Source organism: Actinoplanes sp. NPDC026623, from assembly GCF_040638275.1.
Taxonomy (GTDB): Bacteria; Actinomycetota; Actinomycetes; order Mycobacteriales; family Micromonosporaceae; genus Actinoplanes.
Map to the genome: position 1 here is coordinate 1 of NZ_JBEZXZ010000045.1, position 50,345 is coordinate 50,345.

Annotated in this window: 48 protein-coding genes and 2 pseudogenes; 24 read left to right on the top strand and 26 right to left on the bottom strand. The window is 71.1% G+C overall.

The features are described from left to right. Nucleotides 1–125 (bottom strand): annotated as a pseudogene (locus tag AB0F10_RS16170) (HAD-IA family hydrolase); the annotation flags it as partial. Nucleotides 126–212: 87 nt separating this feature from the next. Here AB0F10_RS16170 and AB0F10_RS16175 point away from each other — a divergent pair. The 3 genes from AB0F10_RS16175 to AB0F10_RS16185 are packed head-to-tail and all read left to right on the top strand — an operon-like array spanning nucleotide 213 to nucleotide 2,353. Continuing rightward, a complete protein-coding gene (locus AB0F10_RS16175) occupies nucleotides 213–1,196 on the top strand; it encodes a GlxA family transcriptional regulator (protein ID WP_360624578.1) in 984 nt (327 codons plus the stop codon). Between the two features lie 2 nt (nucleotides 1,197–1,198). After that, nucleotides 1,199–1,822, top strand: a complete 624-nt coding sequence (locus AB0F10_RS16180; protein WP_360624581.1) for a DJ-1/PfpI family protein — start codon at nucleotides 1,199–1,201, stop codon at nucleotides 1,820–1,822. Between the two features lie 12 nt (nucleotides 1,823–1,834). Further along, nucleotides 1,835–2,353, top strand: a complete 519-nt coding sequence (locus AB0F10_RS16185; protein ID WP_360624584.1) for a nucleotidyltransferase domain-containing protein — start codon at nucleotides 1,835–1,837, stop codon at nucleotides 2,351–2,353. Between the two features lie 136 nt (nucleotides 2,354–2,489). Here the strand turns inward: AB0F10_RS16185 and AB0F10_RS16190 are convergent, their stop codons facing one another. Then, nucleotides 2,490–3,083, bottom strand: coding sequence for a hypothetical protein (locus AB0F10_RS16190; RefSeq protein ID WP_360624586.1), 594 nt, complete (start codon nucleotides 3,081–3,083; stop codon nucleotides 2,490–2,492). On the opposite strand from AB0F10_RS16190, the gene AB0F10_RS16195 reads away from it, so the two are divergent. From AB0F10_RS16195 to AB0F10_RS16210, 4 genes are all read left to right on the top strand, one after another. Then, nucleotides 3,066–3,419: a hypothetical protein gene (locus AB0F10_RS16195; RefSeq protein WP_360624589.1), complete on the top strand. Its 354-nt coding sequence runs from the start codon at nucleotides 3,066–3,068 to the stop codon at nucleotides 3,417–3,419. The genes AB0F10_RS16190 and AB0F10_RS16195 overlap by 18 nt on opposite strands. A gap of 401 nt (nucleotides 3,420–3,820) precedes the next feature. Then, nucleotides 3,821–4,033 carry a hypothetical protein gene (locus tag AB0F10_RS16200; RefSeq protein ID WP_360624592.1) on the top strand — a complete coding sequence of 71 codons (213 nt, stop codon included), beginning with the start codon at nucleotides 3,821–3,823 and terminating at the stop codon, nucleotides 4,031–4,033. Between the two features lie 143 nt (nucleotides 4,034–4,176). Beyond that, the gene (locus tag AB0F10_RS16205) at nucleotides 4,177–7,875 is read left to right on the top strand and encodes a S8 family serine peptidase (RefSeq protein WP_360624595.1); all 3,699 of its coding nucleotides are present in this window, start codon (nucleotides 4,177–4,179) and stop codon (nucleotides 7,873–7,875) included. Nucleotides 7,876–7,997: 122 nt separating this feature from the next. Beyond that, complete coding sequence (locus AB0F10_RS16210) at nucleotides 7,998–8,984, top strand: helix-turn-helix transcriptional regulator (protein ID WP_360624598.1); 987 nt, start codon at nucleotides 7,998–8,000, stop codon at nucleotides 8,982–8,984. A gap of 4 nt (nucleotides 8,985–8,988) precedes the next feature. On the opposite strand, the gene AB0F10_RS16215 is transcribed toward AB0F10_RS16210, so the two are convergent. After that, a complete protein-coding gene (locus tag AB0F10_RS16215; RefSeq protein ID WP_360624601.1) occupies nucleotides 8,989–9,804 on the bottom strand; it encodes a sugar nucleotide-binding protein in 816 nt (271 codons plus the stop codon). Between the two features lie 137 nt (nucleotides 9,805–9,941). Here AB0F10_RS16215 and AB0F10_RS16220 point away from each other — a divergent pair, with 137 nt between their 5' ends. The 4 genes from AB0F10_RS16220 to AB0F10_RS16235 all read left to right on the top strand — a co-directional run bounded on the left by AB0F10_RS16220 (nucleotide 9,942) and on the right by AB0F10_RS16235 (nucleotide 14,198). Next, nucleotides 9,942–10,166 carry a hypothetical protein gene (locus tag AB0F10_RS16220; RefSeq protein ID WP_360624604.1) on the top strand — a complete coding sequence of 75 codons (225 nt, stop codon included), beginning with the start codon at nucleotides 9,942–9,944 and terminating at the stop codon, nucleotides 10,164–10,166. 50 nt (nucleotides 10,167–10,216) lie between these two features. Next, nucleotides 10,217–10,780 (top strand): GNAT family N-acetyltransferase, encoded by a 564-nt coding sequence (locus AB0F10_RS16225; RefSeq protein ID WP_360624607.1) that lies wholly within the window; start codon nucleotides 10,217–10,219, stop codon nucleotides 10,778–10,780. Nucleotides 10,781–10,962: 182 nt separating this feature from the next. Then, nucleotides 10,963–12,909: a PAS domain-containing protein gene (locus tag AB0F10_RS16230; RefSeq protein ID WP_360624610.1), complete on the top strand. Its 1,947-nt coding sequence runs from the start codon at nucleotides 10,963–10,965 to the stop codon at nucleotides 12,907–12,909. Between the two features lie 86 nt (nucleotides 12,910–12,995). After that, complete coding sequence (locus AB0F10_RS16235; protein WP_360624613.1) at nucleotides 12,996–14,198, top strand: HD domain-containing phosphohydrolase; 1,203 nt, start codon at nucleotides 12,996–12,998, stop codon at nucleotides 14,196–14,198. On the opposite strand, the gene AB0F10_RS16240 is transcribed toward AB0F10_RS16235, so the two are convergent. From AB0F10_RS16240 to AB0F10_RS16255, 4 genes are all read right to left on the bottom strand, one after another. Further along, on the bottom strand, nucleotides 14,158–15,339 hold the full coding sequence (locus tag AB0F10_RS16240) for an HDOD domain-containing protein (RefSeq protein WP_360624616.1): 1,182 nt from the start codon (nucleotides 15,337–15,339) through the stop codon (nucleotides 14,158–14,160). The two genes, AB0F10_RS16235 and AB0F10_RS16240, sit on opposite strands and share 41 nt — an antisense overlap. Continuing rightward, a complete protein-coding gene (locus AB0F10_RS16245) occupies nucleotides 15,336–17,519 on the bottom strand; it encodes an ATP-binding protein (RefSeq protein ID WP_360624619.1) in 2,184 nt (727 codons plus the stop codon). Before AB0F10_RS16245 ends, AB0F10_RS16240 begins: the two co-directional genes overlap by 4 nt. Before the next feature lie 102 nt (nucleotides 17,520–17,621). Continuing rightward, entirely contained in the window at nucleotides 17,622–18,269 is a 648-nt protein-coding gene (pcp, locus tag AB0F10_RS16250; RefSeq protein ID WP_360624622.1) for a pyroglutamyl-peptidase I, read from the bottom strand. Nucleotides 18,270–18,311: 42 nt separating this feature from the next. Further along, nucleotides 18,312–19,739, bottom strand: coding sequence for an anaerobic C4-dicarboxylate transporter family protein (locus tag AB0F10_RS16255; protein ID WP_360624625.1), 1,428 nt, complete (start codon nucleotides 19,737–19,739; stop codon nucleotides 18,312–18,314). Nucleotides 19,740–19,905: 166 nt separating this feature from the next. On the opposite strand from AB0F10_RS16255, the gene AB0F10_RS16260 reads away from it, so the two are divergent. After that, nucleotides 19,906–20,736, top strand: coding sequence for an alpha/beta fold hydrolase (locus tag AB0F10_RS16260; protein WP_360624628.1), 831 nt, complete (start codon nucleotides 19,906–19,908; stop codon nucleotides 20,734–20,736). On the opposite strand, the gene glsA is transcribed toward AB0F10_RS16260, so the two are convergent. From glsA to AB0F10_RS16285, 5 genes are all read right to left on the bottom strand, one after another. Further along, entirely contained in the window at nucleotides 20,733–21,725 is a 993-nt protein-coding gene (gene glsA / locus AB0F10_RS16265) for a glutaminase A (protein WP_360624631.1), read from the bottom strand. The two genes, AB0F10_RS16260 and glsA, sit on opposite strands and share 4 nt — an antisense overlap. A gap of 27 nt (nucleotides 21,726–21,752) precedes the next feature. Continuing rightward, nucleotides 21,753–23,252 carry an MFS transporter gene (locus tag AB0F10_RS16270; protein WP_360624634.1) on the bottom strand — a complete coding sequence of 500 codons (1,500 nt, stop codon included), beginning with the start codon at nucleotides 23,250–23,252 and terminating at the stop codon, nucleotides 21,753–21,755. Between the two features lie 34 nt (nucleotides 23,253–23,286). Further along, complete coding sequence (gene ppk2 / locus AB0F10_RS16275) at nucleotides 23,287–24,153, bottom strand: polyphosphate kinase 2 (RefSeq protein WP_360624637.1); 867 nt, start codon at nucleotides 24,151–24,153, stop codon at nucleotides 23,287–23,289. A 17-nt stretch (nucleotides 24,154–24,170) separates the two neighbouring features. Then, nucleotides 24,171–27,059 carry a cation-transporting P-type ATPase gene (locus tag AB0F10_RS16280; RefSeq protein ID WP_360624640.1) on the bottom strand — a complete coding sequence of 963 codons (2,889 nt, stop codon included), beginning with the start codon at nucleotides 27,057–27,059 and terminating at the stop codon, nucleotides 24,171–24,173. A gap of 109 nt (nucleotides 27,060–27,168) precedes the next feature. Further along, on the bottom strand, nucleotides 27,169–27,702 hold the full coding sequence (locus tag AB0F10_RS16285) for a hypothetical protein (protein ID WP_360624643.1): 534 nt from the start codon (nucleotides 27,700–27,702) through the stop codon (nucleotides 27,169–27,171). 220 nt (nucleotides 27,703–27,922) lie between these two features. On the opposite strand from AB0F10_RS16285, the gene AB0F10_RS16290 reads away from it, so the two are divergent. Continuing rightward, nucleotides 27,923–29,347, top strand: a complete 1,425-nt coding sequence (locus tag AB0F10_RS16290) for an alpha/beta hydrolase (protein ID WP_360624646.1) — start codon at nucleotides 27,923–27,925, stop codon at nucleotides 29,345–29,347. A gap of 188 nt (nucleotides 29,348–29,535) precedes the next feature. Next, nucleotides 29,536–29,880, top strand: coding sequence for a VOC family protein (locus tag AB0F10_RS16295; protein WP_360624649.1), 345 nt, complete (start codon nucleotides 29,536–29,538; stop codon nucleotides 29,878–29,880). On the opposite strand, the gene AB0F10_RS16300 is transcribed toward AB0F10_RS16295, so the two are convergent. After that, nucleotides 29,870–30,319, bottom strand: a complete 450-nt coding sequence (locus AB0F10_RS16300) for a group II truncated hemoglobin (RefSeq protein ID WP_360624652.1) — start codon at nucleotides 30,317–30,319, stop codon at nucleotides 29,870–29,872. The genes AB0F10_RS16295 and AB0F10_RS16300 overlap by 11 nt on opposite strands. A gap of 115 nt (nucleotides 30,320–30,434) precedes the next feature. Between AB0F10_RS16300 and AB0F10_RS16305 the strand changes: the two genes are divergently transcribed. Further along, nucleotides 30,435–31,334, top strand: a complete 900-nt coding sequence (locus AB0F10_RS16305) for an aminoglycoside phosphotransferase family protein (RefSeq protein WP_360624655.1) — start codon at nucleotides 30,435–30,437, stop codon at nucleotides 31,332–31,334. Between the two features lie 64 nt (nucleotides 31,335–31,398). Here the strand turns inward: AB0F10_RS16305 and AB0F10_RS16310 are convergent, their stop codons facing one another. The 6 genes from AB0F10_RS16310 to AB0F10_RS16335 form a co-directional block, all read right to left on the bottom strand. Beyond that, on the bottom strand, nucleotides 31,399–32,214 hold the full coding sequence (locus tag AB0F10_RS16310) for an SDR family oxidoreductase (RefSeq protein ID WP_360624658.1): 816 nt from the start codon (nucleotides 32,212–32,214) through the stop codon (nucleotides 31,399–31,401). Further along, nucleotides 32,211–32,429 carry a ferredoxin gene (locus AB0F10_RS16315; protein WP_360624660.1) on the bottom strand — a complete coding sequence of 73 codons (219 nt, stop codon included), beginning with the start codon at nucleotides 32,427–32,429 and terminating at the stop codon, nucleotides 32,211–32,213. The genes AB0F10_RS16310 and AB0F10_RS16315 overlap by 4 nt, the downstream gene beginning before the upstream one ends. Continuing rightward, nucleotides 32,426–33,631 carry a cytochrome P450 gene (locus AB0F10_RS16320; protein ID WP_360624663.1) on the bottom strand — a complete coding sequence of 402 codons (1,206 nt, stop codon included), beginning with the start codon at nucleotides 33,629–33,631 and terminating at the stop codon, nucleotides 32,426–32,428. Before AB0F10_RS16320 ends, AB0F10_RS16315 begins: the two co-directional genes overlap by 4 nt. Before the next feature lie 39 nt (nucleotides 33,632–33,670). Beyond that, complete coding sequence (locus tag AB0F10_RS16325) at nucleotides 33,671–34,420, bottom strand: response regulator transcription factor (protein ID WP_360624666.1); 750 nt, start codon at nucleotides 34,418–34,420, stop codon at nucleotides 33,671–33,673. A 96-nt stretch (nucleotides 34,421–34,516) separates the two neighbouring features. Then, nucleotides 34,517–35,077: an HD domain-containing protein gene (locus AB0F10_RS16330; protein ID WP_360624669.1), complete on the bottom strand. Its 561-nt coding sequence runs from the start codon at nucleotides 35,075–35,077 to the stop codon at nucleotides 34,517–34,519. A 15-nt stretch (nucleotides 35,078–35,092) separates the two neighbouring features. Beyond that, nucleotides 35,093–36,211: a helix-turn-helix transcriptional regulator gene (locus tag AB0F10_RS16335; protein WP_360624672.1), complete on the bottom strand. Its 1,119-nt coding sequence runs from the start codon at nucleotides 36,209–36,211 to the stop codon at nucleotides 35,093–35,095. Between the two features lie 854 nt (nucleotides 36,212–37,065). Between AB0F10_RS16335 and AB0F10_RS16340 the strand changes: the two genes are divergently transcribed. Then, nucleotides 37,066–38,400: a hypothetical protein gene (locus AB0F10_RS16340; RefSeq protein WP_360624675.1), complete on the top strand. Its 1,335-nt coding sequence runs from the start codon at nucleotides 37,066–37,068 to the stop codon at nucleotides 38,398–38,400. A gap of 147 nt (nucleotides 38,401–38,547) precedes the next feature. Here the strand turns inward: AB0F10_RS16340 and AB0F10_RS16345 are convergent, their stop codons facing one another. Continuing rightward, nucleotides 38,548–39,228, bottom strand: a complete 681-nt coding sequence (locus tag AB0F10_RS16345) for a helix-turn-helix domain-containing protein (RefSeq protein WP_360624678.1) — start codon at nucleotides 39,226–39,228, stop codon at nucleotides 38,548–38,550. Between the two features lie 88 nt (nucleotides 39,229–39,316). Between AB0F10_RS16345 and AB0F10_RS16350 the strand changes: the two genes are divergently transcribed. From AB0F10_RS16350 to AB0F10_RS16365, 4 genes are all read left to right on the top strand, one after another. Next, on the top strand, nucleotides 39,317–39,745 hold the full coding sequence (locus tag AB0F10_RS16350) for a hypothetical protein (RefSeq protein WP_360624681.1): 429 nt from the start codon (nucleotides 39,317–39,319) through the stop codon (nucleotides 39,743–39,745). A 69-nt stretch (nucleotides 39,746–39,814) separates the two neighbouring features. Beyond that, nucleotides 39,815–40,456 carry a GTP cyclohydrolase I FolE gene (gene folE, locus AB0F10_RS16355; protein WP_360624684.1) on the top strand — a complete coding sequence of 214 codons (642 nt, stop codon included), beginning with the start codon at nucleotides 39,815–39,817 and terminating at the stop codon, nucleotides 40,454–40,456. A gap of 197 nt (nucleotides 40,457–40,653) precedes the next feature. Then, complete coding sequence (locus tag AB0F10_RS16360; protein ID WP_360624687.1) at nucleotides 40,654–40,980, top strand: nuclear transport factor 2 family protein; 327 nt, start codon at nucleotides 40,654–40,656, stop codon at nucleotides 40,978–40,980. Nucleotides 40,981–41,009: 29 nt separating this feature from the next. After that, the gene (locus AB0F10_RS16365; RefSeq protein WP_360624689.1) at nucleotides 41,010–42,188 is read left to right on the top strand and encodes a PQQ-binding-like beta-propeller repeat protein; all 1,179 of its coding nucleotides are present in this window, start codon (nucleotides 41,010–41,012) and stop codon (nucleotides 42,186–42,188) included. Nucleotides 42,189–42,219: 31 nt separating this feature from the next. On the opposite strand, the gene AB0F10_RS16370 is transcribed toward AB0F10_RS16365, so the two are convergent. Both AB0F10_RS16370 and AB0F10_RS16375 read right to left on the bottom strand, forming a co-directional pair. Then, a complete protein-coding gene (locus AB0F10_RS16370) occupies nucleotides 42,220–42,954 on the bottom strand; it encodes a hypothetical protein (protein ID WP_360624692.1) in 735 nt (244 codons plus the stop codon). 135 nt (nucleotides 42,955–43,089) lie between these two features. Further along, nucleotides 43,090–43,599, bottom strand: a complete 510-nt coding sequence (locus tag AB0F10_RS16375; RefSeq protein WP_360624695.1) for a DUF6328 family protein — start codon at nucleotides 43,597–43,599, stop codon at nucleotides 43,090–43,092. A gap of 155 nt (nucleotides 43,600–43,754) precedes the next feature. Here AB0F10_RS16375 and AB0F10_RS16380 point away from each other — a divergent pair, with 155 nt between their 5' ends. Together AB0F10_RS16380 and AB0F10_RS16385 are read left to right on the top strand one after the other, a co-directional pair. Beyond that, complete coding sequence (locus AB0F10_RS16380) at nucleotides 43,755–44,198, top strand: hypothetical protein (protein ID WP_360624698.1); 444 nt, start codon at nucleotides 43,755–43,757, stop codon at nucleotides 44,196–44,198. A 66-nt stretch (nucleotides 44,199–44,264) separates the two neighbouring features. After that, nucleotides 44,265–45,626 carry a gluconolaconase gene (locus AB0F10_RS16385; RefSeq protein WP_360624701.1) on the top strand — a complete coding sequence of 454 codons (1,362 nt, stop codon included), beginning with the start codon at nucleotides 44,265–44,267 and terminating at the stop codon, nucleotides 45,624–45,626. On the opposite strand, the gene AB0F10_RS16390 is transcribed toward AB0F10_RS16385, so the two are convergent. Continuing rightward, nucleotides 45,613–46,869 carry an MATE family efflux transporter gene (locus AB0F10_RS16390; RefSeq protein WP_360624704.1) on the bottom strand — a complete coding sequence of 419 codons (1,257 nt, stop codon included), beginning with the start codon at nucleotides 46,867–46,869 and terminating at the stop codon, nucleotides 45,613–45,615. The two genes, AB0F10_RS16385 and AB0F10_RS16390, sit on opposite strands and share 14 nt — an antisense overlap. A 92-nt stretch (nucleotides 46,870–46,961) precedes the next feature. Then, entirely contained in the window at nucleotides 46,962–47,957 is a 996-nt protein-coding gene (locus tag AB0F10_RS16395; protein WP_360624707.1) for an aminoglycoside phosphotransferase family protein, read from the bottom strand. A gap of 124 nt (nucleotides 47,958–48,081) precedes the next feature. On the opposite strand from AB0F10_RS16395, the gene AB0F10_RS16400 reads away from it, so the two are divergent. Together AB0F10_RS16400 and AB0F10_RS16405 are read left to right on the top strand one after the other, a co-directional pair. Then, nucleotides 48,082–48,660 carry a hypothetical protein gene (locus AB0F10_RS16400; RefSeq protein ID WP_360624710.1) on the top strand — a complete coding sequence of 193 codons (579 nt, stop codon included), beginning with the start codon at nucleotides 48,082–48,084 and terminating at the stop codon, nucleotides 48,658–48,660. 23 nt (nucleotides 48,661–48,683) lie between these two features. After that, nucleotides 48,684–49,025, top strand: a pseudogene (locus AB0F10_RS16405) (GNAT family N-acetyltransferase); the annotation flags it as partial. Nucleotides 49,026–49,160: 135 nt separating this feature from the next. Here the strand turns inward: AB0F10_RS16405 and AB0F10_RS16410 are convergent. Both AB0F10_RS16410 and AB0F10_RS16415 read right to left on the bottom strand, forming a co-directional pair. Further along, nucleotides 49,161–49,742, bottom strand: a complete 582-nt coding sequence (locus AB0F10_RS16410; RefSeq protein WP_360624713.1) for a DoxX family membrane protein — start codon at nucleotides 49,740–49,742, stop codon at nucleotides 49,161–49,163. 268 nt (nucleotides 49,743–50,010) lie between these two features. After that, a complete protein-coding gene (locus tag AB0F10_RS16415; protein ID WP_360624716.1) occupies nucleotides 50,011–50,187 on the bottom strand; it encodes a hypothetical protein in 177 nt (58 codons plus the stop codon). Nucleotides 50,188–50,345 lie beyond the last annotated feature (158 nt).

Consider the following 50,345-nt stretch of genomic DNA (forward strand, 5'->3'; position numbering starts at 1 on the left):
CAGCGCCTGCCCGCGGCACGTGCCGCCCGGACGCCGGGCCGGCTGTCCTCCACCACGACGCACGCCGCCGGCGAGACGCCCATTCGCGTTGCGGCGTAACGGAAGAGGCCGGGGGCGGGTTCGCCGCCGACGCCGCGCCGGGCCCGGCCTGGCCTAGATTGCAATATTCGTGTCGTTGACGCCACACTTGGCCGGCCGCGACCATCGACGTCATGGAACGCCGTACCGTTATCGTGATCTTCGATGGCTTTCAGCTGCTCGACCTGGCCGGACCGGCCGACGTGTTCGCGACCGCAAACCTGCTGACCCGCGCGGACGGCTATCGGCTCGAGGTCGCCGCCGTGCGGGCCGGCCAGGTTCCCGCACAGAACGGGATCGTCGCGCTCGCCCAGGCGACCCTCGCCGAGATCGCGGGGCCGATCGACACGCTGCTGATCGTCGGCGGCCTGTCGTTGTCGGCAGGCCCCGCCGACCGGGAACTGGTCGAGGGCATCGCCGGACTGGCTCCGCGCTGCCGCCGGGTCGCCTCGGTGTGCAGCGGCGCCTTCGTGCTCGCCGCCGCCGGGCTGCTCGACGGCCGCCGCGCGACCACCCACTGGCTCGCGGCCGAACGGCTGGCCTCCCGCTATCCGCTGGTGGAGGTGGATGCGGACGCCATCTACGTCAAGGACGCCAACGTGTGGACCTCGGCCGGGGTCACCGCGGGGATCGACCTGGCGCTCGCCCTCGTCGCCGAGGACCACGGACACGAACTCGCCCGGCAGGTGGCCCGGGGGCTCGTCGTCTATCTGCAGCGCCCCGGCGGGCAGAGCCAGTTCAGCACGCCGATGCAGGCCGCCGTCCCGCGCGACGAACGATTCCGCGAGCTACAGGCGTTCATCGACGACCACCCCGCGGCGGACCTGAGCGTGCCCGCCCTGGCGCGGCGCACCGCGATGAGCGAGCGCCACTTCTCCCGGCTCTTCACCGCACAGACCGGCATCTCCCCGGGCCGCTACGTCGAACGCAGCCGGGCGGACGCGGCCCGGCGGCAGCTGGAGGTGACCGCGGACCCGCTGGACCGGGTCGCCCGGGAGTCCGGGCTCGGCGGATCGGAGACCCTCTACCGAATCTTCCGCCGGCACTGGCGGATCTCACCCGGCGACTACCGCCGCAGGTTCCGGAGCACCCCACGATCCCCCGCCGAGGAGATGTGACCATGCACGTCGCCATCCCGCTGTATCCGCGTTTCACCGCGCTCGACGCCGTCGGGCCGTACACGGTCCTGGCGTTCGCGCCGGGCTTCACCGTCACCTTCGTGGCCGCCCGCCCCGGCGAGATACTCGACGACCGCGGCAGCCTCTCCCTCACGGCCACGAAGTCCTATGCCGACCTGCCGTACCCGGATGTGATCATCGTCCCGGGCGGTCCGGGCACCGCCGAGGCGCTGCACGATCCGGCCCTGCTCGACTGGATCACCGCCGCCCACGAGCGCACCCGGTGGACGACGTCGGTGTGCAGCGGATCGTTTCTGCTCGGCGCCGCCGGACTGCTGAAGGGCAGGAGGGCGACGAGCCACTGGGGCTGGCTCGAACACCTCACCGGATTCGGCGCGCAACCCGTGAGCGAACGCGTCGTCGTCGACGACAGAATCATCACGGCCGCCGGGGTCTCGGCCGGCATCGACATGGCACTGATCGTCCTGGCCCGCCTGACCGACGTCGCGACGGCGCAGACCGTGCAACTGGCGATGGAATACGACCCGCGGCCACCGTTCGACGCCGGGTCGCCGAGGACCGCACCGGCCGGCCTCGCCGAGCGCGCCCTCAGCCTGATCGGCTGAGATGATGCCCGGATGCGACCGATCGACTCCCCCGGCACGACGGCCGACGAGGTGCACGTGGTGCTGGACGCGCTGACCCAGGCGGGTTGCCCGGCCTGGATCAGCGGCGGCTGGGGCGTCGACGCGCTGGCCGGGCGGCAGACCCGGGCGCACCGGGACCTGGACCTGGCCATCGCCGCCGAGCGGGAACCGGCCGCGCTCGAGGCGCTCGGCCGGCTCGGCTACGTCATCGAGACCGACTGGCGCCCGGTCCGGGTGGAGGTCGTCGCCGGCGGGCGCGGGCGGGTGGACCTGCACCCGCTGGTCTTCGACCCGGCCGGCGACGGACACCAGGCCGGCCTCGACGGCGGCAGCTTCCGGTGGCCCCGCGACTGCTTCACCAGCGGGTTGATCGGCGGCCGCCGGGTCGGCTGCATCTCGGTCGGCCAGCAGCTGCTGTTCCACAGCGGCTACGAACCCCGGGACGTCGATCGAGCGGATCTCGCGCTGCTCCACAGCCTCACCTCCGCAGCGGCGCCGGCTCTGGACTGAGCCGGCCCGCTCCCGGCCTAGCTCTGCGGTGCCAGGGTGCGCACGACGTCGAACTCGTTGCCCTCGGGGTCGGCCATGACCACCCAACTTCGGTCCGGGCCCTGGCCCACATCCGTCCTGGTCGCGTCGTACCCGTTCAGGACGACAGGCAGCGGCCGTTGGGCAGCAGCCCGGCCACCTCGTACCAGCGCTCGCCCGAGCCCAGGTCGAGGTAGCCGACCACGCAGCCGTCGCCCAGGAGCATCGCGTAGACCAGGGCGCCCTCGGGTGCGGGGTCATCGCCGCGGGCGAGGCGGACGACGCCGCCGGGGAGGCCCGCCGCGGTGAAGGCCTTCCCGGCGGTCACCACGTCGGCGTCGGTGGCCGGGCGGTACGCGCCGCGGTCGTCGCAGCTCACGGGTCCGGGCGGCGGGCAGAGCAGCGCCCGCGTGAGCGCCTCCTGCATCAGCCGGGCGGTGCCGTCGTGGCCGATGGGCCCCGGGTCGGTGATGTCGGATCGCCGCATCCGGTCGCGCGCCTTGCGATGGCAGAGCTCCTCTGCTGCCGCCTTCTCGCGCTTGTCCGGACCCACGACGACGGCACAGGAATAGCCGGCGCCCGCGTCGCTGCCGGCGTACCAGGTCACCCCGATCGCGGCCGCCGCCGACGCCAGGACGGCGGCCGCGAGCCACCGGCCCCGGCGCCACCGGTACGGGGCCGGCGGCTGATCGGAATGGCCGAAAACGAACATTCCGAGGAGCCTAGCCGCCGGTCACCCTGCCCGGCCGCCGACCCGGACGGCCGCTCCGAGGGCGGCACGAGCTCCGGGAGCCGTGCCGACCGGCTCTCGGATCACCTCGACAGGACCCGCACCGCCACTCCCGAGCGTTCCAGGCAGGACGGCGGCGACCGGGCCGGCTACCACCGGGAGTCGGGCTTCGAGGAGCAGGTGCTGCGGGAGCTCCGCGGATCGCCGGAGCTCCACGCCGAACGGGTGGAGTCGATCCGGCGACAGGCGCTGCGGAACGCCGAGTCGACGCGTGCGGCGATCGGCCGTCTCCGCCGGCGGCGATTCGCGTTTCCGTGACACCGCAACGCCGTTCGCCGCCGGCATCACGGCGGGGAGCCGTCCACAACAAGGCGGGCGATGCCCCTTGGCAACTGTGGATCTCACTGGCTAACGTGTCTACAACGTTGCTGATCGTGGAACCTGCGGTCACTTCGCGTTGAACACAGGGTTTCCTGTTTCGGGCGCGGCGCCTGGTCCCTCCATGTCGGCGCCCGGACGACAAGAAGGAGGCACGGTCATGGCGAAGAAGGCGAAGAAGGCCAAGAAGGACAAGAAGAAGGACAAGAAGAAGTAGCTGCACGCGCTGGGCCGGCCCCGTCGTGCAGGATCGGCGGAGGCGGCCGGTCCAGCGGTTTTGCGCCAGCAACTCCCGCCACCGGGCCGCCAGGAGTCTTCGCATCGTCGAGTGAGGTGTCGTGATGCACGGCGAGATCCTGAACCTTCTGGACTGCCACCTGTCCGAGCTGCAAGCGCTGCGCCGTGAACTCTCCGGGCACCATGCGGCCGTGCCGGGCGAGCGCCGGAGGGTGGCCGCCGCGACCGCCTCGGCCGCCGAGCGGTACGCCCGCGCCCTCTTGTCCCTGCTGACCGACGCCGGCGGCCAGCAGCCCGCGACGCCCCCGACTTCGTAGTCTTCACAGAGGACTGTCGAGCGACCTCCGCGAACGTCGAAACCCCGTCGACCGGTGCCCGTCGATGGCGGCATTGCGCCCTGGCGCGACTCCGCCATCGATAGGTATTCACCGGCGTCCGGCAAAACGATAGAACTTCTCACATGCCATCCCCCACGCAGCCACCCGCACCTGGTCCGGCGCGGCGACGATTGATCGCCGCGGCGGCAGCGGCCGGTCTGATCGCCGGTGCGATCACCGCGATCCAGACACCCGCGAACGCCCAAGGCCCCAGCGCGCCACCCACGGCCGCGGCCGAGTCCCGGCACACCATCACGCTGATCACCGGAGACGTGGTCACGGTGAACACCTCCGTCGACGGCTCGGAGACGGTCGACGTGGCCCGGCCCGACAACGCCGTCGGGGCCATCCGCCTCCAGAAGACCGGCGGCGACCTGTTCGTCCTGCCCGACGAGGCCCTTCCACTGCTGAGCGGCAACAAGCTGGACCGCCGGCTGTTCAATATCTCCGATCTCATCGAGATGGGCTACGACGACGCGAAGACCGCGAGCCTGCCGGTGATCAGCACCTACCCGCCGGGCAAGGGGCGCTCCGCGCCCGCCACGCCGATCGGTGCGCGGCTGGTCCGCGATCTGCGGCAGGTCGGCGCCGCGGCGCTGACGGTGGACAAGAAGCAGACCCGCTCGTTCTGGACCACCATCGCGCCGGCCGCCCCCGCGGTCGCCCCGGCGCTCGGCGGCGGGGTGGCGAAGCTCTGGCTGGACGGACGGGTCACGGCCGACCTCAAGGAGAGCGTGCCGCAGATCGGCGCTCCCGAGGCGTGGGCCGCCGGTTACGACGGCCACGGGGTCAAGGTCGCGGTGCTGGACACCGGCGTGGACGCCACCCACCCGGACCTCGCCGGCCAGATCGACAACAAGGTCAGCTTCGTACCGGAGGAGGACACCTCCGACGTCAACGGGCACGGCACCCACGTCGCCTCGACGATCGTGGGCACCGGCGCGGGCTCCGGCGGCTCGTACAAGGGTGTCGCGCCGGGCGCGGACCTCATCGTCGGCAAGGTCCTCAGCAACGGGGGCTACGGCCAGGATTCCTGGGTGCTCGACGGCATGCAGTGGGCGGCCACATCCGGCGCGGACGTGGTCAGCATGAGCCTGGGCGACTCGACGCCGTCCGACGGGACCGACCCGCTGGCGGTCGCGGTGGACACGCTGTCCGCGCAGTACGGCACGCTGTTCGTCATCGCGTCCGGCAACTACGGGCCGCAGAGCATCGGCTCGCCCGGTGCGGCGGCCAGCGCCCTCACCGTCGGCGCGGTCGACAAGAAGGACACTCTGGCGGCCTTCTCCAGCACCGGTCCGCTGGTGAACAGTGGCGCGCTCAAGCCGGACATCACCGCACCGGGCGTCGCCATCACCGCCGCCCGCTCGCAGCAGATGACCTCCGGCACCGGCCTGTACCGGTCGATCAGCGGCACCTCGATGGCGACGCCGCACGTGTCGGGTGCGGCGGCGATCCTGGCGCAGCGACACCCCGACTGGTCCGGCGCGCAGCTCAAGGAAGCGCTGATGAGCAGCGCGAAGGGCCTGGCCGCCGGGTACACGCCGTATGAGGTCGGCACGGGCCGCGTCGACGTCGCGGCCGCCGTTCGCGGGAACGTCCGGGCGACCGGTTCGGTGTTCTTCGGCAACTTCGCGTGGCCGCACGAGCCCACCGACGCGCCGGTGACCAAGCAGGTGACGTTCACCAACTCGGGCGTTCAGGAGGTGACCCTGAACCTCGCGACGTCCGGCACGGGCCCGTTCTCGTCGGGCGCCTCCTCGGTGACGGTGCCCGCGGGCGGGCAGGCGAGCGTCCCGGTCACCGGCGATCCGACCCGGCCCGGCACCGGCCAGTACTCCGGCTTCCTCGTCGGCACCGACGCCGCCACGGGTGCCGCAGTCACGCGTACCTCGCTCGGCTTGCTCAAGGAGGACGAGCAGTACGACCTGAAGATCAAGATCATCGGCCGGGACGGCAAGCCCGCCACCGCACCGGTGGTCATCAAGAAGGCCGGCGACGAATACCCGTGGTACTACACCGTGACGGGTGAGCTCACGGTGCGGATGAAGCCGGGCACCTACTCGGTGGGGTCGTCGTTGACCGTCGCGGGTGAGCGGGCCGACTCGCTCGGCCTGGTCGTACTGACGGATCCGGAGACCGTGCTCGACTCGAGTGCCGAGGTGGTCCTGGACGCCCGCAAGGCGCGCGTGCTGGACACGGTCGCGCCACAACGGACCGGCGATCGGGAACGCAAGGTCGACTACACCGTCGGATACGCCAACGGCGACAGCTTCCGGGAAGCGATCCTGGTGCCGGTCAATTACGACGATGTCTACGTCCTGCCGACCGAGCAGGTCAGGCAGAGCTCGTTCACGATGGCCACCCGCTGGCGCAAGATCGAGCCGCCGCTGAGCGTGGACGTCTTCGGGCTGCCGCACACGGAGGTCGCGGTCCAGCCGGGCAGCACCCTCACCGCCGGCTGGGACACCATGCCGATGGTCTACGCGGGCACCGGTACGCCCGCCGACTACGCCGCGGTCAACGCCAAGGGCAAGGCCGTGGTGGTGACCCGCAGCGCCGCGGTCGGCGCCGCGGACCGTGCCGCCACCGCCGCGACCGCCGGGGCCGAACTGCTGCTGGTCGTCAACGACGGTGCCGGCGTGCTCAACGAGTCGGTCGGCGCCTCGCCGATCCCGGTCGCCAGTGTGCACCGCGACGCCGGCGCGCGACTGATCGCCCTGGCCAAGACCGGCACCAGACACCTGATCAGCAACCAGGTTCCGTACCCGAGCTACCTCTACGACCTGACCCGCAACTACCCGGGCAAGGTTCCGGACCGGGCACTCACCTATCACCCGACCATCCGGGAACTCGCCCGGATCGACGCGAGGTACTACAACCCCACCAAGGAGACGGTGGGCGGCGGCAACCGTTACGACATGACCTTCACCCCGTCGCTCGGCCTCATCACTCCGGAGTCGTACCCCGGCACGCGCACCGAGTGGGTCAGCCCGGATCAGGTCTGGCACGAGGGCCACTTCCAGGGCACCTGGACGGACTCGTCCAACCGCAACACGTACGCCAAGGGCAGCACCACCCGGCTGGACTGGTTCGCGCCGGCGATCCGGCCGGCGTTCAGCCGGACGTTCGCGGTGCAGAACAGCCGCTGGGGCGACTTCATGACCCTCAACGTGCAGGCGTGGAGCCCGTCCGGGGACCACCTGGAGCACGGCGGCAACCTCGAATGGGGTTCGGTGCCGACCAACATGAAGCTGTACCAGGGCGAGAAGCTGCTGTACGAGAACAAGTTGTCCTCGTCGATTCAGTGGAAGCCGGTTCCCGCCGGCACCCTGCCCTATCACCTGGTGCTGGACGGCTCCCGCCCGGCCGAAGAGTGGCGGCTGTCGACTCGCACGCACACCGAGTGGGACTTCGTCTCCAGCACCAACGATGCGGAATTCTTCGAACCGTTCGCGTTGCTGCAGATGGAGTACCGCCTGGACACCGACCTGCACGGTGACGCGAAGGCGGGCCACACCGAGGAGATCCGCGTCAAGCCGATCCCCCAGGCCGGCGGCGGCCCCAGCACCGGCAAGGTCACCTCGACGACGCTCGAGGTGTCGTACGACGACGGTGCCACCTGGCAGCCGGTGACCCTGCGTAAGGGCGCCGACTGGTGGAGCGGTGCGCTCCGGCTGCCGAGGCAGCCGGGCGGGTACGTGTCGCTGCGGGCTACGGGCAAGACCGATGCCGGCTTCGGCATCAAGCAGGAGATCATCCGGGCGTACGGCCTCCGGTGATTCCGTTCACTGGGCCCTGGGGCGGCGACGCCCCGGGGCCCTTCCCCTTTCCGGCCCCGCAGAACGCCATGGGGTGGCGCGTACTCTCTCCTCAGCGACGGGTGGAGAGGAGACGGCCGCCGATGCTGGGTGCGCTGGGTGTCAGCCCCGAACACGAGGCGGTCTACGGCGTGCTCGCCGGGCGCGCCCAGGCCGACCCGGCCGAGCTCGGTGACCTGCTGCAGGTGCCGGCGGCCGAGGTCGAGGAGGCGCTGGCGCACCTGATGGCGTGCGGCCTGGTGAAGTCCACTCCGGACGGTGCGTTCGCCGCGGCGCCGCCCGCGGTCGCCCTCGGCGCCATGATCAGCGAGCGGCGGGCGGAGCTGCGCAGCGCCGAGCTTGCCCTCGTCACCCTCGCCGAGGAGCACCGCAAGGCGATGGCGGGCCGCAGCATCAGCGAGCTGATCGAGGTGGTCACGGGCGTCGAGGCGATCCGGCACCGCTTCGCCCAGGTGCAACACGCCGCCCGCACCCAGGTGCGCAGCTTCGTCACGATGCCCTTCGTCGCCGTGCCGCCGGGCGCCAACCCGGTGGAGTCGCAGATGGTGGCGCAGGGCGTGCGGTACCGGGTGGTGATCGACCGGCCGGCGCTCGCCCAGCCCGGCGTGGTCGCCGAGACCATCGAGTCGCTGCGCGACGGCGTCGAGGTGCGGGTGACCGAGTCGCTGCCGATCAAGCTGATCCTGGCCGACGCCGAGCTCGCCCTGGTGCCCCTGACGGTCACGCCCGGCGATGAGCCGGGCGCGGTGCTGCTGCACCGTGCCGGCCTGCTCACCGCGATGGACGCGCTGTTCGAGATCGTGTGGCGCCACGCGCACCCGCTCGACGTCGCCGCGCTCGACGGTGGGGCCGCGCTGGACTCGCAGGACGCGCAGGCGGACGGGCCCACCGCGCTGGACCGCAAGATCCTGGCGTTGCTGCTGGCCGGGCTCACCGATCAGGCGGTCGCCTCCCAGCTGGGCCTCTCCCTGCGTACGCTGCAGCGTCACCTGCGCCACCTGATGGACATCGCCGGCGTGCAGAGCCGGATGCAGCTGGGCTGGCACGCCGCCCGCCACGACTGGGCGTGAGGCGTCAGCCGGCCAGGAACTCCCGCACTCCTCGAAGGCGGGTGTGCAGCAGCGACACGGCCCTGTCGGTGCGCAGCCGCACGTCGGCGGGGAGCCGCAGGCCCGAGTCCGCGATCCTCCCGGCGGGTATCCGGGAGGGGTCGAGCCCCGCGCGGCGTGCGATCAGGACGCCCAGGGCGTGGTGGTCGATCGCGTCCGGCCCGGCGACGTTGAGAACGCCCCGGTAGTCGCCCGCCGCCAGTTCGATCAGGGCGTCGGCCAGGTCCTCGACGTGCACCGGCTTGCGGACCATGTCGGTGTACAGCGCGCCCTGCCGGTCGCCGCGGATGAGGTCATGGGTGAGCTTCTCGTGCTGCCCCCGCCCGTCGCCGAGGATCAGCGAGGTGCGCACCACGGCCGCGGCCGGGCAGACCGCCCGGACCGCGGTCTCGGCGGCGGCCTTCGCCGCCCCGTACCGGTACACCGGGTCGGGCAGCGCGGACTCGTCGTACTCGACCGCGTCGCCGGAGAAGATCGCATCGCTGGACACGTGGACCAGCCGGACGTTCAGCGCCGCCGCGGCGACGGCCACGTGCGCGGCGCCGTCGGCCATGACGCGCCAGTCCTCGCGGCCGGTGGCGGTGTGGATCACCGCGGCCGGCCGGACCCGCTCGATCAGGTCCCGGACCGCGGCCGGGTCCCGGACGTCGAGCCGCTCGTGGCCGTGATGGCCGGCGCTGCTGAAGTACGTGCCGGCCACCGACCATCCGGCGGCGGCGCGCTCGGCGATCCGCGAGCCGAGGTGCCCCGTGGCGCCGGTTATCAAGATCCGATCCGTCATGGACGGGACCGTACCCGCCGGCCGCTACCGTCCGGGCGCGATCGTTCGGGGCGGGTGAGTGCCGGGCCGGTGTGGCAATATCGGTTTGCGGCTCGACCGCGTCCGGTCGAGCCCGACGCACGAGGGAGGACACACCGATGGCAGTCTCCGTGAACCTCGACGCGATTCTCGACCCGGAGTTCCGGTCGAGCCAACTGCTCGACCTCGTCGACGCACCGGTGTCGGCCCTTTCCGGCATCTCCGAGGAGGAGGCCGAGGGCCTGCGCCTGGCGTTCGGCATCGAGACCATCGGCGACCTCGCCGACAACGCCTTCGTCCGCGCGGCCGTCGCCATCCGCGAGATGGCGAAGATAGCCCAGTAGGCCCGCGCCCCGGCAGTCCGGCGGACCGGCCACCTTGGCCGGTCCGTCCCGTGAAGGTACGACAAAATCCTGGGCCCTCGACCGGGTCGAGGGTCAATCGGTGCCGGCGGCATTGCGAGAATGCCCGGGTGGACAGCGCGGGCGATGTGGTGCGGGTGACGGAGGCCTCCGGGGCGGACGCGGTGCGGCAGTGCGCGGCGATCTGGGCCCGCGCGAAGGCCCGTCGCGACGGCGATCCGGAGCCGGCCACCGTCGAGGAGACGGTCCCCGGCATCGAGCGGCGCCTCGGCCTCGACGGAGCGAGGCTGTTCCTCGCCCGCCGCGACGGCGGCCCGGTGGGTTTCGCCGTCGTCGCGCCCCGCGAACGGAATCTGGAGCTCTTCTATCTGGGCGTCGACCCCGGCGCCTGGGGCGGCGGCGTGGGCAGCCGGCTGCTGCGCGAGGTGGCGGACCACGCGCGGGCGATCGGTGCCGAGCGGCTCGAGCTGTGGGTCATCGACGACAACGAGCGGGCCATCCGCGTCTACGAGAGGTCGGGCTGGGTCGGCACCGGGAAGGTGGAGCGGGATCCGGCCTCCGGGCGACTCGAGCGACGCTTCCTCAGGCACGTTTAGGCTGAAACCGGCATATTTCGCCCGCGATCCACCACGTGGCATCCGGGAGTGCGGATGCCACCGTCTGGCACCCGCCTGCCGTCTCAGCTCGTGGACGTTGCGACCGAAGAGCCCCCGAGAGGCCGGACAGCGGCTAGGTCGCGCAGGAGAGGCAACCCTTGCCCGGATATCGAACACCCGACATGCTCCCCGCTCACGACGCCGCACCGGCCCTGTTCGACCCGTGCTCGCTCGCCGACGCGGTGCCGCACAGCATCTGGGTGATCTCCGCCTCGGGGACGATCCTGTACGCCAACTCGCGCGCGGCGCGGCCCACCCCCGGCGCGCCGTGGGTCTCGATCGTGCACCCCGACGACGTCGCGGCGGTGGAGCTGCGATCGGCGATCGCGGACCTGCATCCGGAGCCGTACGAGGTCGACTGCCGCGTCGGCCGCGCGGACGGATCGTTTCGCCGGCACCGCGTCAGCTTCGCACCCGTCCGCGACGACGGAACCGCCCTGCGGTGGATCGCGACGGGAACCGACATCGAGGAGACCGAGGCCCTGCGCGACGACCTCGCCGAGGTGCGGTGTCGCCTCACGCAGACCGGCACGCTGCTCGAGGCGCTCGAGGCCGCCGTACCCTGTGGCCTCGCCTTCATGGATCCCGGGTCTCGGCTCGTCCGCACCAACGACACCCTCGCCGCGATGGGCGCCGTCCCGCGGTCGCAGCAGCTCGGCAGGACCGCCGGCGAGGTCTTCCCCGAGATCTGGGCGCAGATCGAGGCGAACTTCCACCGGGCGCAGGCCACGGCGGAGGTGGTCGTCGGCACCGTGGTGACCGCGCCAGGTGACTCCGGGCCGCGCTCGTGGGTCGTCAGCTGCCACCCCGTGTACGTCGACGAGGCGCTGATGGGCGTCGGGCTCATGCTGATCGACGTCGCCGAACGGGAACGGGCACAGGCGATCCGCTCCGCGATCATGAACGACATGGCCGACGGCCTGTACACGGTCGACGGCGAGGGGCGGCTGACCTCGATGAACCGGGCCGCGTCGGAGATGCTCGGCTGGCAGGAGGCGGAGCTGCTCGGCAAGCGGGCCCACTCGGTGATGCACGCCATCCGCGCCAACGGTACCCACCGGCCGGAGAGCGAGTGCGTGCTCATGCAACTTCGGACGGCCGGCGAGTCCGCGCAGGCGGTCGCCGACGCGTTCAACCGCAAGGACGGCTCAACCTTCGAGGTCACCTGCTCGATCGCGCCGCTGGACGCGGGCGACGGAAAGCCCGGCTCGGTGATCACCTTCCGGGACATGACCGACGCGCGGCGCGCCGAGCTTGAGCTCCGCCACGCCCAGAAGCTCGAGTCCCTCGGCCGGCTCTCCGCGGGGCTGGCCCACGAGATCAACACCCCGATCCAGTTCGTCGGGGACAACACCCGGTTCCTGGCGGACGCCTGCCAGGACCTGCTCGGCCTGTTGCGGACCTACCGCGAGTGCATCGCCACCGAGCTGGGTGACGTGCAGTGGGCCGAGCGGATTCGCCGGGCGCAGGCGGCCGAGATCAAGGCGGACGTCGACTACCTGACCGACGAGATCCCCGCCGCGGTCGAGCAGAGCCTGGAGGGCGTCGAGCGGGTCGCCACGCTGGTGCGCGCGATGAAGACGTTCAGCTACAAGGGCTCCGCGGCGCCGGCGCGCGCCGACCTGAACGAGGCCGTCCGCACCACCCTCACGGTCGCCCGCAACGAGGTCAAGTACGTCGCCGACGTGGTGCTGGAGCTGGGCGAGCTGCCCGACGTGCTGTGCCATCTCAGCGACCTGAACCAGGTGTTCCTCAATCTGCTGGTGAACGCCGCCGACGCCGTGACGGAGAAGGGCGGGCGGGGCGAGATCCGGATCAGCTCCGCGCTCGACGGCCCCAGCGTGGTGATCACCTTCACCGACAACGGCACGGGCATCCCCCACGACGTCCAGCCGTCGATCTTCGAACCGTTCTTCACGACCAAGGGCGTCGGCAAGGGCACCGGGCAGGGTCTCCCGCTCGCCTGCGCCGTGATGAAGAAGCACGGCGGGTCGATCGAGATGAGCTCGACGCCGGGTGAGGGCACGGTGTTCACCCTGCGCCTGCCCATCGACGGCAGGCCCGCCTGAGCGCGGCCCCGGGTTGGCGCCAAACGGCCTGATGGGACGCCCGTTAACGGATATATTCGGGTGATCCGCACCCCGGGGGGATCTGCATGACCGGCGCCGTCGATCGACCCCGAATCCTGCTGGTCGATGACGAGCCGAACCTGCTCGAGGGGCTCCGGCGGCAGCTGCGTCGCGAGTTCACCGTGGAGACCGCGGTGGGTGCCGCGAACGGGCTGTTCGCCCTCAAGCCGGAGCAGCCGTTCGAGGTGATCGTGTCCGACTACCTCATGCCCGGCATCAACGGCGCCGAGTTCCTGGCCGCCGCCGCCAAGGTCGCGCCGACCAGCACCCGGGTGCTGCTCACCGGCCACACCAGCCTCACCGACGCCGCCGCGACGGTGAACAAGGGGCGCGTGTTCCGCATGCTCCTCAAGCCGATCGAGACCGACGCCATGATCACCGTGCTGCGCGAGTGCGTGGCGCAGCACCGGACGGTGGTGGCGGAGAGCGAGCTGCTGGAGCGCACCCTGCGCGGCAGCGTCAAGGCGCTGACCGACGTGCTCTCCCTGGCCAGCCCGTCCGCGTTCGGCCGGGCCAGCCGGATGCGCCGGGTGGCCGCCGCGATCCTCGCCCGGGTGGAGGTGGAGGACCGCTGGGCGCTCGAGCTGGCCGTCGAGATGTCGCAGCTGGGCGTCGTGTCCCTGCCACCGAGCGTGGCCGCCAAGCTCGATTCCGGGGCCAGGCTGAGCCCGGCGGAGCAGGCCATGGTGGATCAGATGCCCGCGGTGGCCGAGCAACTGATCTCCGAAATTCCGCGGCTGGCCCCGGTCGCCGAGGCGATCCACTACTCACGCAAGGGATTCGACGGCTCCGGACCCCCGAGCGACGGCCTCGCGGGCGAGCGGATCCCCCTCGGCGGCCGGCTGCTGCGACTGGTGCTCGACCACGACGCGTTGCTCCTGCAGGGGCTGTCGCCGACCGCCGCGTTCGCGACGATCCGTTCGCAGGCCGGCTACTACGATCCGGCGCTGCTGGAGGCGTTTGCGCAGACCGCCGCGTCGGCGGCGGCCGCGGCCGTCCGCGACGTCAGCCTGGCCGACCTCAAGCCCGGCATGGTCCTGGCCGCCGCCGCCCGCTGCCGGACCGGCCAGCTGCTCGCCGACGCCGGCAACGAGGTCACCGTCGCCCTCATCGCCCGGCTGGAGAACTTCGCCGCGCTGGAGGCCGGTGTCGCCGAACCGCTGATGGTGATCCTCGACGATGCCGGCGTCAGCGCTGCTGACGGGACCGCTCCCGCCGCCATCGACTGACCGCCTCGCCCGCGGCCCCGCCGAGCCGGTCCTCGTCGAACGCCGGGGCGCCGGCCGGGCCGCACACCGCTCCGATCTCCGCCTCCACCACCAGATGCGCCAGCGCGACGGCGGTGACGGGGTCGACGGCCGCGCCCGGCGTGACCGGCGCCGCATGGCCGACCACCGCGTCGACCACAGAGGACGGCAGGCCCCAGAATCGCAGCAGATCGGCGCCCGCGTCGATGTGACACACATCGAGGATCACGGCCTCGGCGGCGCACAGCGAGGTCGCCTCCGCACCCGGCTCGGCCGGCTTGTGCCACAGTTCGAGCGTTTTGGCGAAGTCCGCCGGCCGCGTCGACGCGATCACCAGCTGTCCCACCTCGTGCAGCAGGCCCGCAGTGGCGGCGGTACTCTCCCAGTCCTTGCCGGCGGCGAGCATCCGGCACAGCCGGGACGTCTCCACCGAGTGCAGGATCAGCCCCTCGATCCATTCCACCGGAAGCTCACCGGCGACGTCGAACGTGCGGATCAGGTCGTGCATCATCACCAGGCTGCGGATCGTGTGCAGGCCCAGCAGCGCCACCGCCTGGCCGACGTTGCTGACCCGGCGGCCGACCGCGTACGCCGACGAGTTCACCAGTTGCAGGACCTTTGCGGTGAGCGCGGGATCGCCCTCGATGATGTTGCCGACGGTCTGCGCCGACACCTCGTCGCGCTGCAGGGCGTCGATCAGGTCGACGAGCGTGCCGGGCGGGCTGGGCAGCGACTGGATGCGGGCCCGCTCGTGACCGCCGATGAGCCGCTCGATCGAGGCGACGAGCTGCTCCGACGTGCTCGGCTTGGTGAGGAACTCGTGTGCCAGCGCCATGACGCTCACCAGGTGGTCCTCGTTCGTCTGGCCCGACAGGATCACGCGGGCCGTCTGCGGATACTCGTCGCGGACCCGTTCGAGCAGTTGCGCGCCGTTCATGCCGGGCATCCGGTAGTCGGAGACGACCACGTCGCACGGGCTCTCCCGCATGGCCGCGAGCGCCTCCTCGCCGCCCTCGGCGAAGCACATGTCCCAGCGGTCGCGATGGCCGCGGAGCATGCGCCGCAGGCCTGCGAGGATCCGGGGCTCGTCGTCGACGAAGAGTACGCGCGGCCGATCGGTCACACCGCCGCCTCCGCCATGTCGCCGTGCTGGGGATCGCCGGCCCCGCCCACGGGCAGCCGTACGGTGAAGACCGTGCCCTGGCCCTCCGTGCTGGTGAAGTCGATCGTCCCGCCGTGGCGGTCGGTCACCAGGCTGCGTACCAGGGGAAGCCCCTGGCCTGTCCCCGAGCCCACCTCCTTGGTGGTGAAGAACGGCTCGAAGAGCCGGTCGGCGATCTCCGGGGGCACCCCGGTGCCGGTGTCGGCGACCTCGATGGTGACGTAGCCGTCGTCGTCGAGGCGGGTGCGCACCCGGATCGTGCCGCGGCCGCGGTCCGCCGATCCGATCGCGTGGGCCGCGTTGACGACCAGGTTCAGCACCACCTGGTTGATGTCGCCCAGGTGGCAGTAGACGAGCGGCAGGTCGCCGTAGTCCGCCTCGACGTCGGCGACGTACTTGATCTCGTTGGCCGCCACGACGAGGGTGTTCCGGATCGCCTCGTTCAGGTCCGAGGGGCTCTTCTCCTCGGTGCCGGGGTGGCCGAACGCCTTCATCGCGCGCACGATGTTCGCCACCCGGACGACGCCCTCGAGGGTCTGCGAGATCGCGGTCGGTATGTCCTCCATCAGGAAGTCCATGTCGATCTCGGATGCCACCTCGTCGACCTTCTGCCGCGCCGCCTCGAACCCGGCGGGATCCGGCCCCGCCGCGACCAGCTCCCGGTACGCGGTCAGCAGCCGGTCCAGATCGGCGAACGCGGACTCCATGAAGCGCACATTGTCCCCGACGAACTGGATCGGAGTGTTGATCTCGTGGGCGATGCCGGCGGCGAGCCGCCCGACGGATTCGAGCTTCTGCGCGTGCCGCAGTTCCAGCTCGAGCTGGTGGCGATCGGAGACGTCCCGCGCGGTGAAGACGATGCTCCGTGAGCCGTCGTGCTCGGTCACCCGCTTCACGAGCGCCTCGACCTCGGCCCAGCCCGCGTCGGCGCTGGCGCGCAGCCGGCACGGCACGGCCGTCGGTGGCGCCTCCGCCGAGCCGGAGTCGATCAATTTGGTCAGATCCTCCTCGTTGACCAGCGACCAGAGGTTGCGGCCGAGCAGGTCGCCGCTCTGACAGCCGAGCAGCGTGGCGGCCGCCGGGTTGACGAAGCGGATGGAGCCGGCCTCGGCCGCGAGGATGAGGGTGTCGGGCGAGTACTCGACCACGATGCCGAGGCGGGTCCGGCTCAGCAGTTGATCGAGGGTGAGCGCCGCGCTGTCCGCCAGGGTGACCATGGCGTCCGACAGGTCGCCCGCCGGCGGGCGGTCGAACGTCAGCACCAGCATGCCGAAGGCGTGTCCGTTGGCGGTCAGCGGGGCGACCGCCACGACGTCGCGCCGGGGCAGCCGGAGCACCTCCGTCGTCTCTGCGGCGGCCGGTCCCTCGATGATCGCGTACCCCTCCGGGCGCAGCTCGGCCCGGATCACCTCGGGAAGCCGGTCGTACTCGGTGACCCAGCCGAGCGTGTCGACGCCCGCCTCGTCGGTCACCGCGGCCACCCGCAGGGCGGGCCCGGCGATCTTGAAGATTAGGGCGGCGGTGACCGCGCGATCCATCTGGAGCGCGGCCCGCATCGTCACCTCCATCGCCTCCGCCCGGGTCGTCGCGGCGACCAGGCCGCTGCCGACCGACGCCATCGTGCGCCTGCGGTACGCGACGCGGTCCCGCGCGATGCAGCCCCGCGCCAGCACGTGGTTGGCGCCGACCAGGAGCAGGGCGGTGAACAGCAGCGGAACGGCATCCCGCGGCTCCGCGGAGTAGACCACGATGGCGACCACCGCAAGCGCGCACAGGACGGTCGCGGCGAGATACTTCTCCCGCACCTCGCCGTACAGCGACCGGAAGCAGACCCAGGCGAAGATCAGACCGATGGTCGCGCCGAAGTCGCAGGCCTCGGCGATCAGGCAGACGCAGGCGCCCTCGACGATCCAGCTCCACGCCGGGAAACGCTGCCGCCGGTACCCGATGAAGATCCAGACCGGGAACAGCACGGCCGCCACCGCGCCCGCCACGGCAGCGTCGCCGCTGGTGTCGGACAGGCCCCACAGGCCGAACACGGGCCAGGCCAGCAGGACGCCGACGAACAGCGTACGGACCTGCCCCAGCATCGTGTCGATGCCGGGAAGCCAGCGCTGTGCCAGCACCGTCGCGGTATCCATCGCCACCCTCCGGGCCGGGGCTTACCGGACCCATGGTGTATATCGCCCATACTCCCAGAGTTGGCGATCCCCGGGGGCGGGATGGTGGCGAAGACAGGGTGTCTAGTGGGTGGCACCGCCGACGCTGTGTTCATCGGGCTTGTCGCGGTATTCCACGATCGCGGCCATCGCGGCGGTCAGCGCGGTCGCCAGGTCGTCCAGGCTGAGCGAGGGCAGGTTCGGCTTGTCGGCCACCTGCTGCGCGATGTACGGCACGTGGATGAACCCGCCCCGCTTGCCCGGGAACTCGCGATCGATCATGTACAGGATCTGGTACATGATGTGGTTGCAGACGTACGTGCCGGCGGTGTTCGAGACGGCGGCCGCGATCCCCGCCCCGCGGATGGCCGTGACCATCGCCTTGACCGGCAGCGTGCTGAAGTAGGCCGGCGGCCCGTCCGCGCGGATCGGGGTGTCGATCGGCTGGTATCCGTCGTTGTCCGCGATGCGCCCGTCGTCGAGGTTGATGGCCACCCGCTCCGGATTGACCCCGAACCGCCCGCCCGCCTGACCGACGCTGACGATGACGTCCGGGTCGTGCTCCACGATCGCGTCCCGGACGAACTCCGGCGAGCGGGCGAACGACGTGGGAATCTGCACCTTGACGATCTCGGCGTCCGCGACCTGGTCCGGCAGGCGCCGCACCGCCTCCCAGGACGGGTTGATCGGCTCGTGCTCGAACGGATCGAAGCCGGTTACCAGAATTCTCATGATGTCTTCCCTGGTACGTCGTGGCCGGGCCGAGCCCGCGGCTCAGAAGAAGATCGCACCGATCAGGCCACCGGCGGCCACCGTGGTGATCGAGAGAACCAGGTTCGGCACGAAGTACGTGTGGTCGACCAGCTTCGTTCCCAGCTTCGTGGTCCCCGAGAGGTCGAAGTTCGCGCCCGCGATCTGCGGGCCGCCGGTGGGCAGCGCGTAGACGCCGGCCAGACCGCCGGCCCACATGCCCGTGAGCACGGCCGGCGGAAGGCCGACGGCCAGGCCGATCGGGACCATCGTCCGCGTCGCGACCGACTGGCTGGTGGTGAGCGCCGCGACGATGAAGACCGCGACGGCGAACAGGAAGCGGTAGTCGTTCACCCAGCCGCCGACCGTGTCGACGATGGCCGCCTCGTGCGCGTTGATGAAGGTCGCCGTCATCCAGGCGATGCCGAACAGCGCGATCGCCGCCACCATGCCGGCCTTGAACACCGACATGCTCGGGACCTCCTTCACGTCGGGGCGGCCGAGGAAGAGGATCGCGACGCCGACGGCGAACATCACCATCACGATGGTGCTGGTCATGTCGAGCGTCACCGACTCGCCGTCGACCTCCCAGGTGGGCCGCAGCTCGGAGAAGAGACCCAGGATGACGATCAGCACCACGCCGGTCAGGAACGCCAGCGCGGAGTTGCGGCCCCGCTTGGTCGCCGTCAGCCCGGCCGAGACCGGGACCGGGGTGGTGTCGTCGGGCAGGTCGCCGCCCGAGTCACCGGCCGAACCGGACACCGACACCCGGGGCCGCCCCGCGGTGGCGAGCGCCGGCTGCGGCGGTGCCAGCAGGCCCTCCTGGATCTTGCGCTGCACCTCGGGATCCTTGTCGAGGTCCGCGCCCAGCCGGTTGGCCACCAGGGACGTGACCACGATGCCGATCAGGCACGCCGGGATCGTCACGGCGAGGATCTCGGCGAGGCTGAAGTTGTACGGCGAGACCTCCGTCAGGGTCAGCATGGCCGCCATCGCGGCCGAGACCGGCGAGGCGGCGAGCGCGACGCCCGACTGGACGACCGCGACCGACATCGGCCGCGACGGCCGGATCCCGTTGCGATAGGACACGTCGTAGATCACCGGCATCAGCGGGTAGAGGATGTTGCTGGTACCCGCTCCGATGGTGAACGCGAACGCGGTCAGCGGCGCGATCAGCGTGATCTGCTTCGGGTGACGCTCGATGATGCGGGCGGCGACCATGACCATCCAGTCGATGCCGCCGGCGGCCTGCATCATGGCCGCCGCGGTCACGACGGCCAGGATGATCGCCACCGCGGTGGCCGGCGGATCGCCGGGCGCCTCGCCGAAGACGAAGACCAGGATGGCGGTCCCCACCCCGCCCCACAGGCCGACGCCGATGCCGCTTACCCGGGTGCCCATCACGATCGCGCCCAGCACGACGAGCGCCTCGAGTATGAAGACCACATCCATGTCGATCACCCTTCGGCCTGCGCCGCTACCGTTGAGCACACGATCACACCCCCCGCCGATGCGGGGGATCATCCGCGACGGATGACCGATCCACCGCCCGCCGCGCGGCCCCGCTCATCCGTCGCGGATGGGATGGACGCCCGCCGTCGTCTGTGACACTGGCGGCATGGCCGAGGCGGGTTGGCAGGAGCTGCGGGTCGAGGTCCGTGGGCGTCCGGTCTTCGTCCGAAAGGGTCCGGAGGTGGCCGGCTCGACCCCGCTCGTGCACGTGCACGGCTTCGCGGTCTCCGGCCGCTACCTGCTGCCGACCGCGCGGGCCCTCGCGCATCGCGCGACGACGTTCGTACCCGACCTGCCCGGCTACGGTCGCAGCGCCGGCTGGGGTCACGTCCTGGGCATCCCGTCGCTGGCGCGGGCGCTCCTGGAGCTTCTCGACGCGCTCGGCATCGAGCGGGCGGTGCTGGTCGGCAACTCGATGGGCGGGCCGGTGTGCCTCGAGGCCGCGCACGGCGCACCCGGGCGGGTGGCCGGCATCGTGCTCGCCTCGCCCGCGGGCGGGGTGCACAACCAGCCGCTCCCCCGGGCCCTGCTGCAGCTCGCGCGCGATGCGTGGCGCGAGAGCCCGCGCATGGTCCGCGTCGTGCTGCCCGACTATCTCCACTTCGGAGCGATGAACGCCCTGCACCTGTTCGGTGAGCTCGTGCGGTTCCCCTCGCTCGAGCGCATGCTGCGCACGCCCGTGCCGACGCTCGCCGTGATCGGCACCTGCGACCCGCTCATGCCGCCGCCGCGGCGGGTGCGGGAGGTCGGCCGCCTGGGTCCGCCGCAGCTGACGGTCGCGGCGATCGAGGGCGCGGCGCACGCGATGAACTTCAGCCACCCGGGCGAGCTCGCGCACCTGATCGGCTGCTGGCTCGACGGCCGGGAGATCACCGACGACCCGGACCAGCCGGGCATCGCCCGGATCCTGCGGTTCCACCGCCGGCAGAAGGCCTAGCCCGCCGGCTCGGAGGCGAACAGGGTCAGCCCCAGGCGGTAGGACAGGAACCGGGCGGCGAGCTGACCCCTGACGCTGTTGCCGAAGCCGTCGAGCGGCGGGGCGAAGGTCGCCAGGGCCCCCTTGCCCGGGGAGACCACGACGATGCCGCCGCCGATGCCGCTCTTGCCGGGAACCCCGACGTCGTACAGCCAGTCGCCGGAGGTCTCGTACAGGCCGGCGGTGGCCATCACCGCCAGGGCGAAATGGCAGACGGAGGCCTCCACCACGCGTTCGTTCGTGCGCGGGTTGACTCCGCCGTTGGCCAGGGTGGCGCCCATCGTCGCGAGGTCGCTCACGCTGACCCGCAGGCAGCTCTGGCGGGTGTACAGCTCGACCGCGTCCATCGGGTCGCAGCCGAGCATCCCGAAGGTCTGCAACAGGTCGGCCAGGGCGCGGTTGCGGTGATTGGTCGCCGAGGCCGAGGCGAATACGTCGTCGTCGAGCGCCAGATCCCGGCCGGCGAACCGCGACAGGCCGTCGTGCAGGAAGCTCCACCTGGCCTCGACGGTGTCGCCGGGTGCGAGGCTGGCGGTGCCGATCGCCCCCGGGTTCACCAGCGGATTGGTGCGCCCGCCCGGGCCACGCTCCACCGCGGCGAGCGAGTTGAAGGGCAGGCCGGTGGCGTTGACACCCAGCCGCCGGCGCATCTCCTCCGGGCCGAGCGTCGCGCAGACCAGCGCGAAGACGAACGGCTTGGCCACGCTCATGATGGTGAACCCGTAGTCGGCGTCGCCGACCGCGTGGAGCCCGCCCCGGGTGCCGGCGGCGCAGATCCCGAACAGGTTGGCCGGCACCCGGGCCAGGGCCGGGTAGACCCCCGAGCACCGGCCCGACGTCACCGCCCGGAAGCGCTCGTGCGCCTCCTCGAGCGAGCGCCGCACCTGCTCCGGTGAGGGCAGTTGGCCGGTCGAGACGTACGGTGCTTCGTCGCGCTGGAGCTGTCCCATCGACGGTCTCCCTGGCCGGAGGATTGTCTACGTGCTGGGCAGCGGCGCGGTCGGGATCGTGTGCGAGATGGCGGCCGCGGCCGCGGCGCGGTCGACCGCGCGGGCCTGCGCGGCGCGGTGACGCCGGATCAGCAGCGCCAGCACGATGCCCGCGGCGGACATGATCGTCATCAGGAGCGAGGCGCGGGAGAGCCCGGCGGCGAGCGCGACGTCGGCCGCGTCGCCGGCCGCGCGGCGGCTGTCGCTGACGGCGGTGGAGACCGTCGCCGCGGCGGCGACGGCCAGCGACCCGCCGATGTAGCGGGCCATGTTGGAGATGCCGGACGCCTGCCCGACCTCGTCGGCCGAGACCACGGCGGTCGACGCGGCCGACGCGGGGCCGTTCGCGAGCCCGAGGCCGATGGCGATGGCGATCAGGGGCAGGACGAACGCGGCGTAGGCCCAGGAGGCGGTGACGAACGCCAGCGCGGCGAAGGCCACCGCGGCCAGCGCGAATCCGAGCGCGACCGCGAGAGCCGGCCCGATCCGCACCGCGAGCGGGGTGATCAGCGGCGTGATCGCGATCATGGCGGCCGCGGCGGGCAGCGTGGCCAGCCCGGCCTCCAGCGCGCTCATGCCGAACGCCGCGGGATCCTGGAAGTAGAGGCTGAGCAGGTACATGAGCGCGTTGATGGCGCCCGCGACGAGCAGGATGGCGAGCGTCGAGCCGACCAGCACCACGTTGCGCAGCAGCCGCAGATCGACGATCGGTGCCGCCACCCGCCGCTCGACGGCGACGAACCCGACGGCGCCGAGGACGGAGACGACCAGGCAGCCGATGGTCGCCGCCGAGGCCCAGCCCCAGTCGCTGCCCTCGCTGAGCGCGAGGACGAGCGGGACGAGGATGACCGCGATCAGCACCGTGCCGGCCACGTCGATCGAGCGGGACCGGTTCGGATCGCGGGATTCCGTGACCCGGGACAGGGTCACCGGGATGAGCGCCGCGGCGATCGCCGCGTCGATCCAGAACAGGCCCTGCCAGCCGGTCGCGTCGACGAGCAGGCCGCCGACCAGCGGGCCGATCGCGGCACCGGCCGCCGACGCGGCGCCCCACAGGGTGATCGCCCGCATCTGCGCCGCGCCGGAGGCGGCCACCGACAGCAGGCTCATGCCGCAGGCGAGGATCGTCGAGCCCGCGGCTCCCTGGATCATGCGGCCGGCGATCACCACCGTGCCGCTTCCGGCGAGGGCGATCAGCACGCAGGAAGCGACGAACAACACGAGTCCGGCGAGGAACACCCGGCGCCGGCCGAGCACGTCGCCCAGCGCGCCCGAGGTGACGATCACCGCGGCGCCGACCAGCATGTAGCCCGTCACCGCCCACTGCAGCTGATCGAGCGGTGCGTTCAGGTCCGCGCTGATCGCCGGGAGCAGGATCGTGACCGCGGACGTGTTCGCGTTGACCACCAGCGCCGACACGCACGCCGCCAGCAGCACGCCCAGCCCCGCCGCCCGGCCCGCCTCAGTCGCCGCGCCTCGCTCGGCCATGCCTGACTCCTCGCCTCGACCGGGACCGCGCCGCTCAGTACGGCGTCGGGATGTGCCGGACCATCAGATGATCGGAGTCGTAGCCGTGCGCCTTCTGCCGTTTCGGCAGGACCACGTCCCCGTGCTCCAGCGGCGTGTAGGGAATCTGGCTCAGCAGGTGGCTGATGACGTTGAGCCGGGCCCGCTTCTTGTCGTCGCTGTGCACCACGTACCAGGGCGCCCAGGCCGTGTCCGTGGCGCGGAACATCGCGTCGCGGGCGCGGGCGTAGTCGTACCACCGGCTGTAGGACAACAGGTCCAGGTCGGACAGCTTCCAGACCTTGCGCGGGTCGTTGATCCGGCTCTCCAGCCGGCGGGTCTGCTCCTCGGGGCTCACCTCGAGCCAGTACTTGAGCAGGATCACTCCGGAGTCCACTATGGTCTGCTCCACGGCGGGGGTGAATCTCAGGAACTGGTCCACCTGTTCGTCGGTGCAGAATCCCATCACCCGCTCGACGCCGGCCCGGTTGTACCAGCTGCGGTCGAAGATGACCACGTCGCCGGCGCCGGGCAGGTGCGGAAGGTACCGCTGCAGGTACATCTGCGACCGCTCGCGCTCGGTCGGAGCGGGCAGCGCGAGGACCCGGAACGTACGCGGGCTGACGCGTTCGGTGATCGCCTTGATGGTGCCGCCCTTGCCGGCCGTGTCGCGTCCCTCGAACAGGATGCAGACCTTCGCGCCGGTGGACTTCACCCACTCCTGCATGGCGACGAGCTCGCCGTGCAGGCGGCGCAGCTCGCGGAGGTACTCCTTGCGCTTCATCAGCGGCTGCGGCTTGACGCCGTCCGGACCGGAGTCCAGTTCGGCCAGCAGGCCGGCCCCGTCGGCCCGGTGATCGGTTTTCGTGTGGTGCTTGGCCATGTGGACTCCTCCGTTGATCAGCCGGCTGCCGGCACGTGGTCCGGGCGCGCGCGCTGCGGTTCGACGGCCTGGCGGGCGTCGAGGGCCGCGCGGGGCAGCCGCGAGCGCCGGATCCACTTGACCGTCTCGACGACCGCCGGCAGCACCAGCGCGAGGCCGATGCAGGCCAGCCACTGCGGGCCGGTGAGCGGCTTGGTGAGCAGGCTCTGCCGCAGGAAGTCGGCCTGGGTCGCCAGGACGACGAAGGCGACCGCGATCAGGCCGATCGCCACGGCCTTGAGGATCGGCGGGCCCAGTCCGGTGGCCGGGTCCCGGCGGTTGGTCAGCGCGTTGCACACCGTGCCGAGGCCCATCACCACGAACGACATGGTCACCGCGGCGCTGGGTGCGGTCGTGCTCAGGTCGTCCGGCCCGAAGACGAGCGGCACCAGGGCGGACACGAACAGCGCGCTCGCGTAGAGCAGCCAGAGCAGGACGGCGCCGCGGTTCGTGATGGTGATCTTCGGGTCGCGCGGCGGGCGCAGCATGACCTGGGGATCGCCCGGGTCGACGGCGATGATGATCACGCCGACCACGGTCGCGCAGAACAGCAGGTAGAGCACCATCGACGGGGTCAGCGCCACGCCCTGGTTGATGTTGAACGCGGTGGCCGCGACGAACAGCATCACGAGCCCCAGCAGCTGCGTCATCTGGAACCGGACGTACGCCACGATCTTGTCGTAGACCCGCCGGCCGATCTCCACGGCGTGCACCAGCGTGCCGAAGTTGTCGTCGGTGAGGATCATCCGGGCGGCCTGCTTGGTGACCTCGCTGCCGCTGCCCATCGCCACGCCGATGTCCGCCTGTTTCAGCGCGGCGGCGTCGTTGACCGCGTCGCCGGTCATCGCGACGATCAGGCCCTGCTCCTGCATGGCGCGGGCGAGCCGCAGCTTGTCCTGCGGTGAGACGCGCCCGAAGACGTGCAGCTCCGGAAGCCGCCGGTCCAGCTCGGCGTCGGACATGGCCTGCAGTTCGGGACCGCTGATCGCGCCCGGCCCGAGGCCGAGCGTCTCGCCGATGGCCCGGGCGGTGACCGCGTGGTCGCCGGTGATCATCCGGACGTCGATGCCGGCCCGCAGCGCGATGCCGACGGCGTCCTTGGCCTCGGCGCGCAGCGGGTCCACGATGCCGACCATGGCGACGAAGCCCAGGTCGCCGGCGAGCGACATCGGGTCCGCGGCCATCGCCGGCAGCTCGTCCGGTTCGATGAACCGCGCCGCGAACGCGAGCACCCGCAGGCCCTGGCCGGCCATCCGCTGGTTGGCCGCCTCGACCGCGGCACGCGAGTCGACCATCGGCGCCCGGCCGTCCCGCAACGGGCCGCCGGCCCAGCCGCAGCGGGCCAGCACGATGTCCGGCGCGCCCTTGACCAGCTCGATCACCCGTTCCGCGCCGTCCAGCTGGATGCGGTGGAAGGTGGCCATGAACTTGTAGTCGGAGTCGAACGGCACCTCGGCGAGCCGGGGATAGGCGCGCCGGGTCTCCTCGGCGTCGACGCCGAGCTTGGCCGCGAGCACCACCACGGCCGCCTCGGTCGGGTCGCCGACCACCGCGCCGTCGTCGCGTACGGTGGCGTCGCTGTCCAGGGCGACGCCCATGGCGAGCCGGGTGAAGTCCGGCATCGGCGTGCCGGCGACCGACGTGATCCGGCCGGACTTGCGGTAGCCCTCGCCCTCGACGGTGTACCAGGCGCCGTCGGCGTAGATGACCGACACCATCATCTCGTTCATGGTGAGGGTGCCGGTCTTGTCGGTGTTGATGACGCTGGTGGCGCCCAGCGTCTCCACATCGGTGAGGTTCTTGACCACGGCCTTGGCGTCGGCCAGGTCCTTGGCACCGGCGGACAGCAGGCCGGACACGAACGCCGGCATGCCGGTCGGGATGGCCGAGATGGCCATGGCGGTGCCCAGCAGCAGCAGCTGCTCCAGCTCCATGCCGCGGATCCAGCCCACCACGACGATGAAGGCGACCGCGGTCCAGGCCACCACGCCGAGCACCTTGGTCAGCGAGTCGAGCTCGCGCTGCAGCGGCGACCGGGTCCGGGTCACCCCGGTCAGCAGGGTCGCGATCTGGCCCATCTGGGTGCGCATCCCTGTCTCGGTGACCACCATCGAGGCCGTGCCCCGGGTGACCGAGGTGTTCTGGAACGCCATGTTGGCCCGGTCGCCGAGCGCGACGTCGCCGGGCGGCAGGGTGGCGGCGTTCTTGGCCACCGGCGCGCTCTCCCCGGTCAGCGCCGCCTCCTGGGTCTCCAGCGTGGCGGAGCGCAGCAGCCTGCCGTCGGCCGGCACCAGGTCTCCGGCCTCGAGGTGCACGATGTCGCCCGGCACCAGATCGACGGCCGGGACGAGGGCCGCCTCGTCGTCGCGGAGCACCCGGGCCTCGGGCACCTGCATCCTCGACAGGGCGTCGACGCTGGCCCGGGCGGTCAGCTCCTGGCGGACGCCGAGGACCAGGTTCAGCAGGATCAGCAGGCCGACGATGACGGCCGTGGAGACCTCGCCGATGAGCAGGCTCACCACGACGACGGCGATCAGCATGAGGTTCATCGGGTCGCGCAGCAGCTGCAGCGTGATGGCCCACACCGACGGCGGTTTCTCGCGGGTGATCTGGTTCGGGCCGTACCGCGACAGCCGGGTGGCCGCCTCGGCACGGGTCAGCCCGTGCTCGGCGTCGCCGCCCAGCGCCGTCAGCACGGCGGCGGGCTCCTGGGCGTACCAGGTCTGCTGTCCGCCGGTCGTGCCGGATGGGTTCTTCTCGATGGTTCCGGTGCCGTTGCTCACTGAGGTGCCCCCTTGCAGCGTCGCCAGGGTGGTCCGGCCGACCTGCACGTCAAGAGTCACCCGATGGTGGCGGGCGCTCCTCATCCGACGCGGATGGTTTCCCGGCCGGCCGAAAGGCCGCGGGCGGCCGGCCGTTCCCGGTGGTCCGGCGCCCGGCGTGGAGGGCCGGCATCGAGGATGCCGGCCCGGTGAGCTACTCGGCGCCGGCGTTCTTGACGTCCTGCTCGATCGCGGCGGTGTCGGCCTCGAGCTGCCGGGCCTCCACCTTCGCGGCCCGCTTCATGGCCCGCTCGACCTTGGCGCCCATGTCCGAGACCGCCACCACCACCAGCCCCGCCTGGCCGGCGTCGAGATGCTCGCCGAGCTCCTTGAGGTCCTTGCGGCTCATCCCCGCCGCCGCATGACCGGTCACGGACCCGAGCAGCGCCCCGCCGGCCGCGGTCGCCGCCAGCAGGCCGCCGCCGATCGCCGCGAACGGGAACAGCGCGACGACCAGGCCGGTGGCGAGCCCGACCCCGCCGCCGAGCACCCCGCCGACCCGGGTCGGCGTCTCGTGCTTCTTGACGATCTTGGTCTTGCCGTCGGAGCGGCGCTCGACCACGGCCGCGTCGTAGGCGTCGATCAGCCTCGCCTCGGTATGCAGATCCTTCACCAGCTGGTAGTCCGCCTCCGCGGCTTCGACGCTGGGATACACCCCGACATAGACCATGAACGTGTCGATAGCCATGCTCGTCCCCTCTCCGGGCGATCATCCTGTCCACCGCCGACAATGGCCCGGCAAAACGGACACCGCCTCACTCCCGGCAGATGAAATCCGTACGCCGGAAGAGGGAAGCTTCCGCGTCCACACCGGACGAGCGGCGCGATCAGGGATACCTCAGGGTGATCCCCTATGTCGCCACACCGAGACGTTGATCGATGCTCGGAAGGTCGACCGAAGGAACGTCATGACCCTCCGCAGCGCCGCTCGAAGCCTGGCCGCCGTCGTCACCGTCGCGGTGGTGACCGTGCCGGCGTTCGCTCCCGCGGCGTCCGGCGCCGAGGGCCCGAGACCGGCGCTCGCCTGGCAGGCGTGCCCGGATGACATTCCCAACCTGCCGCTCGACCCGGACGACCCGGCGAGGTGCGCCGCGCTGCGACTGCCGGTCGACTGGGCGCGGCCGCACGGCGCGACGTTCGACCTGATGGTGGCGCGCCGGCCGGCCCGCGACCCCGAGCGGCGCGTCGGCACGCTCGTGTTCGGCCCCGGCGGCCCGGGCGACTCCGGCGTGGAGCGGATCCGCCGCGGCAACCGGTTCAGCCAGGAGATCCTCGACAGGTTCGACACGGTGAGCTTCGACCCGCGCGGGGTGGCCCGCAGCGGCGCACCGACCTGCGTGCCGCCGTCGCCGCCGCCGCCGAAGCTGCTGGCCGATCAGGCCGGCTTCGACGCGACCGTCGCCTACAACCGGGCGCTGTGGAACGCCTGCCGCCCGACCAGCCCGGTCTTCGACCATTCCGACACGCTCAGCACCGTGCGGGACCTCGACGCGCTGCGCCGCGCCCTCGGAGAGCGCACGCTCACCTTCCACGGCAGCTCATACGGAACGCTGCTGGGCACGCAGTACGCCGAGCGGTACCCGAACCGGGTCCGGGCCATCGTGCTGGAGGGCGTGTTCGATCACAGCCTCGACCTCCGCACGTTCGTGCGCACCCAGGCGATCGCGCTGCAGGACTCGTTCGACGAGTTCGTGGCCTGGTGCAACCGGAGCGGCGCCTGCGTGCTGCACGGCGGGAACGTCCGGGCGATCTGGGCCGGCGTGCTGGCCCGCGCCGACGCCGGCGAATACGCCCCCTACACGAGCTTCGACATCGCCGCGATCCCGATCGGCGCGCTGGCCGGCCCCGACTGGCCGCACTTTGCCGCCGCCGTCAAGTCGTTGTCCGACGGCATTCCGGTCAAGGCCGCCATTCCAGCACTGCCCACCGCCGTGTTCTGCAACGACTGGCCGGTGCCGCTTCACGACTTCGACGGGTACGCCGAACTCGTCGCGACGGCGGCGGCCGTGGCACCCGACGTGCGCTACGGCGCGGGCCTGCTCGCCACGGTGACGTGCCTGGGCTGGCAGTCGCCGGTGCGCAACCCGGCCCGCGTCCCACGGGTGCGCACCCGGACCCCGCTGTTGCTGCTCAACGCCCGGCACGATCCGCGTACCGGCTACGAGTGGGCCACCCACGTCGCCGCCCAGTTGGGCCGGCACGGCCGGCTGGTCACCTATGACGGATGGGGCCACGGGTCGTACCGGACGACCGGGTGCACCACGGCGGCCGTCGACCGGTACCTGATCGACCTGGTGATACCGGCCCCCGGCACCCGCTGCCCCGCACCCTGATGACGCGGCCTGGAGGCGTGGCCCTGCCGTGCGCCGGGCACCTGCTCCGCGACCTCCCCGTAGCCGATCTTGGCGGGCGCCGCCACCGCCCGCGGCGCGCCGGCCGCGCGCACCACGGTCGGCAAGTCACTGCTGCTGATCAACCACTAACCGCCACGCCCCGCCGGTACCGGCAGTAGGGTCGATGAATGATCAATGGCGCTCACGTGATCATCTACAGCCGCGACGCCGAGGCGGACCGCGCCTTCTTCCGCGACACCCTCGGCTACCCGCACGTCGACGCCGGCCACGGCTGGCTCATCTTCAAGCTGCCGCCCGCCGAGGTCGCCATGCACCCGGCCGACGGCGAGCCGGGCCACGAGCTCTACCTCCTGTGTGACGACCTCGAGGCGACGATGGCGGAGCTGTCCGCGAAGGGCGTCGAGTTCACCATCGCGGTCACCCAGGAGCGCTGGGGGCTGCGCACCGCGGTGCGGCTGCCCGGCGGCGGCGAACTCGGCCTCTACGAGCCGCGGCACCCGGTCATGATCTGACCGGGCCGTCCCAGGTCCACTGCGGAATGCCCAGGCCCGCGGGGACGTCGTCGGCGGATCCGGGATAGCGCGCCATCTCCGTCGTGGTCACCCAGGCGAAGTAGTCGTGCAGTACCCGGCGCAGCGGCTCGGCCGAGAGGCCCGCGTCCGCACACGCCAGGTCGAAGCAGGCGATCGCGCGGCGGTCCATCTCCGCGTGCGCGCCGTTGCCGCTGTGCATCCGTACGACCGAGGCCTCGTCGCCGTGTGACTCCGTGTAGGTGGCGGGGCCGCCGAGGGCCTCGCCCCAGTACGCGGCGAGGCGCTCGGTGTGCCGCGGGTGGAAGCCGTGGCTGAACGCGTGGCCGACGACCTCGTCGGCGAGCACCCGGCGGTGCCAGGCCTCGGCCAGCCTGAGCATGCCCTCGCCGCCGCCGGCCGCCTCGTACACACTCTGCATGGCTCAAGGGTGCCATCGAACGGCAACCTGCGGTTCTTCGCCCGGTACCTGCGCTGACGCCACCGGCGGCGGAAAATCGCTGGTGCCCGGCGCCCGCCGGCGCAACGATCTCGGCGTGACGCTTCACGAGAACGAGATCCCGATCGACGAGGCCGTCATCAGGTCGCTGCTGCGGGCCCAGCGCCCCGACCTGGCCTCGCTCCCGCTGTCGCCGGCGGGCGCGGGCACCGAGAACATCATGTACCGGCTGGGAGACGAGCTGCTCGTCCGGCTGCCGCGTACGGAAGGCAAGGCCCCGCCGCTGATCAAGGAGCAGGCCTGGCTCCCCCGGCTGGCACCGCTGCTGACCTGCCGGATCCCGGAACCGGTCCACGCCGGTACGCCCGGCGCCGGGTACCCGGCACCGTGGTCGATCTACCGCTGGATCGACGGGACCGAGCCCCGGCCGGACACCGTCGTGGACTGGGCCGCCTTCGGCACCGACCTGGCGGCCTTCGTACGGGAACTGCACGGCATCGATCTCATGGGCGCCACCCGCGCCGGCGAGCTGAGCTGGTATCGCGGCGGCAGCCTGAAGGCCCGCGACGAGTGGGTCGGCGCCGACTTCGACACCTGCCGGACCACCGTCGACACCGGCCTCGACATCGATGCCCTGGAGGAGATCTGGCGCGAAACCCTCGCGCTGCCCGAGCCCTCCGGCCCGCACGGGTGGCTGCACGGCGACCTCCGGCCCACCAACCTCCTGGTGGCGGAGGGGCGGCTGCACGCCGTCATCGACTTCGGTGCCCTCTCCGTCGGCTACCCGGACGCCGAGCACGCCACCGTCTGGGACCTGCCGGCGCCGGCGCGGCAGGCGTACCGGAACCTGCTCGGCCTCGACGATCACACCTGGGCCCGGGCCCGCGGGTGGGCGATAGCCGTGGGCATCGGCGGGCTCACCTACTACTGGAACAGCTATCCCGCCTTCGTCGCCGAGTGCCGGACGCGGCTGGAGTCGATCATCGCGGCGGCCTGACACGGCGTCCGCGGGGCGTCGGGGAACGGCGCGGGATTGTCTACCCGACGCCTGACCGGCGCCCCTACCGCGGGCGGTGCCAGCGCAGCCACGCCGCCTGGCCGCCGTCGACGAGAATGTCGGTCCCGGTGAGATAGAGCGATCCGGGCCCGGTCAGGAACGCGACCACCTCGGCGATCTCGCCGGGCGTCGCGGTGCGGCCGATGCCGCAGGCGTCCAGCATCGCCATCATGTGGCCGCCGGTCGGGCCCTGCTGCTCGGCCCGCGCCATCGGGGTGGAGACCACCCCGGGACTGACGGTGTTGATCCGGGCCCCGCGCCGGTTCCAGGCCAGGGCCGCCGCCTGTACGCGGACCTGGTTGGCCCGCTTGGCCAGGATGTACGCGGCGACCCGGTCCGCACCCGCCGACCGGACCACGTCGAGCGACAGCAGTTCCGCCGCGGGCGCCGTGGCGAGGGCCGCCTCCTGGTCCCGGCTCAGGGTGGCGTGGTGGCCGGCCATGCTGGCGACGCAGACCAGCGAGGTGCCCCGGGTGGCCACCGCCTCGAAGGCGTCGATGACGTGCGCGGTGCCGAGCAGGTCGACCTCCATGATCCGCTGGACCGTCGCGGTCGCCGCCGAGACGCCGGCGGTGTGCACCACGGCGATCAGCCGGCCCTCGGCCGCCGCGGCCCCGGCGAGTTCGGCCGTCGCGTGTGCGTCGGACACGTCGGCGACCTGTCCCTTCGCCGCGTACCCCTCGGCGAGCAGCAGGTCGACGGCCCGGCCCAGGAGGTCCGGGACGGCGTCGGCCAGAATCACCGTGCGGCCACTGCCGATCCGGCGGGCCACCGCCTGCCCCATCCCGCCGGCCCCGGTGACCACGACGACGTCATTCACCGCCGCACCAGCCGGATCGCGGCGGCCGGGCAGGCGGACGCCGCCTCGCGCGCCGCGTCGTGGTGCCCGGGGGCCGGCTCGGCGTCGAGCACGACGGAGACGCCGTCCTCGTCACGCTGGTCGAACAGGTCGGGGGCGATCATCGCGCACTGCCCGGCCGCCACGCACCTCGGTTCGTCGAGCTCCACCCGCAGCCTCATCGTCGCCCCGCTCACCAGGTGACCGGGAGGGACCTGAGGCCGTAGGCGACACCCTCCATCGCGAACGGGACCTCCTCGAACGCGACCGCAAGGGCGAGCGTGGGGATGCGGGCGTAGAGGGTGCCGTAGACGACCTGCAGTTCGACGCGGGCCAGCGACTGGCCGATGCACTGGTGCGGGCCGTACCCGAAGGCGTGGTGGGATCGGGCCGGCCGGCGCAGGTCCAGGCGTCCGGGGTCGGGGAACCGCTCGTCGTCCCAGTTCGCGCCGGACAGGTCGAAGATGACGCCGTCGCCGGCCTTGATGACCTCGCCGTGCAGGGGGATGTCCTCGACGGCGATGCGCCGGATCCCGGTGTGCACGATGGTCAGGTAGCGCAGTAACTCCTCGACCGCGCCGGCCACGAACCCCGCGTCGCCGGCGTTCTCCCGCAGCAGCGCCAGCTGATCGGGGTTCCGCAGCAACGCGAGCGTGCCGAGCGAGATCATGTTCGCGCTGGTCTCGTGGCCGGCGATGAGGATGGCGCCGGCCATGGTGACGGCCTCCACCCGGGTCATCTCCCCCGCCCCGACCCGGCCGGCCATCTCGGAGATCACGTCGTCGGCGGGATCGGCCGCCTTCGCGTCGAACAGTTCGCCGAGATATCCGCCCAGCGCCCGGGCGGCCTCCTGCGCCTGCTGCGGCGTCGAATCATGGCTGACCAGCACGTGGCTGGCGGTCTGGAAGAGCTCATGATCCTGGTACGGCGCACCGAGAAGCTCGGTGATGACCAGGGTCGGCACCGGCAGGGCGACGGCCGGTACGAGGTCGGCCGGTTTCGGTCCGGCGAGCAGGTCGTCGATGAGGCCGTCGAGAATCCGCTGGATGTGGGGCCGGAGCGCCTCGACCCGCTTGACCATGAACGGGCCGTTGACCGTACGGCGCAGCCGGGTGTGCTCAGGCGGGTCGGTGTTGGTGATCAGCGCGGGGTGATACGGCGCGGACGCCGCCCGGCTGCGGGTCATGTGCGGGTAACCGGGACGCTTCTCGTCGATGCTCAGCCTCGGGTCGTTGAGCAGGGCCCGCTGGTCGGCGTGGCGGGTGACGAACCAGGGCGTGCTGCCGTCCCAGATGCGGACCCGCCCGACCGGGTTCTCCCGGGTCATCTCCCGCACGGCGGCGGCGGGGGCGAACGGGCAGCCGGGCTCGCGCTCCATCGGGTACTCGGGCTCCGGCATGGGTCTCCTCGGAGGCGGAAGTCAGATAAACACATGCAATCAGAGCGGTCTGACATCGACCGGACAAGAACCTGACGGAACCCTGACGTGACCCAGGTCACGTCGGGCCCCCAGGAAGTACCCGAACCCCCGCTGCGTGTGGATCAACGGCGGCTGCGTCCCGTCGACCTTGCGGCGCAGCCGGGAGACCAGCCGCTCGATGGCGTTGACCCCCCGCGACTCGCGCCACACCTGCCAGGCAAGCTGCTCCTTCGACAGCACCCGCCCGGCGTTGAGCAGCAGGTGCCGCAGCAGCCGGAACTCGGCCGGCGTCACGTCGAGCGCCCGCTCGCCGCGCCAGGCCCGGCAGACGACCTCGTCGAGCAGCAGATCACCGTGCCGCAGCAGGGCCGCGGGCAGGCGCCGGTCGCGCAGCAGCACCTGCACCCGGGCCAGCAACTCGGCGCCGCGACACGGCTTGGTGACGTAGTCCCCGACCTCGGTGCCGAGCGCGGGCAGCAGGGTGCCGAGATACTCGCACGCGGTCAGGCAGAGGACCGGCGGCCGCACGGCGAAGGTGGGCCGGTCGCGGGCGAGATCATGCAGGTCCGGGATCTCCACATCGAACACGATCAGGTCGACGGGACACTCGCGGAGCACGTCGAGCGCGGCGCGGCCGGTCCCGGCCGCCGTGACCGCGTAACCGGCCAGGCTCAACTGGGCCGCGAGCGAGCCGCGCAGGTCCGGGTCCGGCACCACCACCAGCACGCGCGAGTCGTATCCCGAGCGCTCCGCCTCTCTGACGTGCATGGCGTTGTCCCCCGCCCCGAAGTCGACGCCCTCCGCAGTGGACCCGTACCGCGGAGCCGCTCAGTCTCACGGTAGTTCAGGGATCGATCCCCCGGCTCATCTGTCACGCCATGACAGCGGAGACAGGCCAATCGCCGCTTCGGCGATTCGCCGACCCGTCCCGGTTCTCAGATCCTTGCGCGCAGAGTCGATCCAGCCGTCGACTCGGCGGACGCCGGCGTCGCGGTATTCCACGGCCTGAAGCAGCATCTCCAGCTTGTCGGCGTCTTTTGCGCAGAGCGCCTCAAGCGTCTTCCGCGCCTCGTACTCGTCGACTGCGGCACGAACCGTCTCGCGGGACCGCCGGGGAAGGTCGTTCGTCTGATCGGCGGTGATCTGCCGTGGGTCGGGCTTGGCCAGGTACGCGGCGGCCGTGTGTGGGAGGTCGCCGGTGCGGGTCTCCTGCGTGTCATGCCACAACGCGAGGAAAGCGGCACGGGCCGGGTCGGCGCCCTCCTCTGCGGCTATGAGGGCGGCCAACTGTGCGGTGCGCATGGTGTGCTCGGCCACGGACTCGGGATCCCGGACACCGGCGTGCCACCAGCCGGTGCGGCGGACGCGTTTCAGCAGGCCCAACTCGTATCCGAATGCGGCGATCGACTCGGCGTCCTCTGGCACGATTGTTCCTTCCTCCTACCGGTCGGCGATGCGTACCGCGTACTGAAGTCCGGCGAGCTGGTCTCGCTCGGCTCTACTCAGATCCGCTGAGGAAGCGAGCCTATCGAGCACTTCGGTGAGCGATTCTCTTGTGGCTGGCCGGCCGCCGAGCAGTTCCGGCCGCGATGCCACGAGCGCGTGGATGGTGCAAACGTTCAAGGGGCGCTGCGGTGAGGTCGGGTCGAGGCGCTCCATCAGATGTCGCAGGAGCCGGCTTCCGGCCCACGAACGGGTGTCGGCAGCCAGCATGAAGCCGTCGCTGGTCTGCTCGTCGCTGAGCTCGCCGATCCAGTAGGCCCAGTAGTTGAGGTTCGCTAACCTTCCGGATTGGTCGGTCATGTGATCAACAAAGTCGTAGAGATGGGTGCTGTCACCGGCGACGGCCAGGGCCACTGATGCGGAGCGGGCCTCCAGGAGTTCCGCGATGTCGCCGCCTCCTGGCCCCCGGCGTCCAGCACGGTTCCATTCGGTGCGAAGCCAGTCGACGACCTCCGGGCGCCCGTCGAAGCCGAGGAGGTAGACGGCCTGGCGACGCAAGAGAGCCTGGTCCGAGCGCCGCGCCTGCTCAGCGACAGTCAGCAGGTGGTCAAGAAAGCGGGTCCGTTCCTCAATGCTCAGCGCGGGCTGGGTTGGCGTGGGACCACGCCGGGGGACCTTAGCCGCCAATTCGTGCAGGTGCCTCGGCGTTCGTCCGAGGATCGGCCACAAGATCAGATTGGTACTCGTCCAGCGATGGACGCTTGCGGCGAGGGGGTGGCTATCTGCATCTACCCAAGCGTTGCCCGCGACGATCCCAGTCGAGAGCACCAGGTCCGCCTCGATCGCCTCACGGAGATGGCGTCCCGTAGCTGCCGGTGCACCCAGCCTGGCCAGCCGACCGCACAATCTTAGAAAGTCGCCTGCGCTCATCGCGGAGAGGGGGCGTCGCCCGGACTCCCAGCCTTGCACCGTGGTGACATCGACACCCAGGGCCTCAGCGAGTTTCTCCTGCGTCAGTGCGATGGACTGGCGCGCAAGTTTCAGCACGAACCCCGATACGAGGCCGATCGTCCGTGAACGCTGACTGCCAGTCAGTGTTTTCGGTCCTCGCGCCACGAAAGCCTCCTTGGCATTTCCCTTTCGCACTGCTCACCCGTACTGAGAGTCAGTTCTACTTTTTGTTATCAGATCGTACCGTCATTAATCGTCGGAACAAACGCGTCGAACAGCAAGAACAAAAGACAAGGCGCTCCGCGTACTCGTGACGGCGGTGATGCTGCGCCCATCGCGAGGAGGCAGGCTGTGGAGAGCACCTACTACGCAATATCGGCAGAGAAACTCCTCGACGACGCTCAGGCGACCCTCAATGATCACATGACGTCGAGTGCTTCGGGGCGCTGCCTGGCCTGCGATTCACCCGGGCCGTGCTGGCGACGGGAGGGCGCCGTGGCGGTGTTCTCGCGGAGTCTGCGGTTACCTGTTCGCCAACCCGGTGCGAGTCAGCCCGAGCTGATCAACGCGCGTCGGGTGCCTGCGCGGCCCGGGTATATCTGGTCGGGCGGAGGAATCTGGCGCGCCTCTGTTTGACAAATGCGCCGACGCAGGAGCGTCGGGTAGGGCAACTCGACTCGTTCAGCAGAGCCGGAAGCCGAAGACTCGACAGCGTGGTGGATGGGTACAGGTTCACCCGTGGTCGAGGCAGGGTCCGGAGCAGCCAAGCGCTCCGGACCCTGCCTGTTCGCAACAGTTACCGCCACCGGCTTCATTGCTTGCTGCGAGGGGACCGGCAGTGAACCCTTTCCCGCGACTCTGCCTTACCGCGACAATCGATGCCAAAGCCAGACTCGTTAGATGCGGAGCCCAGGGATGCGCCGGTCGGGCCGCCGTCGAAGTCGGATCAGCCGTGAAGTCAACTGGACGAACCGAAATATCGGTCGTCGCCAGGACAAAAGCGGTCCACAATACATCGCATGGCTGCGAACAAACAGGATCAGCAAGACTCGCGAGAGTGTCCGATTGTCTCCGCGCGCTCCTTTGGGGTCGCCGGCGAACCTATCGTGCTACACGAAGGGATGATCGAGAGTCCAACAGCGGAGGAGACACTCGGAAGCATTTATCTCTCACTGGATCCCGTTCCGGACTTGAGGTGGAAGGCCCTGTCGGAGTCGAATGATTTCTGGACGGAGGACGGTAATATTCGCATATCATTTAAACGACCGAGTGGATCCGCACGCGCGCAAGGAGTATGTAACACCTATGGCGAGGGTTCCCTCAATGGCGTGCAGGTTACTCGGCCCGGCGCACGTCTTCAGCACGCCATTTTCCATTGGGTTAACCTTCCGCCCATTGCAGGCAACATTCGACTTGAGGTCGGCGGGACCGATTGGGGTCGGAACTCGATGGCAGAACCAGATCGACTGCGGCTAACTGCAGGGGTCTGGGATTTGGTTCTCGATCGTCGAGCGGACTATGAGGAGGTTGTCAAGGATGCGAAGGTGCGGAATCTGTACGCCCTCACGCATGTGATGGACATTCGTCGTACTGATGGCTTCGATTTTGATGCTGAGGAACTCGAGCCCCTGTCTGAAGCCTTGCGATCTGGGCTGTCTTTTGCCTTCGGGCGTTGGGTTTCACCTGCGATGAAGGTTGGGTACGGCCACGGTGGGGAGGCGGTATGGGAGAGCTGGGGGGCTCCGATATGCGATCCATACAAATCCATCGGATCACCCATAATCTACTGGGGCTCGCTTCACGACGTCACCGACTTCATCCAGCGCGTGGTTGATCGGTTCGGCGACCCAGAGCGATACGGAACCGCTAGCTTCCAGATGTTCCTAGCAGCTCAGACCGCAGAGTTGGGTTTCGTGGAGAATAGAATCTTCTCCGCCTTTCCCGCCATTGAAAATTTGTCCTGGGTAACACTGAAATTGGAAGCAGAACGGAGTAACTCAGAATATGAATCGATCGGCGATGCGGCGGCCCGACTTCGGGTGATGCTTGAATTGGCTTCCATCCCGCTAGAAATCGCACCTGAGAGTCTCCCAGGTCTGTACAGTCTCGCCGAAGAAAAGGGTTTAGACGGTCCTGGCACTGTGGTATGGGTGCGAAATCGGCTAGTTCACCCGAAGGACCCTCACGACACCATCTATGGGAAAGAGCACAGGTTCGTCGTCGAAACCTGGTACCTGTCTCGGAATTATCTAGCCTTACTTGTATTGCATTCGATCGGGTACCGGGGCGGATATTTGCCGGCGGTGCCGCCGTTCGGCTATCTGATGGGCGCTGTTCCCGTCCCATGGGTCTAGTTTCTACGGAGCTACCCAGGCTCGCGACCGCTACCCGCAAGAACGTCGTTCACGAGTAGCGCGACGATGCCGGTAGGAGCCAGGTCGGAACGTAGGGTCCTCAGCTTTCGCGGCCAAATGCCGGGCCGAGCCGTCTACATCTGATCGTTACTCCGTGGCGATGGTGACGCAGCAGCGGCCCGGTGCCGGGTCGAGGCGGGCGCACAGGCCGCCGGGGTCGACCGCGTCGAGGACGCCGCAGATGAGGTCGAGGTTGATGCCGCAGACGAGCTCGGTGTAGTCCTTCGCGAGGCTGTGGAAGGGGCAGTTGGCGAGGACGATCTCGTGGCTCTCCGCGCGCGGCTCGTAGCCGTGGCGTTCCAGGACGTCCGCGACCACCTCCGCGGCCGGACCCTCGGCGCCGGTCGCGGTCTCGCCGAGGCGGCGGCCGGTCGTCCGCGCCGCCTCGGTCAGTGCCTCGGCGACCGGGAGCCGCTCCCGGCCGGCGATGGTGATCGCCTCGGCCATCACCTGGCCGGCGAGGTGGTAGCGGCGCTCGGGGAGGCTCACCGCGATGTCCCGGTCCGCGCGGCGGTAGAGCTTGGCGGGCCGCCCCGCGCCGGGGCCGCCGCGGCCGGGTGGGCGGCTGTACTGGACCTCCAGCAGTCCGTCGGCGACGAGCCGGTCGAGGTTGAACTTGGCCACGTGGTGGGCGACGCCGGTTCCCGCGGCGGCGTCCTCCCGGCTGACCGGCTCGCCCCGGGAGACCACGTAGCGGTACAGCCGGCGGCGCACCGGCTCGCTCAGGGCCGCAACGCTTGTCACGTCGGCCACGAAGTCGTCGGTCATGCCGCCCACTCTAACGGACACGCGTCTTGACGAAACCTCGTCGGCGGTTCTAACGTCAACGAATCTTTCCGTTAGAAGGGAGCTCGACATGAGCAGCGTCGCCGCCACCACCACCTCGACCGCCGGGGAACGACTCAGGACCGATCCGGTGTTCCAGGCCTTCTGGATCCTGCGCCTCGGGTTCATCGCCGCGCCGATCCTGTTCGGCCTGGACAAGTTCGCCGGGTTGCTCACCGACTGGGACGACTACCTCGCCCCGGCGATCGACCGGCTCGTGCCCGGCTCGGCACACCAGGCGATGCTCGCGGTCGGCGTGATCGAGATGGTCGCGGGTATCGCGGTCGCGGTCGTGCCGCGCTTCGGCGGATATCTCGTCGCCGCCTGGCTCGGCGGCATCATCGTCAACCTGCTGATCTTGGGCGACTACTACGACGTGGCGCTGCGGGACTTCGGCCTGCTGCTGGGCGCGCTCGCCCTGGCCCGGCTGGCGACGGCCGTCGCGACCGGCCGCCGCTGACCATCGACGCGTCAGGCCGGCGCCGCCCGGATCCTGCCGGCGGCGCCGACCCGCGACAAGGAGAACACCATGACAAGCACCGCCTGGTCACATGTCGGCCACCACGACAGCGGGGGGCCGCGGACCCCTCAGCTGCGGCTGTTGCACGATGCGGCCCCGGTCGACGTCGAGGCGGCGGCCGACGCCGTGCGGGACCTGCTGCGCGCCCTCGGCCAGGATGTCGGCTCCGAGCACCTGGCGGACACGCCGAGGCGGGTCGCCGCCGCCTACGCCGAGCTGCTCACCAGCGGGCCGTTCAATCTGACGACGTTCCCCAACGACGACCGGTACGACGAACTCGTGCTGGTGCGCGAGGTGCCGTTCCGGTCGCTGTGCGAGCATCACCTGCTGCCGTTCCACGGCGTCGCGCACGTGGGATACCTGCCCGGCGAGCGGATCGTCGGCCTGTCGAAGCTCGCGCGGGTCGTCGAGCACTACTCGCGCGGGCTGCAGGTGCAGGAGCGGCTGACCCAGCAGATCGCCGGCTGCCTGCAGGGCAACCTGCGGGCCCGGGGCGTCGCGGTCGTGCTCGAGGCCGAGCACCTGTGCATGTCGCTGCGCGGGGTCCGCGCCGCCGGCACCAGGACCGTCACCTCGGCGCTGCTCGGCCTGCTCCGCGAACACCCCGCGACCAGGGCCGAGTTCTTCGCGCTCGCCGGAATCCGGCACTGACGTCTGCCGCGACCCGCCCGGCCGGGGCAACGACCGCGCTATCGTCGGCCGTCGCCGTCCACCGTCGTGTCTGGAGTTTGCGATGAGCCTGACCGTTGAAGACCGGCTGGAGATCCACGAGGTGATCGCGCTCCATGGTCACCTGAGCGACGCCGGCGCCTACGAACGGTTCGCCGAGGTGTTCACGTCCGGATCTGGTGGTCGACGCCGGCGATCTCGGCCGCGCTCCCCTGCCGGCACCGGAGCAGTCCCGGTCACGCCTCGACATGTACGTCGCGGCGGCGCATCGTCTGGGTGCGCGCGGCCCGCTCGCCCACCATGTCACAAACGTCGTCGTCCGCGAGGACGGCGACGGTGCCCGGGCGTGGTCGAAGGGCTTCGCCCTGAACCAGGACGGTTCGACGGCCAGCTACACCTACGAGGATCGGCTCGTGCGCACGGATCTGGGCTGGCGCATCGGGCGGCGCAGGGTCACCGCCCGCCGGGAGGCCGGGCGCGGGGTCGAACCGTCGATAATCCGATAAAGCGCGGATGCGCCGGTTACGTTGCGTATGTGCGCAACCTGGTCCGTACCCCTGCCTTCGTCCTGTCGGTGGTCCTGGCCGCCGGCGCGGCAGCGACGCCGGCCGCCGCCGCGCGGTCGCCCCTGCCCTGGGACCACGCCGGGTATGACGCCGAGAACAGCTATTACAACCCGCACGAAACCGTGATCACCGCGGCCACGGTCGGCCGGCTCGCCAGGAAGTGGTCGGTGAAGCTGCGCACGGCGGAGGACTGCTCCGGATTCGGCGCGCCGGTCGTCTCCGGCGGGCGGGTCTTCGTGGGAGATCAGGCCGGGATCTCGGCATACTCGGCGGCGACCGGGGCCAGGGCGTGGAGCTTCGACTGGGACGACTTCGGCACGGGCTGGCCGCCGCGGCTGACGGTCGTCGGCCGCCTGCTCATCGCCGGCTACGGCGACTGTTACTCGGTGAGCGACCCGAACACCCACATGGTCGCGCTGGACGCGGCGACCGGAGCCCGGCGCTGGGCCGGAGTCCCGCCGATCGGGGACCTGGTGGTGGACAAGGGCGTGATCCTGGCGTCCGGCACCGACATCACCGGGGAGACGGCGGCCGCGGCCTATCGGGTACGCGATGGCCGGGAGCTCTGGCGGGTGAAGAACCGCCGCGTGGCCGCCGTCTCGGCCGGCGGCACCGTCGTGGCCGTCGCCACCGACGACGAGGGGGTGCGGACCGGCGAGTCGGTGGCGCTCGACATCGCCAGCGGCGCCGTGCGGTGGACGACGAAGACCTACCTGAGCGCCGACGCCGCGTCCCCGGCCGACGACGCGTTCTACGGCGCCGACGCCGACGGCGGGCTCGCGGCCGTCGGCGTCGCGGACGGGACCGTGCGCTGGAGGGCACCGGCGCCCGCGGACCCCAACGAGCGGATCGCCACGGACGGTGCCCGGGTGTACCGCTCGTGCCTCAAGACGGTCACCGCGCTGGACGCCCGTACGGGAAAGCGGTTGTGGAGCCGGAAACTGGCGAACGACACCGGTCAGCCGCGGGTGGCCGGCGGGCTGGTCTTCGCCGGGAACTTCGCGCTGGACGCCCGGCGGGGCACGGTGGTCGGCCGCGTGCCGGCCGTCGCGGGTGACATCGTCGTGGCGGGTGGGGTGCTCTACCAGGCGAAGGAGGGGGTACTCAGCGCCTACGCGCCCCGGCCCGCCGCAGCGCCTCGGCCGTAGCCGCGCCGGGCGCCGAGCGGTGGACCGTTGTCTACTTGCCGGCCAGCTTGCCGAGGTCCAGAATCTGGTTCTCGGCCGGCGCCTCGATGCCGGTGAACGTCGCGCCGAAGTCGCTGAACACCATCAGGTTCCTGCCCTTCCCGGTCATCTGCAGCGGGTACGGCTCTCCGGTGGTGGCGACGTAGAACACCGAGTCGGGATCGCCTCCGTCCTTGAGCCCGATGGCGGCGACGCCGCCGACCACCTTCTCCTCGCCCTTGCTCAGCGCACCCGTCGGCTGGAGCAACTGGTCGACGGAGGTCATGGTGAAGATCTCCGCGAACGACTGGTCCTTGTCGGCTCCGGCGACCCAGTGGTCGCCGATCGCCTTGGCCACGGTCGGGCCCTGCTTGGGGCCCATCGTCGTGATCCAGAACTGCCTGTTCGGCCGCATGTACTTCTTGCCGCCGACGGTGAGCAGCTCGAGCTTGGCCGCGCCGATGGACATGGAGCCCATGGAGTCCGCCCCGCTGACCTTGAGGTCGAAGGCGACGTTCTCGTCGTCCTGCTCCAGCTCGCCCTTGATCTGGTAGGACTTCGCCTTGGTCAGCGCCGCCTTGGCCCGCTGCAGGATCTCGTCCGCGCTGAGCGCCGCGATGCCATCGGCGGCGGGTGCCGACGAGGCGCCCGGCCGCACCGGATCCGGCGTGTCGGCCTGACAGCCGGCGAGGGTCGTGGCCGCAACGGCCAGAGCGATCAGCGCGACCTTGGTGTGGGTGATCCGCACAGAAATTTCCGTCCCCGAATGTTGATCATTTAAGCGGCGAGACTGTATCCCAACCGTGTTTACGGTGTCAGTCCCGTTCATTCCGGCCCGCACTCGACCATGCCGGGAGAATCGCCGCCGCCGGAGGCGGGGTGCTCACCGGGCGTCCTCCGCCTCCTGCTCGACCTCCTCGTCGATCCAGTTGTGCCGGTACCAGGGGATGCCGGCCCAGAAGACGAGGAAGACGAGCGCCGCGACGGCGCTCAGCACGATCGCCATCGGGCCACTGAGCAGGAAGTCCACGATCAGGAAGATGCTGCTGACCATCGCAATCAGCAGGAACGCCAGCCCGCCGGTCGCCATCCGGTGGGCGTACCGGACGAGTTCGGGTTTGCGGCCCTGCCGGAACAGCGCCCGGTGGAACGCCACCGGCGAGATGATCATCGCGGTGGAGACCGCCGCGGACATCAGCGCCACGAGGTAGACGTCCTTCTGCAGCGCACTGGTCCGCGGGAAGCCGCTGCTGAACGGCATGGTCAGCACGAACGCGAAGAAGATCTGGACGCCGGTCTGCGCGACCCGGAGTTCCTGGAGCAGGTCGGCGAAGTTCCGATCCCAGCGGTGCTTCTCGTCCTCGTTCGAGATCCTGCTCTTCTCTGCCGTCACAATGCCCGGCATCCCCTTCCGCGACGACCCTCAAACGCGAGCGCCGCCGCGGAGGGCGGCGCCTGAAATACACCGACCAATCGTCCGATCCTGATCGGGCCGGGCGGCCAGTACCCTCTCCGGGACCGCGATAGCGATCATGAAACGGAGACGCAGTGCAGCAGAAGCTTCAGACCCGTGCGTTCGAGTACGTGGCACCCGTCCTGCGCGCCGGCGAGCGGCCCCTGGTGGCCACGCGGGCCGTCGTCGGGGCGTTCGCGGCGAGCCGGTTCGGCACCGTCGTCGCGCAGGGGGCCGTTCTCGGCGGGGTCGGATCGGCGGCGGCCGGGATTCTCGCCACCGCGAAGAAGCAGTTCGTGGTGCTCACCGACCAGCGGGTCATCTTCCTGACGCAGACGTTCATGGGCGGCCCGGGCAAGCAGATCGTCGGCGAGCTGCCCCGGGAGCAGGTGATGCTGGCCGAGGCCCAGATGGGCATCGTGAGCGTGCTGCGCCTGGCGTTCGCTCAGGGCGACGGCGTGTCACTGACCTTCCCCCGGGTGGACAAGAAGAACGCCGAGTCGCTCGCCCAGGCGCTGCAGCGGGCCACCGTCGCCTGACGGCGACCGGCCGCCACCGCCGCCGCAGGTTGCCAAGCGGCGCAATAGTGCGTACAGATTGCAGCGATGAAGATGATCGCGCGTGCGATGGTGGCCGGCGGCCTGGCGTTCACGCTTGCCGCGTGCTCCTCCGACGGCCTGGCCAACCCGCCCGTCGGCACCGTGCCGCCGCCCGCCACCCTGCCCGGTGTTCCGGCGCTGGCCGCCACGGCCGTGCGCCCGCTCGCCGGCACCGGCGCGGCCCCGTTCGACCGGGCCCGGCGGCTGAAGGCGCCGCCCGGCTGGACGGTCACCGTCTGGGCCCGGGTGCCCAGCGCCCGGCTGCTGGCCTGGACGCCGGACCGGCGGCTGCTGGTGTCGCGGCCCGAGTACGGCGACGTCGTCGAACTGGTCCCCGGCCAGGGCGAGGCGGCGCCGGCCCAGCGCACCCTGATCGACGGGCTGAACCGGCCGCACGGGCTGGCCTTCGCCGGCACCACGCTCTTCGTGGCCGAGAGTGATCAGGTGAACGCCTTCACCTACCAGGACGGCGCGGTGTCGGGCCGGCGGGTCGTGGTCGACGGGCTGCCCGACGCGCGGAGCCCGGAGCTCGGCGGCCACTACGCGCACGCGCTGAAGAGCGTGGCGGTCGGCGACGACGGCGAGCTTTACATCTCGGTCGGCTCGACCGGCAACGTGTCCGCCGGCGACCGGGACGCGAACCCGGAGCGGGCCACCATCCTGCGGGCGCCGGCGGGCGGCGGAAAGCCCACGGTCTTCGCCCGCGGCGTGCGCAACGGCACCGGGCTGGCGATCGACCCCGGCGGCGCGGTGTGGACCGCGGTCAACAACCGGGACAACATCGGGTACCCGTACGACCGCGACTACGACGGCGACGGCGATCGGGACCGGGACGGGGTCCTGCAGGGGTACGTGAACGACCATCCGTTCGAGCCGCTGGCCCGGCTGGAGCAGGGCCGCGACCTCGGCTGGCCGTACTGCAACCCGGACCCCGACCTGGAGCCGGGCCGGAAGGACTCGCCGCTCAACTACACCCGGCGGCCGTTCGTGCGGGACGTGCAGACCAACCCCGGCGGCCGGAAGCTCGACTGTGCCGCGCTGCCGCCGGTCGAGCAGGGCATGGGCGCCCACTCGGCGCCGCTGGGGCTGAGCTTCGCGACCTCGCCGGGTCTGGCCGGCGGATACGGGCCGGGTGCCCTGGTGGGCGTGCACGGATCGTGGAACCGCAGGCCGCCCCGGCCGCCGGAGGTGTCGTTCTTCGCCTGGCGCGGCGGCACCCTCGGCCCGCAGCAGACGCTGCTCACCGGCTTCCAGGACCCGGACGGCTCGCGCTGGGGCCGGCCGGTCATGGCCGTGCAGGGTCCCGACCACGCCCTGTACGTGAGCGACGACCTCGCGGGTGCCGTCTACCGGGTCACCGCGCCCTGAGGCGCCCGCGCCGGGTGAGGCGCAGGACGAGCAGGGCCGCGAGGGCGGAGGTGACCTCCCCGGCGGCGATGCCGACCCAGATTCCGGTGATCGTGGTGCCGCCGGCCACCAGCACGAGCGGGGTCTTGATGAGGACGAGGGTGCCGGCGGAGAGCAGGTACGACGGGGTCGCGTACCCGAGGGATTGGAAGTAGGCCGAGGCGAGCGGGGCGACGCCGGCGGCGGCGATCCCGACGGCGATGATGCGCAGCGCCTGTTCGGCCATCGGGGCGACGGCGGGGTCGTCGGTGAAGACGGCGACGAGCGGTCCGGCGAGCAGGGTGAGGGTCAGCGCCGCGAGGGCGCCGTAGCCGAGGGAGGCGCGCAGCGCGAGGGTGCGGGCCCGGTGGACGCGGCCGTCGAGCCCGCGCCCCGCGTTGTAGCCGACGACGGGCTGCAGGCCCTGGCTGATGCCGAGGTGGGGCATGCCGGCGAAGGTCTGAATGCGGGCGCAGACGGCGTAGGCGGCCAGGGCGGTCGCGCCCGCGGCGGTGGCGGCGAGGACGTTGTTCACCAGTACGGCGAGCAGGGTGGCCCCGAAGCCGGCGAGGAACGACGGTGCGCCGATGCCGATCAGCGCCCGTACGGTCGGGCCGTGCGGGCGCAGGTCCCGGACGGTGATGCGGTAGGGGCGCCGGCGCTGGACGAAGAAGAACCAGAGGCTCATCGCGGCGGAGACGGACTGGCCGCCGACGGTGCCGAGTGCGGCTCCGCGCACGCCCATGCCGAGCCCGAGGATGAGCAGCGGGTCGAGGGTGATCTGGACCAGGACGGGGACCAGCCAGATCATGGTGGCGAACCGCAGGCGGCCCTCGGCGCGGATGAGGCTGGAGAAGCCGGTCGAGACCAGCGTCCCGCAGAGCAGCACGACGAGGTAGTCACGGGTGAGGCTACGGGTGGCGCCCTGTGCCCCGAGGGCGGTCAGCAGCGGTTCGAGGGCGAGCAGGCCGGCGACGCCGACGGCGATCGCGGTGGTCCAGAAGACGGTGAAGGCGTTGCCGGCGGCGCGTGCGGCGCCGGCGGGGTCGCCGCTGCCGAGGTGCCTCGAGACGAGGGAGGCGCCGCCCGCGCCGACGGTGGTCGAGACGGCCCCGAGGATCAGCAGGACGGGAGCGCCGAGGTTGACCGCGGCCATGGCCCCGGTGCCGACGCCGCGGGCGACGAACCACGCGTTGGTCAGGGCGTAGATGCCGTAGACGCCCACCGACAGGGTGGTCTGCGAGCAGGTGTGCCACAGCAGCCGCCCGATCGGGCGGCTACCGAGCGCGTCGACGCCGTCGACCCGGGTGGACGGCTTCAGCAGCGGTCTTCCGTGGCGAGCAGGGCGATGAGCTCCCGCAGCCGCTTGCGGGCCCAGTCGTACTGCAGGGTGTCGGTGTGGCCGCGGTAGTTCGTCTCGATGATCATGATGAGGGTCAGGTACAGGGTGTACAGGCGGCGGCGCCGGCGTTCGTTGTCGCTGAGTCCGGGGTGGCCGTAGCCGCGCATGAAGGCCGTCGAGTCACCGAAGGCGGTCAGGTCGGTGCCGGTGAAGCCGCCCTCGATGAGCGGGTCGCCGTAGAAGGCGCGCTCGTGGTCGATGATTCCCACGATGCGGCCGTCGCGGACCATGGCGTTGTTCTCCCACAGGTCCCATTCGACGAAGCGGGGCTCGGTGACCTCGTCCAGGCTGTCCGCGTGGGCGGCGATGACCTCGCGGATGAGGTCGTAGTGGTAGCCCAGGTCGACAGCGCGGCGCTCGCCGTCGCCGAGGACGTCGCCGATCATGCGGGTGAAGCAGGCGCGCCAGGTGGGATCGCCGGGCCCGGCGAGCGGGCCGAACGCCGCGCCGCGGATGCCGTTGAGCTCCCGGTTGACCGCGCCGAGCGCCTCGTTGTAGGCGTCGAGCTCGCCGGGCGGGAGGGAGTCCTTGAGCATGCCGAGGTTGTCCGCGTCGATGTAGGGCATGAAGAAGTAGTCGGCGTCGCAGAGTTCGTGGCTGCGGTCGGCGTGGTCGACGGCGGGCACCGGCACGCCGGTGTGCTCCCCGATGAGGCGCAGCGCGGCCAGTTCGACGCCCATGGCACCGCGTTCGTAGGTCATGACCTCGATGTGCGCCGGCGGCGCGATCTTGCAGACGACCTGCCGGCCGTCGCGGAGCCGGATGCGGTAGGCCACGTTGAACCAGCCGTGTCCCAGCTCGCTGACCCAGTCGGTGTCCCGCTCGTCCGGAACCTGGCCGGCGCCGTAGGCGCGCGCGATCATCGCGCGCAGCGTCGCGGGTGACTGCCGGTTCTTGGTGATGCTCTCCATGGATTCCACGCATTCGGCCGGTTCGGTCGGTCCGGATCGCACGGTAGCGGGAGAGCGCTCCCAGCGACAGCCGGCAGGTGAGCCCGATCGGAAAAGTGTCGGACCCCGGTGACAGCATCGGGCGATGAGGGTGAGGCCGATACGCGATCGGGCGGAGCTGCTGGGGACGCTGTCGCTGATCCTGCGCCGGGTCGGGCCGGGTTTGACCTACCGGCTCGTCGGCACCGGTGCCGCGCTGGCCCAGGGTGTCCGGCTGCCCACCGGCGACATCGACATCCTGGTCGCGCGGCGATCCGATGTGGACAGGTGCGCGGCCGCGCTCGACGGATTCCCCTGCCTCACCCCGCCGGTCTGGCTACCCGGCCCGGGTCAGTATTACGCCACCTTCGCGGTCGAGGGCGTCGAGGCCGGCTTCAGCACCGTCGAGCGGCCGGTGGAGACCGACACGGTCGAGTGCATGGGCAGCGGCCCCTGGAAGCACTACGCCGACGTCGCCTGGGAGGAGCACCTCGTCCCCGCCGTCGGCCTCGAGCTGCGGCTGGTCTCCGAGCTCGTCCGGGACCGTCCCGACCGATACCGGCCGCTGATCGAGCATCTGCGGCAGCACGGCGGCGACCTCGACCTGCTGGGCAGGTCGATGCGTGACCGCGGCGTCGATCCCGCGCTCCGGCGGCAGATAGTCGATCAACTCGGCCGGCGGTGAAGACAATGCTGACGGGCCACGGGATGGTGCTACGCGAATGGTCGGCGGCCGATCTGCCGCAACTGGTCCGGCTCTTCGACGACCCGGAGGTGGCGCGCCGCACGCCGCTCGCGGCCCCCTTCGACCACGACGCGGCTCGCGCCTACCTGCGCGCGGTCCGGGACGCGCGAGCCGCCGGCCGTCGCCTGCACCTGACGATCACGGCCGGTGACGAGCTGCCCTGCGGCGAGGCGATGCTCAACCTGGTCACGGGCGGCATCGCCTACCTCGTCGGCGCGCCGTATCGGGGCGGGGGCCTGGCGGCAGGTGCGGTCGGCCTGCTCACCACGTATGCCGCCGGCGTGACCGGCCTGCCGCCCGTGCACCTGGAGATCGAGGAGGACAACGCGGCAAGCGTCGCCGTCGCCCGCAGGGCCGGCTTCCGTCCGGCCGGCGCCGCGCCCGAGTTCGTCACGGACAAGGGGCGGACCTACGCCCTGTTCCGCTGGGTCAGGACCGGTTCAGATGAGCCAGCGGTGTTTCTGGACGAGGTGCAGCGTCACCCACTGCCGGCCGAGGCCCCACGTGTGCCCGGCATAGGTGAGCGCCACGACGATGGCGCTGAGCGCGTAGACGACGTGGTAGTCGATGATGGGGTTGGTCGAGCCGGTCGGATCGCCGGCGCCGGTGTGCTGGGCGAGCGGCCATTCGGCGGCCCACATCATGGCCATCATCAGGGTGGCGGCGCAGGCCGCGATCCGCAGGCCGATGCCGAGGATGAGTGCCAGGCCCATGCCGAGCATGCCGAGCATGAAGCCCCAGTCCGCCCAGGCGGTGCCGGCCATGTTGTGGAACAGGCTCTGGAACGGTCCGACCGCGACGTGGGACAGGAAGCCCATGGTGGGTGAGCCGCCGTTGATCCATGCCCGTTCGGACGGGGTGGAGTAGCCGAGGCCGAACATCTTGTCCAGGAACGCCCACAGGAATACGAAGCCGACGGACATCCGCAGGACGGCGAGCGACCTGGCGGCCGCCCTGGTGAGCATGTGGCCGGGCGCCTCGACCTGCTCGAGGTGGGCCGCGTGCCGACTGGTGGTGGTCATTACTTCCTCCTCGGTCGATGTCTGCACCTCTGAGGTTGCTCCGCAGGCGACCCGCGGCCCCCGGATCCGACATCCCGAGCAGGGCGGTACACAGTCCTGACCGAATGCGGACCCGGATGGTCGATTCGGTCGCGACGCACGATCAGCCCGGCCCGCGGCGTGCGTCAGCGCAGGCAGGACCGGCGCCGGGCCGACGATCCATCGCCGTCCGAACAGCCAACTACTGATCGTAATCGGTCGGGGGCGAGCACCGCGGACGAATCGGAGATCAGGGCAGCAGCGCCATGCCGGCGGCCGCCCTGCCGGCCGGCATGTCCTCGATGCCCTCGTTGACGTCGTCGAGCGGGCGCGCCGCGTACCGGACCCGGGCGCGGCGGGCGGCGTGCAGCCGGAAGATCTCGGCCAGTCGGCGCGGGTACCGACGATCGGACCCGGCGAGGCCCACCTGACTCGGTTCCGGATTGCCGTTCCATGACGACAGGGCAGATCCCCGGTTTAACGTGCAGGGGGGCCGAAGGTCCCGCCGGGGACGGCCACCGGCCCTGGCCGGCGGGTCTCGCTTGGTTCCACGGGCGGGACCTGCCGAGAACTCGCGAAGGGGAA

Excerpts from the sequence above, each read along its gene's own strand:
- AB0F10_RS16255 (WP_360624625.1), bottom strand. The coding sequence starts at position 19,739 with ATGGATGTGGTCTTCATACTCGAGGCGCTCGTCGTGCTGGGCGCGATC.
- AB0F10_RS16235 (WP_360624613.1), top strand. The coding sequence starts at position 12,996 with ATGACCGGCGCCGTCGATCGACCCCGAATCCTGCTGGTCGATGACGAG.
- AB0F10_RS16385 (WP_360624701.1), top strand. The coding sequence starts at position 44,265 with ATGAAGATGATCGCGCGTGCGATGGTGGCCGGCGGCCTGGCGTTCACG.
- AB0F10_RS16340 (WP_360624675.1), top strand. The coding sequence starts at position 37,066 with ATGGCTGCGAACAAACAGGATCAGCAAGACTCGCGAGAGTGTCCGATT.
- pcp (WP_360624622.1), bottom strand. The coding sequence starts at position 18,269 with ATGAGAATTCTGGTAACCGGCTTCGATCCGTTCGAGCACGAGCCGATC.
- AB0F10_RS16215 (WP_360624601.1), bottom strand. The coding sequence starts at position 9,804 with ATGACGGATCGGATCTTGATAACCGGCGCCACGGGGCACCTCGGCTCG.
- AB0F10_RS16230 (WP_360624610.1), top strand. The coding sequence starts at position 10,963 with ATGCTCCCCGCTCACGACGCCGCACCGGCCCTGTTCGACCCGTGCTCG.
- folE (WP_360624684.1), top strand. The coding sequence starts at position 39,815 with ATGACAAGCACCGCCTGGTCACATGTCGGCCACCACGACAGCGGGGGG.
- AB0F10_RS16320 (WP_360624663.1), bottom strand. The coding sequence starts at position 33,631 with ATGCCGGAGCCCGAGTACCCGATGGAGCGCGAGCCCGGCTGCCCGTTC.
- AB0F10_RS16245 (WP_360624619.1), bottom strand. The coding sequence starts at position 17,519 with ATGGATACCGCGACGGTGCTGGCACAGCGCTGGCTTCCCGGCATCGAC.
- AB0F10_RS16175 (WP_360624578.1), top strand. The coding sequence starts at position 213 with ATGGAACGCCGTACCGTTATCGTGATCTTCGATGGCTTTCAGCTGCTC.
- AB0F10_RS16210 (WP_360624598.1), top strand. The coding sequence starts at position 7,998 with ATGCTGGGTGCGCTGGGTGTCAGCCCCGAACACGAGGCGGTCTACGGC.
- AB0F10_RS16195 (WP_360624589.1), top strand. The coding sequence starts at position 3,066 with ATGGCCGAAAACGAACATTCCGAGGAGCCTAGCCGCCGGTCACCCTGC.
- AB0F10_RS16345 (WP_360624678.1), bottom strand. The coding sequence starts at position 39,228 with ATGACCGACGACTTCGTGGCCGACGTGACAAGCGTTGCGGCCCTGAGC.
- AB0F10_RS16205 (WP_360624595.1), top strand. The coding sequence starts at position 4,177 with ATGCCATCCCCCACGCAGCCACCCGCACCTGGTCCGGCGCGGCGACGA.
- AB0F10_RS16285 (WP_360624643.1), bottom strand. The coding sequence starts at position 27,702 with ATGGCTATCGACACGTTCATGGTCTATGTCGGGGTGTATCCCAGCGTC.
- AB0F10_RS16350 (WP_360624681.1), top strand. The coding sequence starts at position 39,317 with ATGAGCAGCGTCGCCGCCACCACCACCTCGACCGCCGGGGAACGACTC.
- AB0F10_RS16410 (WP_360624713.1), bottom strand. The coding sequence starts at position 49,742 with ATGACCACCACCAGTCGGCACGCGGCCCACCTCGAGCAGGTCGAGGCG.
- AB0F10_RS16260 (WP_360624628.1), top strand. The coding sequence starts at position 19,906 with ATGGCCGAGGCGGGTTGGCAGGAGCTGCGGGTCGAGGTCCGTGGGCGT.
- AB0F10_RS16200 (WP_360624592.1), top strand. The coding sequence starts at position 3,821 with ATGCACGGCGAGATCCTGAACCTTCTGGACTGCCACCTGTCCGAGCTG.
- AB0F10_RS16280 (WP_360624640.1), bottom strand. The coding sequence starts at position 27,059 with ATGAGGAGCGCCCGCCACCATCGGGTGACTCTTGACGTGCAGGTCGGC.
- AB0F10_RS16270 (WP_360624634.1), bottom strand. The coding sequence starts at position 23,252 with ATGGCCGAGCGAGGCGCGGCGACTGAGGCGGGCCGGGCGGCGGGGCTG.
- AB0F10_RS16185 (WP_360624584.1), top strand. The coding sequence starts at position 1,835 with ATGCGACCGATCGACTCCCCCGGCACGACGGCCGACGAGGTGCACGTG.
- AB0F10_RS16180 (WP_360624581.1), top strand. The coding sequence starts at position 1,199 with ATGCACGTCGCCATCCCGCTGTATCCGCGTTTCACCGCGCTCGACGCC.
- ppk2 (WP_360624637.1), bottom strand. The coding sequence starts at position 24,153 with ATGGCCAAGCACCACACGAAAACCGATCACCGGGCCGACGGGGCCGGC.
- AB0F10_RS16300 (WP_360624652.1), bottom strand. The coding sequence starts at position 30,319 with ATGCAGAGTGTGTACGAGGCGGCCGGCGGCGGCGAGGGCATGCTCAGG.
- AB0F10_RS16190 (WP_360624586.1), bottom strand. The coding sequence starts at position 3,083 with ATGTTCGTTTTCGGCCATTCCGATCAGCCGCCGGCCCCGTACCGGTGG.
- glsA (WP_360624631.1), bottom strand. The coding sequence starts at position 21,725 with ATGGGACAGCTCCAGCGCGACGAAGCACCGTACGTCTCGACCGGCCAA.
- AB0F10_RS16290 (WP_360624646.1), top strand. The coding sequence starts at position 27,923 with ATGACCCTCCGCAGCGCCGCTCGAAGCCTGGCCGCCGTCGTCACCGTC.
- AB0F10_RS16395 (WP_360624707.1), bottom strand. The coding sequence starts at position 47,957 with ATGGAGAGCATCACCAAGAACCGGCAGTCACCCGCGACGCTGCGCGCG.
- AB0F10_RS16295 (WP_360624649.1), top strand. The coding sequence starts at position 29,536 with ATGATCAATGGCGCTCACGTGATCATCTACAGCCGCGACGCCGAGGCG.
- AB0F10_RS16400 (WP_360624710.1), top strand. The coding sequence starts at position 48,082 with ATGAGGGTGAGGCCGATACGCGATCGGGCGGAGCTGCTGGGGACGCTG.
- AB0F10_RS16220 (WP_360624604.1), top strand. The coding sequence starts at position 9,942 with ATGGCAGTCTCCGTGAACCTCGACGCGATTCTCGACCCGGAGTTCCGG.
- AB0F10_RS16325 (WP_360624666.1), bottom strand. The coding sequence starts at position 34,420 with ATGCACGTCAGAGAGGCGGAGCGCTCGGGATACGACTCGCGCGTGCTG.